Source organism: Pseudomonas alliivorans (assembly GCF_017826695.1).
Lineage (GTDB): Bacteria > Pseudomonadota > Gammaproteobacteria > Pseudomonadales > Pseudomonadaceae > Aquipseudomonas > Aquipseudomonas alliivorans.
In genome coordinates this window covers 1-54,087 of sequence record NZ_JAFFZW010000017.1, presented here as the reverse complement: position 1 = coordinate 54,087, position 54,087 = coordinate 1, and the positions used below count along the sequence as shown (strand labels likewise).

General features: G+C 57.5%; 60 protein-coding genes and 2 pseudogenes (1 of these 62 only partly in view). 36 read left to right on the top strand and 26 right to left on the bottom strand.

Features of this window, described 5'->3' with window-relative positions; genetic code table 11:
• From JTJ32_RS25985 to JTJ32_RS25970, 4 genes are all read left to right on the top strand, one after another.
• On the top strand, positions 1-506 hold the 3' portion of the coding sequence (locus tag JTJ32_RS25985; protein WP_210043770.1) for an SDR family NAD(P)-dependent oxidoreductase. 268 nt of this gene lie to the left of the window's left edge; only the last 506 of its 774 coding nucleotides appear in the window; the start codon falls outside the window, past its left edge; the stop codon is at positions 504-506.
• A gap of 91 nt (positions 507-597) precedes the next feature.
• Positions 598-1,188: a TetR/AcrR family transcriptional regulator gene (locus JTJ32_RS25980; protein WP_210043769.1), complete on the top strand. Its 591-nt coding sequence runs from the start codon at positions 598-600 to the stop codon at positions 1,186-1,188.
• A 3-nt stretch (positions 1,189-1,191) separates the two neighbouring features.
• Positions 1,192-1,890 (top strand): DsbA family oxidoreductase, encoded by a 699-nt coding sequence (locus JTJ32_RS25975; RefSeq protein ID WP_210043768.1) that lies wholly within the window; start codon positions 1,192-1,194, stop codon positions 1,888-1,890.
• Between the two features lie 63 nt (positions 1,891-1,953).
• Positions 1,954-2,283: a thioredoxin family protein gene (locus tag JTJ32_RS25970; protein WP_210043767.1), complete on the top strand. Its 330-nt coding sequence runs from the start codon at positions 1,954-1,956 to the stop codon at positions 2,281-2,283.
• A 29-nt stretch (positions 2,284-2,312) separates the two neighbouring features.
• Here JTJ32_RS25970 and kefC read toward each other — a convergent pair whose 3' ends face one another.
• From kefC to JTJ32_RS25945, 5 genes are all read right to left on the bottom strand, one after another.
• Positions 2,313-4,139: a glutathione-regulated potassium-efflux system protein KefC gene (gene kefC, locus JTJ32_RS25965; RefSeq protein ID WP_210043766.1), complete on the bottom strand. Its 1,827-nt coding sequence runs from the start codon at positions 4,137-4,139 to the stop codon at positions 2,313-2,315.
• Positions 4,140-4,661, bottom strand: a complete 522-nt coding sequence (gene kefF / locus JTJ32_RS25960) for a glutathione-regulated potassium-efflux system oxidoreductase KefF (protein WP_210043765.1) — start codon at positions 4,659-4,661, stop codon at positions 4,140-4,142.
• 108 nt (positions 4,662-4,769) lie between these two features.
• Positions 4,770-4,988 (bottom strand): tautomerase family protein, encoded by a 219-nt coding sequence (locus tag JTJ32_RS25955; protein WP_210043764.1) that lies wholly within the window; start codon positions 4,986-4,988, stop codon positions 4,770-4,772.
• A 30-nt stretch (positions 4,989-5,018) separates the two neighbouring features.
• Entirely contained in the window at positions 5,019-6,125 is a 1,107-nt protein-coding gene (locus tag JTJ32_RS25950) for an alkene reductase (RefSeq protein WP_210043762.1), read from the bottom strand.
• 45 nt (positions 6,126-6,170) lie between these two features.
• Entirely contained in the window at positions 6,171-6,503 is a 333-nt protein-coding gene (locus JTJ32_RS25945) for a carboxymuconolactone decarboxylase family protein (RefSeq protein WP_210043760.1), read from the bottom strand.
• Positions 6,504-7,067: 564 nt separating this feature from the next.
• Here JTJ32_RS25945 and JTJ32_RS25940 point away from each other — a divergent pair.
• The 3 genes from JTJ32_RS25940 to JTJ32_RS25930 all read left to right on the top strand — a co-directional run bounded on the left by JTJ32_RS25940 (position 7,068) and on the right by JTJ32_RS25930 (position 9,276).
• Positions 7,068-7,616 carry an SH3 domain-containing protein gene (locus JTJ32_RS25940; protein ID WP_328823999.1) on the top strand — a complete coding sequence of 183 codons (549 nt, stop codon included), beginning with the start codon at positions 7,068-7,070 and terminating at the stop codon, positions 7,614-7,616.
• A gap of 89 nt (positions 7,617-7,705) precedes the next feature.
• Positions 7,706-8,587 carry a DUF4062 domain-containing protein gene (locus JTJ32_RS25935; protein ID WP_236059483.1) on the top strand — a complete coding sequence of 294 codons (882 nt, stop codon included), beginning with the start codon at positions 7,706-7,708 and terminating at the stop codon, positions 8,585-8,587.
• Positions 8,588-8,655: 68 nt separating this feature from the next.
• Entirely contained in the window at positions 8,656-9,276 is a 621-nt protein-coding gene (locus JTJ32_RS25930) for a LysE family translocator (protein ID WP_004881414.1), read from the top strand.
• 35 nt (positions 9,277-9,311) lie between these two features.
• On the opposite strand, the pseudogene tnpC reads toward JTJ32_RS25930, so the two are convergent.
• The 3 genes and pseudogenes from tnpC to tnpA all read right to left on the bottom strand — a co-directional run bounded on the left by tnpC (position 9,312) and on the right by tnpA (position 11,576).
• A pseudogene (tnpC, locus tag JTJ32_RS25925) lies at positions 9,312-10,850 on the bottom strand (IS66 family transposase).
• A gap of 61 nt (positions 10,851-10,911) precedes the next feature.
• Entirely contained in the window at positions 10,912-11,247 is a 336-nt protein-coding gene (gene tnpB, locus JTJ32_RS26510; protein ID WP_032877934.1) for an IS66 family insertion sequence element accessory protein TnpB, read from the bottom strand.
• Positions 11,244-11,576 carry an IS66-like element accessory protein TnpA gene (gene tnpA / locus JTJ32_RS25915; RefSeq protein ID WP_236059481.1) on the bottom strand — a complete coding sequence of 111 codons (333 nt, stop codon included), beginning with the start codon at positions 11,574-11,576 and terminating at the stop codon, positions 11,244-11,246. The genes tnpB and tnpA overlap by 4 nt, the downstream gene beginning before the upstream one ends.
• Positions 11,577-12,198: 622 nt before the next feature.
• Between tnpA and JTJ32_RS25910 the strand changes: the two genes are divergently transcribed.
• The 3 genes from JTJ32_RS25910 (at position 12,199) to JTJ32_RS25900 (ending at position 15,020) form a co-directional block, all read left to right on the top strand.
• Complete coding sequence (locus JTJ32_RS25910) at positions 12,199-12,615, top strand: hypothetical protein (protein WP_210043756.1); 417 nt, start codon at positions 12,199-12,201, stop codon at positions 12,613-12,615.
• 13 nt (positions 12,616-12,628) lie between these two features.
• Positions 12,629-12,790, top strand: coding sequence for a hypothetical protein (locus tag JTJ32_RS25905; RefSeq protein ID WP_210043755.1), 162 nt, complete (start codon positions 12,629-12,631; stop codon positions 12,788-12,790).
• A gap of 1,120 nt (positions 12,791-13,910) precedes the next feature.
• Positions 13,911-15,020, top strand: coding sequence for an XAC2610-related protein (locus JTJ32_RS25900; RefSeq protein WP_236059485.1), 1,110 nt, complete (start codon positions 13,911-13,913; stop codon positions 15,018-15,020).
• Between the two features lie 2 nt (positions 15,021-15,022).
• On the opposite strand, the gene JTJ32_RS25895 is transcribed toward JTJ32_RS25900, so the two are convergent.
• On the bottom strand, positions 15,023-15,916 hold the full coding sequence (locus tag JTJ32_RS25895; RefSeq protein ID WP_184320703.1) for a LysR family transcriptional regulator: 894 nt from the start codon (positions 15,914-15,916) through the stop codon (positions 15,023-15,025).
• 137 nt (positions 15,917-16,053) lie between these two features.
• Here JTJ32_RS25895 and JTJ32_RS25890 point away from each other — a divergent pair, with 137 nt between their 5' ends.
• On the top strand, positions 16,054-17,253 hold the full coding sequence (locus tag JTJ32_RS25890; RefSeq protein WP_210043753.1) for an MFS transporter: 1,200 nt from the start codon (positions 16,054-16,056) through the stop codon (positions 17,251-17,253).
• A gap of 46 nt (positions 17,254-17,299) precedes the next feature.
• Entirely contained in the window at positions 17,300-18,328 is a 1,029-nt protein-coding gene (locus JTJ32_RS25885; protein WP_184320697.1) for an alpha/beta hydrolase, read from the top strand.
• A gap of 49 nt (positions 18,329-18,377) precedes the next feature.
• Here JTJ32_RS25885 and JTJ32_RS25880 read toward each other — a convergent pair whose 3' ends face one another.
• A complete protein-coding gene (locus JTJ32_RS25880; RefSeq protein ID WP_236059479.1) occupies positions 18,378-18,866 on the bottom strand; it encodes a cyclophilin-like fold protein in 489 nt (162 codons plus the stop codon).
• A gap of 215 nt (positions 18,867-19,081) precedes the next feature.
• On the opposite strand from JTJ32_RS25880, the gene JTJ32_RS25875 reads away from it, so the two are divergent.
• Complete coding sequence (locus JTJ32_RS25875; RefSeq protein WP_210043752.1) at positions 19,082-19,960, top strand: carboxylate/amino acid/amine transporter; 879 nt, start codon at positions 19,082-19,084, stop codon at positions 19,958-19,960.
• A gap of 6 nt (positions 19,961-19,966) precedes the next feature.
• Here the strand turns inward: JTJ32_RS25875 and JTJ32_RS25870 are convergent, their stop codons facing one another.
• Genes JTJ32_RS25870 through JTJ32_RS25840 form a run of 7 tightly spaced genes read right to left on the bottom strand, consistent with a single transcriptional unit; the run spans position 19,967 to position 26,290 of the window.
• Positions 19,967-21,334 (bottom strand): ATP-binding protein, encoded by a 1,368-nt coding sequence (locus tag JTJ32_RS25870; RefSeq protein WP_099226038.1) that lies wholly within the window; start codon positions 21,332-21,334, stop codon positions 19,967-19,969.
• A complete protein-coding gene (locus tag JTJ32_RS25865; RefSeq protein WP_210043751.1) occupies positions 21,331-21,993 on the bottom strand; it encodes a response regulator in 663 nt (220 codons plus the stop codon). Before JTJ32_RS25865 ends, JTJ32_RS25870 begins: the two co-directional genes overlap by 4 nt.
• A 10-nt stretch (positions 21,994-22,003) precedes the next feature.
• Positions 22,004-22,651, bottom strand: coding sequence for a tetratricopeptide repeat protein (locus JTJ32_RS25860; RefSeq protein ID WP_099226036.1), 648 nt, complete (start codon positions 22,649-22,651; stop codon positions 22,004-22,006).
• Complete coding sequence (locus tag JTJ32_RS25855) at positions 22,648-23,457, bottom strand: SDR family oxidoreductase (RefSeq protein WP_210043749.1); 810 nt, start codon at positions 23,455-23,457, stop codon at positions 22,648-22,650. Before JTJ32_RS25855 ends, JTJ32_RS25860 begins: the two co-directional genes overlap by 4 nt.
• The gene (locus tag JTJ32_RS25850; protein WP_099226034.1) at positions 23,444-24,133 is read right to left on the bottom strand and encodes an iron-containing redox enzyme family protein; all 690 of its coding nucleotides are present in this window, start codon (positions 24,131-24,133) and stop codon (positions 23,444-23,446) included. Before JTJ32_RS25850 ends, JTJ32_RS25855 begins: the two co-directional genes overlap by 14 nt.
• Positions 24,130-25,623: an AMP-binding protein gene (locus JTJ32_RS25845; protein ID WP_210043747.1), complete on the bottom strand. Its 1,494-nt coding sequence runs from the start codon at positions 25,621-25,623 to the stop codon at positions 24,130-24,132. The genes JTJ32_RS25850 and JTJ32_RS25845 overlap by 4 nt, the downstream gene beginning before the upstream one ends.
• Positions 25,613-26,290: a thermostable hemolysin gene (locus tag JTJ32_RS25840; RefSeq protein ID WP_210043745.1), complete on the bottom strand. Its 678-nt coding sequence runs from the start codon at positions 26,288-26,290 to the stop codon at positions 25,613-25,615. The genes JTJ32_RS25845 and JTJ32_RS25840 overlap by 11 nt, the downstream gene beginning before the upstream one ends.
• Before the next feature lie 262 nt (positions 26,291-26,552).
• Between JTJ32_RS25840 and JTJ32_RS25835 the strand changes: the two genes are divergently transcribed.
• Together JTJ32_RS25835 and JTJ32_RS25830 are read left to right on the top strand one after the other, a co-directional pair.
• Positions 26,553-27,890 (top strand): DEAD/DEAH box helicase, encoded by a 1,338-nt coding sequence (locus JTJ32_RS25835; RefSeq protein WP_099226031.1) that lies wholly within the window; start codon positions 26,553-26,555, stop codon positions 27,888-27,890.
• Between the two features lie 288 nt (positions 27,891-28,178).
• Positions 28,179-28,553, top strand: a complete 375-nt coding sequence (locus JTJ32_RS25830; RefSeq protein WP_210043744.1) for a transcriptional regulator — start codon at positions 28,179-28,181, stop codon at positions 28,551-28,553.
• Positions 28,554-28,622: 69 nt separating this feature from the next.
• Here JTJ32_RS25830 and JTJ32_RS25825 read toward each other — a convergent pair whose 3' ends face one another.
• The 4 genes from JTJ32_RS25825 to JTJ32_RS25810 form a co-directional block, all read right to left on the bottom strand.
• A complete protein-coding gene (locus JTJ32_RS25825; RefSeq protein ID WP_099226029.1) occupies positions 28,623-29,495 on the bottom strand; it encodes a DUF6279 family lipoprotein in 873 nt (290 codons plus the stop codon).
• An 85-nt stretch (positions 29,496-29,580) separates the two neighbouring features.
• Complete coding sequence (locus JTJ32_RS25820) at positions 29,581-30,309, bottom strand: TorF family putative porin (RefSeq protein WP_184320667.1); 729 nt, start codon at positions 30,307-30,309, stop codon at positions 29,581-29,583.
• Positions 30,310-30,456: 147 nt separating this feature from the next.
• On the bottom strand, positions 30,457-30,969 hold the full coding sequence (locus JTJ32_RS25815) for a hypothetical protein (RefSeq protein WP_099226027.1): 513 nt from the start codon (positions 30,967-30,969) through the stop codon (positions 30,457-30,459).
• Positions 30,970-31,138: 169 nt separating this feature from the next.
• Positions 31,139-31,327 (bottom strand): PFL_1563 family small protein, encoded by a 189-nt coding sequence (locus tag JTJ32_RS25810; RefSeq protein WP_025994762.1) that lies wholly within the window; start codon positions 31,325-31,327, stop codon positions 31,139-31,141.
• A gap of 341 nt (positions 31,328-31,668) precedes the next feature.
• On the opposite strand from JTJ32_RS25810, the gene JTJ32_RS25805 reads away from it, so the two are divergent.
• Entirely contained in the window at positions 31,669-32,505 is an 837-nt protein-coding gene (locus JTJ32_RS25805; RefSeq protein ID WP_099226026.1) for a CvfB family protein, read from the top strand.
• Positions 32,506-32,548: 43 nt separating this feature from the next.
• Here the strand turns inward: JTJ32_RS25805 and JTJ32_RS25800 are convergent, their stop codons facing one another.
• Positions 32,549-33,181 (bottom strand): DsbA family protein, encoded by a 633-nt coding sequence (locus JTJ32_RS25800; RefSeq protein ID WP_210043742.1) that lies wholly within the window; start codon positions 33,179-33,181, stop codon positions 32,549-32,551.
• A gap of 153 nt (positions 33,182-33,334) precedes the next feature.
• Between JTJ32_RS25800 and JTJ32_RS25795 the strand changes: the two genes are divergently transcribed.
• Complete coding sequence (locus tag JTJ32_RS25795) at positions 33,335-33,736, top strand: DUF2177 family protein (RefSeq protein ID WP_210043776.1); 402 nt, start codon at positions 33,335-33,337, stop codon at positions 33,734-33,736.
• 100 nt (positions 33,737-33,836) lie between these two features.
• Here JTJ32_RS25795 and JTJ32_RS25790 read toward each other — a convergent pair whose 3' ends face one another.
• Positions 33,837-34,217: a hypothetical protein gene (locus tag JTJ32_RS25790; RefSeq protein WP_099226024.1), complete on the bottom strand. Its 381-nt coding sequence runs from the start codon at positions 34,215-34,217 to the stop codon at positions 33,837-33,839.
• Positions 34,218-34,462: 245 nt separating this feature from the next.
• On the opposite strand from JTJ32_RS25790, the gene JTJ32_RS25785 reads away from it, so the two are divergent.
• From JTJ32_RS25785 to def, 3 genes are all read left to right on the top strand, one after another.
• Positions 34,463-34,654 (top strand): CsbD family protein, encoded by a 192-nt coding sequence (locus tag JTJ32_RS25785; protein ID WP_025994758.1) that lies wholly within the window; start codon positions 34,463-34,465, stop codon positions 34,652-34,654.
• A 226-nt stretch (positions 34,655-34,880) separates the two neighbouring features.
• Complete coding sequence (locus JTJ32_RS25780) at positions 34,881-35,870, top strand: YihY/virulence factor BrkB family protein (protein WP_099226023.1); 990 nt, start codon at positions 34,881-34,883, stop codon at positions 35,868-35,870.
• Between the two features lie 27 nt (positions 35,871-35,897).
• Positions 35,898-36,437 (top strand): peptide deformylase, encoded by a 540-nt coding sequence (gene def, locus JTJ32_RS25775; RefSeq protein ID WP_004888257.1) that lies wholly within the window; start codon positions 35,898-35,900, stop codon positions 36,435-36,437.
• A 9-nt stretch (positions 36,438-36,446) separates the two neighbouring features.
• Here the strand turns inward: def and JTJ32_RS25770 are convergent, their stop codons facing one another.
• Complete coding sequence (locus tag JTJ32_RS25770; protein WP_184320657.1) at positions 36,447-36,857, bottom strand: GNAT family N-acetyltransferase; 411 nt, start codon at positions 36,855-36,857, stop codon at positions 36,447-36,449.
• A gap of 153 nt (positions 36,858-37,010) precedes the next feature.
• On the opposite strand from JTJ32_RS25770, the gene JTJ32_RS25765 reads away from it, so the two are divergent.
• The 4 genes from JTJ32_RS25765 (at position 37,011) to JTJ32_RS25750 (ending at position 39,628) form a co-directional block, all read left to right on the top strand.
• Positions 37,011-38,024 (top strand): ABC transporter substrate-binding protein, encoded by a 1,014-nt coding sequence (locus JTJ32_RS25765; RefSeq protein WP_210043740.1) that lies wholly within the window; start codon positions 37,011-37,013, stop codon positions 38,022-38,024.
• Positions 38,025-38,031: 7 nt separating this feature from the next.
• Positions 38,032-38,559 carry a GNAT family N-acetyltransferase gene (locus JTJ32_RS25760; protein ID WP_210043738.1) on the top strand — a complete coding sequence of 176 codons (528 nt, stop codon included), beginning with the start codon at positions 38,032-38,034 and terminating at the stop codon, positions 38,557-38,559.
• Positions 38,560-38,658: 99 nt separating this feature from the next.
• The gene (locus JTJ32_RS25755; protein WP_210043737.1) at positions 38,659-39,159 is read left to right on the top strand and encodes a hypothetical protein; all 501 of its coding nucleotides are present in this window, start codon (positions 38,659-38,661) and stop codon (positions 39,157-39,159) included.
• 31 nt (positions 39,160-39,190) lie between these two features.
• Positions 39,191-39,628 carry a nucleoside deaminase gene (locus JTJ32_RS25750; RefSeq protein WP_099226018.1) on the top strand — a complete coding sequence of 146 codons (438 nt, stop codon included), beginning with the start codon at positions 39,191-39,193 and terminating at the stop codon, positions 39,626-39,628.
• Between the two features lie 56 nt (positions 39,629-39,684).
• Here the strand turns inward: JTJ32_RS25750 and JTJ32_RS25745 are convergent, their stop codons facing one another.
• Entirely contained in the window at positions 39,685-40,737 is a 1,053-nt protein-coding gene (locus JTJ32_RS25745; protein WP_210043736.1) for a diaminopimelate epimerase, read from the bottom strand.
• Positions 40,738-40,887: 150 nt separating this feature from the next.
• Between JTJ32_RS25745 and JTJ32_RS25740 the strand changes: the two genes are divergently transcribed.
• The 5 genes from JTJ32_RS25740 to JTJ32_RS25720 all read left to right on the top strand — a co-directional run bounded on the left by JTJ32_RS25740 (position 40,888) and on the right by JTJ32_RS25720 (position 46,030).
• Entirely contained in the window at positions 40,888-41,709 is an 822-nt protein-coding gene (locus JTJ32_RS25740) for an alpha/beta fold hydrolase (RefSeq protein WP_099226016.1), read from the top strand.
• Positions 41,699-42,874 (top strand): PAS domain-containing sensor histidine kinase, encoded by a 1,176-nt coding sequence (locus tag JTJ32_RS25735; protein WP_210043735.1) that lies wholly within the window; start codon positions 41,699-41,701, stop codon positions 42,872-42,874. Before JTJ32_RS25740 ends, JTJ32_RS25735 begins: the two co-directional genes overlap by 11 nt.
• A 229-nt stretch (positions 42,875-43,103) precedes the next feature.
• Complete coding sequence (locus JTJ32_RS25730) at positions 43,104-44,315, top strand: GAF domain-containing sensor histidine kinase (protein ID WP_210043734.1); 1,212 nt, start codon at positions 43,104-43,106, stop codon at positions 44,313-44,315.
• Positions 44,316-44,488: 173 nt separating this feature from the next.
• Positions 44,489-44,809 carry a hypothetical protein gene (locus JTJ32_RS25725; RefSeq protein ID WP_210043733.1) on the top strand — a complete coding sequence of 107 codons (321 nt, stop codon included), beginning with the start codon at positions 44,489-44,491 and terminating at the stop codon, positions 44,807-44,809.
• 54 nt (positions 44,810-44,863) lie between these two features.
• A complete protein-coding gene (locus JTJ32_RS25720) occupies positions 44,864-46,030 on the top strand; it encodes a PQQ-dependent sugar dehydrogenase (protein WP_210043732.1) in 1,167 nt (388 codons plus the stop codon).
• A 98-nt stretch (positions 46,031-46,128) separates the two neighbouring features.
• Here the strand turns inward: JTJ32_RS25720 and JTJ32_RS25715 are convergent, their stop codons facing one another.
• Positions 46,129-46,437 carry a PepSY domain-containing protein gene (locus JTJ32_RS25715; RefSeq protein ID WP_099226011.1) on the bottom strand — a complete coding sequence of 103 codons (309 nt, stop codon included), beginning with the start codon at positions 46,435-46,437 and terminating at the stop codon, positions 46,129-46,131.
• Positions 46,438-46,721: 284 nt separating this feature from the next.
• On the opposite strand from JTJ32_RS25715, the gene JTJ32_RS25710 reads away from it, so the two are divergent.
• The 7 genes and pseudogenes from JTJ32_RS25710 to JTJ32_RS25685 all read left to right on the top strand — a co-directional run.
• Positions 46,722-48,893: a TonB-dependent siderophore receptor gene (locus JTJ32_RS25710; protein ID WP_210043731.1), complete on the top strand. Its 2,172-nt coding sequence runs from the start codon at positions 46,722-46,724 to the stop codon at positions 48,891-48,893.
• A gap of 138 nt (positions 48,894-49,031) precedes the next feature.
• The gene (locus JTJ32_RS25705; RefSeq protein WP_210043730.1) at positions 49,032-50,348 is read left to right on the top strand and encodes an MFS transporter; all 1,317 of its coding nucleotides are present in this window, start codon (positions 49,032-49,034) and stop codon (positions 50,346-50,348) included.
• A 227-nt stretch (positions 50,349-50,575) separates the two neighbouring features.
• Positions 50,576-50,959, top strand: a pseudogene (locus JTJ32_RS26505) (YybH family protein); the annotation flags it as partial.
• A gap of 15 nt (positions 50,960-50,974) precedes the next feature.
• Entirely contained in the window at positions 50,975-51,481 is a 507-nt protein-coding gene (locus JTJ32_RS25700) for a VOC family protein (RefSeq protein WP_210043775.1), read from the top strand.
• A gap of 398 nt (positions 51,482-51,879) precedes the next feature.
• The gene (locus tag JTJ32_RS25695) at positions 51,880-52,134 is read left to right on the top strand and encodes a helix-turn-helix domain-containing protein (RefSeq protein ID WP_180274210.1); all 255 of its coding nucleotides are present in this window, start codon (positions 51,880-51,882) and stop codon (positions 52,132-52,134) included.
• A gap of 306 nt (positions 52,135-52,440) precedes the next feature.
• Positions 52,441-53,160, top strand: coding sequence for a hypothetical protein (locus JTJ32_RS25690; RefSeq protein ID WP_210043729.1), 720 nt, complete (start codon positions 52,441-52,443; stop codon positions 53,158-53,160).
• A gap of 70 nt (positions 53,161-53,230) precedes the next feature.
• Positions 53,231-54,087: hypothetical protein (locus JTJ32_RS25685; protein ID WP_210043728.1), on the top strand; the 857-nt coding region annotated here is incomplete at its 3' end.

The following is a 54,087-nucleotide window of genomic DNA, read 5'->3' as shown; positions in this document are numbered from 1 at the left end:
CTGCAGGCATATTCATTCCGAAGCCTTTCATCGATCACGATGAGGCGGATTACGACATGTACCTGGATCTGAACCGCGCCACATTCTTTATCACGCAGGCAGTGGTCAAAAATATGCTTGCTGCCAAGCGTGAAGGTTCGATTGTCAACGTCGGTTCGATTGGCGCGCAGGCCGCGCTGGCCGGCTCTCCAGCAACTGCTTATTCGATGGCTAAGGCGGGTCTGCACGCCGTCACCCGTAACCTGGCAATTGAATTGGCTCACTCAGGTATCCGAGTCAATGCCGTTTCACCTGGCATCGTTCACACCTCGATCTATGAAGGCTTCATGGACAAGGAAGCGATCCCAGATGCGATGAAGTCGCTGAACGATTTCCACCCACTGGGCCGTGTAGGCGTGCCGGAAGATGTTGCCAACACGATCCTTTTCTTGCTCTCCGATAAAACTTCTTGGGTGACTGGTGCTATCTGGGACGTTGACGCAGGGGTGATGGCTGTACGTGCCTAAACACAGGGGCAAGCGCTGCGTGTAGCGCCTCTCATTGGGGCGCTCCCAGCACGCTGCTCCGGTTATAAGGCTGCTGGCTGCAGGAGTTCAAATGTCCATCACGACAAAAGCCGCGCTGTTGAGCTACGCGGAAACCCAGATGCGTTCAAAGGGTTACTCAGCGTTCAGTTACGCGGATCTCGCAGCGAAAGTCGGCATTAGAAAAGCCAGCATTCATCATCATTTTCCTACCAAGGAGTGCTTGGGCGCGGAGCTGATCAACGACTACATCGCTCGGTTCAACGAGACGTTGGTGTCAATCGAGATCAGGCATCCCGAGCCGCTGCAGCGCTTACAGGCTTTTTCGCGACTTTTCGTGATCAGCGCGAATGAGGGGCTGCTGCCGTTATGCGGCGCCTTAGCGGCGGAGATGGCTGCATTGCCTTTATCGCTTCAAGGGCTCACCAGGGACTTCTTCAATTCGCAACTCGCCTGGCTCCAAAGCACCCTTAATGACGCAGTCCGGCAGCACAACTGGTCACTGGGAACAACCGCTGAGAACTTCGCCTTCATGCTGCTGAGTATTTTGGAGGGAGCAAGCCTCATTGATTGGACACTCGGTCGATCAACCGACCCTTTGGCTGGTTTTAACCATTTGCTTGAAATGGCGGCAATTCAGTCTTCATTTCTTCGTGCAGGATGAATTATGAAAACTCCTTCGAAAAAATACGTTGTCGATATCTGGTCTGACTATGTGTGTCCTTGGTGCTGGATTGCCAAGCGCCGCTTTGAGAGAGCACTTGAAAACTTCCCAGAGAAAGACGACGTACAGGTCAATGTTCGGGCCTATCGATTGGCTGCGAACCACACCCCAGAACCGATGGTCGCGGCCCTTAAGCGTAAGCTCGGTAACCCTGACTCCGCTGTAGCGATGATGAGCACCGTAAGTAAATATGGCCAGGTCGACGGGTTGGATTACCGCTTTGACACCATGATGTTTGGCGATACGACTGACGCTCATGTGCTAGTGAAAGCGGTTGAAGATACGGTGGTAAAAAAGCGACTCGTAGAGGCGCTGTACGAGCAAAGCACCAGTCACGGTAAGTCTCTCTTTGATCGCGCCAGCTTAGCGACGATTGCTAAAGACGCAGGTGTCTCGGACGACTCCATCCAAGCGGCTTGGTCATCTGCCGAGCTGCGCGCTGAAATGAAAGCGGATGAGCAGTTTGCCGCCCAATTGGGTTCCGGCGTGCCGCTCTTCGTTTTCAACAATGAGTTTTCGGTGGCAGGTGCGCAGCCTGAAGCTGCGTTTCTTGAAGCACTGAACCACATGGTTAAGAGCATGAAAGTCGACGATAGCGCATTGACAGGTCAGGTCTGCGGGATCGATGGCTGCAAAATTTGATTGGCAATGGATGGCGGCACTCTCAAGGTTCCGCCTTTCCCTGACACAGAACGAGAGACCCAGATGAGCCGTATCGTTGAGTTGAGCGCTCCCCAATTTGCTCGCTTCGTAGCCAAAGGCAGCAGTGTCGTAATGTTCTCAGCCTCCTGGTGCAAACCCTGTAAAGAAATGAGACCGGTCTTCATTGAGCTCGAAGGAAAACTCCATTCGATAGCATCTTTTGGGAAGATTGATATCGCTGTGTCTCCGACGATTGCGCAGATGTATGGCATTCGCTCTGTGCCGTCCTTGGCAGTGTTCCACGAAGGCCGATTGTTGAAAGTCTTCGCTGGGTCTAAATCAGTTTCAGCCTTGAAAAAAGCAATTATCACTGAGCTGGAGGACGCTAGCTAAACAAGCATCCTCCTCGAGCGGTAAGTCAGTCAGCTATCTGACTCGCTGCGCGGAAGGTTCACCTTTCCTGGGCCTGCGTCAATTGGATGAGCGCGATCTTCATTGAATATTTCCGTTAGTAAAGCGTTTGCTCGTTTGTAAGCGTCGTACTTGAATTCGGTATCGTCCTCGGGTTGAGCGGCCATCTCCTCCAGCATTTCCAAGTTCAGGCGACGGAATCGATCCGCACGCTCACGAGCTTCGTAGCGTCCTATCCCGAGTTGCTCCAAAGCCCTGCGCCCGAGAGACAATGCGCTTTCAAATGTCTCTCGCTCGACTTCTTCCACACCCATCTGACGTAGGGTAATGATGTGCCCCATATCTCGAGCGCGCACCACCAGTTTTAGAGATGGGAAATGCTCCTGGGCCAACTTGGTCAGTGCCAGGTTATCGTCCTGATTATCGATGGCGTTGATCAGCACCACGGCTTGAGCAGCGCCCGCTGCGTGCAGTAAATCGAGGCGGGTGGCATCCCCGTAGAACACCTTCACCCCGAACTTTCGCAGTGTCTCGATGTGGTCGGGATCATGATCCAATACCACGACTTCAAATCCACAAGACATCAGCAGTCGCCCAGCGATCTGCCCGAATCGACCGAAGCCAGCAATGATGACTCGAGGGTTGCTCTGATCAATGGTGTCCGATTCCTTGCTGCCCTGTTTGCTCGAAGACTCCAGATGATTGAGCAAAAGGATCAGCAGTGGCGTTACACACATGGACAGCGCCACCGCCAACGTCAGGCTTTTACCCCAAGGGTCTATCAGGATGCCGGCGACTGTCGCTGCGCCAAATACTACAAAGGCAAACTCACTTCCCTGTCCAAGGAACACCGCCTGCCATGAGCGCTGATCACTTGGTACATTCAGGAGGCGCCCCAGGAGCTTGATCACGAGCAGCTTGATCAGGATAAAGCCCAAGGTCAGAGTGATGACTTTCAGCGGCGAATGGATCAGCGTGCCGAAGTCAATCGACATCCCTACACCGATAAAGAACAGACCCAGCAAAAGTCCTTTGAAGGGTTCGATATCGCTTTCCAGAGCGTGGCGATATTCCGAGCTGGCCAAGAGAACGCCTGCCAGGAAAGCGCCCATGGCCATGGATAAGCCGGCCTCTTCCAACAAGAGCCCGAACCCGAACACCAGGAACAATGCGACGGCACTGAAGATTTCCCTCAAGCCGGAGCGCGCTACAAAGCGAAGGACAGGGCGAGATACGTATTGGCCCAAGAGAACCACTGCGACAATCGCTCCGACGATTTTTGCGATGGACAGGGCCAGCTCTGAACCTGAGGGCGTACCACCATTTGCGGCCAGCAGTGGGATCATGGCCACTAGGGGAATCGCCGCGATGTCCTGGAAAAGCAACACGGCAAAACTGCTGCGACCCACTGCGGTGGAGTTCATGTTTCGCTCGGTCATGGCCTGCATCGCGATAGCAGTCGAGGACAGGCTTAACGTCAGCCCAACCAGCAGCGCAGCCGTCCAGTTCAAGCCGAGTACAGCGAAAAATATTGCGATGGCCGCACCGCATGCCAGCATTTGCAAAGCGCCACCGCCGAACACCATGCGGCGCATGGCCCAAAGGCGCTTGGGGTCGAGTTCAAGACCGATGATGAACAGCATCAACACTACGCCGATTTCAGCAAAGTGCAGGATGGACTCGACATCGGTCACAAGCTTTAAACCCCATGGGCCGATCAGGCAGCCGGCTATCAGGTAGCCTAGAACCGGGCCCAGCCCTAACCGAACGGCGATTGGAACTATCAAGGCAGCTGAGCCCAGGTAGATGAGCATTTCAATCAGATTGTGAGTGTCCATTCATTCTTCCTTCCATGAGGTCAGGCGCTCGCCGTAATGACGGATCTGGGTGAGCAGTGCGGTTTGATCTGCTCTGTAAGCGCCGTGGACTGCGACTGGACTTAACCAATCCATCCCGCAGTAATTCGCCGTTGCTTGTAGGGGCTGAGACAGCACAGCAAAACCTGGGTGGTCGCCGCCTTCAAAATGATCATGCTCTCCACCGGTAGTCACGGCCCACAGCAGTTTTTTGTTTTTCAAAGCGGTCGCGCCCGCGCCGTATGACCAGCCCTGAGTGAAGACCTTATCGATCCACAGCTTCAAGAGAGGTGGGTAGCTATACCAGTACAGAGGGTGCTGCAGAACCAGTAGATCTGCCTGTTCGACGGCGTTCTGCTCAGCTTCAACATCGATATTGAAATCGGGGTAGAGGTCGTAAAGGGAGCGGATTACGACATCAGAATTATTTGCTGCAAACCTGAGCATCAACTTGTTTACGTTGGATTTTTCAGGATACGGATGGGCGTAAATGATCAGAATCACGGATTAGTCCCCACAAACTTGGCGCTCCTTAAGAACGGAAAAAGCCCCGTGTTCGTCGAGCATAACCACACTCAACGAACAGGGAGCTATTGACCTGAAGGTGAAGCCTTACTGGCCGGTTTGCAGCTTCAATACTTCCTGCGCAGTCACAGGTTTGCCAGCAATACCCCAGTCTCCGCTCTTAACCTCTTCGAAGATGACCCAGGTGAGAGCGCGCATGTTTTCTCCCTCTACCGATACCATAGCGTCAGTCACTTTGCGGATGACCTCGGCTTTTTGCTCGTCGGTAAAAACGCCTTCAATGCCTTTAATAGTCACGAGTGGCATGGTGTTCTCCTAAATGTTTGGGATGGGATATCAGGCGTTGGCGGCTGCGTATTCCGGATAATCGGTGTAACCCTTATCAATCGAATCGCTTACACCGTAGTAGGTCGCGCGATCACCTTCGGCCAATGGCCAATCGTTCTGCATACGCTCTACCAGATCAGGGTTAGCAATATAGGCGGTGCCAAAGGCAATCAGGTCTAGCTCGCCTTTGGCCAGCTCAGACTCAGCGATCTCCTTGGTGAAGCCGCCCGCAGCCATCAAGGTGCCCTTGTACGCTTCACGGAATGCTGCGCCGAAACCAGGTGGTGTTTGTGCGGCAAGGATGGTCGGTTGGTAGTTCAGGTGAACAAATGCCAGCTCTCGCTCGTTGAGGGCAGCCGCCATACTCATCCAAGTTTCTTCTTCGCCTTCGTACACACCGAAGTCGTAGAGGCGACCAAACGGAGAGAAACGCACACCGATTTTCGATCCGCCGATTTCAGCAGCAATCGCGTCAATGGTTTCCAGCAGGAAGCGCTGACGGTTCGCGACGGAGCCACCGTACTGGTCTGTCCGAGTATTCAGTGCGCTGCTCAGGAATTGGTCGAAGAGGAAGCCGTTGGCTGCCATGATTTCGATACCGTCAAAGCCGGCGTCCATGGCCATCCGTGCGGACTTCACGAAGTCAGCGATGACGCGCTTTACTTCTTCAGTCTCCAAGGCGCGTGGTGCGCTAGGTTGAACAGGGCCTGATTTGGTAGGTTCGATCCAGGCATACACAGTGGTATCCACTGCAGGCACCGTGCCCGAGGACACAGGCACTATTCCATGTACCGAGACGTGGGACATGCGGCCAACGTGCCAGAGCTGAGCAAAAATTTTCCCACCCTTGGCATGCACCGCGTCAGTCACTTTGCGCCAGCCTGGTAAGTGCACATCCTCGTAAATGCCAGGGGTGTACAGATAGCCGCGAGCCTCATCGGAAATAGGCAGGCCTTCGGTGATCAGCAAACCGGCAGAAGCACGTTGCGCGTAGTAAAGCGCGTTGGATTCATTCGGAATGTTGTTCAAGGTTCGGGTGCGAGTCATGGGGGCCATGACAACGCGGTTTTTCAAAGAAATACCGGCCAGGTTGTAAGGAGTGAACAGCTTATTCATGGTTAATCTCGACGTCGTTGAAGGGGAAGAAAATCGGCGTTTGAGTTAGGACTTGTCGAACGCGTCGAGTACGTGGGTGCTGTAGACCAGCGCGGCACCGGCGTTCATGTTGATGGCCACACCTAGTGCTTCCGCTACCTCTTCACTGGTTACACCGAGCTTCTTTGCCTCAGCTGCGTGGAAGGCAATGCAGCCGTCGCAGCGGGTCGTCACGGCCACTGCAAGGGAGATGAGCTCGCGAGTCTTGGCGTCCAGATGGTTTGTTTTGCTACCGGCAGCACCGAGAGCAGCCATGCCCTTCATGGTTTCAGGAGACAGGCCGGTTAGCTCTACCAAGCGAGCGTTGATGTCTTTGCGGGTTTGCTTCCAATCTTGCATGGGATTCTCACAGGGATGGCGTTGATTGCATGAATTTAAAATCTGCAATAAAGCTACCATCCAGTTGGTAGGCTTTCAACGAGTCTGTGCTGATTTTTAATATCAACGGAATCGAATGGGCAGTTTTGTGCTGATTCTTGAAAAAGAATGCGAGTGGGAAATATCGCTCAGCTAGCTGGAGGCTCATCTGACTGGTTGTCTAGCAACTCAACCACGTCATACCACTGCGTTTTTTGGTGACAACAGCATCATTAATGCGACCAAGCAATTGGAAGTGCGTGGCTGGCTTTCAGTGTGCAAAAAGCTTTTCATGGGTGATTACTACCGAGCTGCGGCGGGCATCGCTGTGAAATGGGCGTTGAGCGATTCAAGATACTGCAACGTAGAAGTCGCGGAATGGTTACCTTCTCCTGAGGTGAGAAGTCCTCTGCTTGGGGTACTGGATCTTGGCAAGCCTAAGCCTTTCGAGCTGAATAGGCTGCAAAAAGTGGAGGCTTGGCTAGGCTCGCAATAGATGAATGAGGTCAGGTTGGTCAGCAAGACAGCCGTTGTAATACGTGCCGAATGAGAGCAATGGATATGCGCAAGAAGTCCCAGTCATGGTTTGTCCCGCTCCTGATTCTTTGTGCCGTTCTGTGGGCAATGGGGAAGAAAGACACTCCTCCTGCCCCAGTACAACCAAGCGCCTTAAGCACGCCAAGTACGCTAGGGTCGATTTCGCCAACTCCGTCCTCAGCTCCGGCCCCCGTCTCTCCGACTGAGCATTTTGTGAGTGCTGATAATCTCAATGTCCGAGATCAACCAGGCGGTAAGGTCGTCTCGAAGCTGAAGCGCGGGGAAAAGGTTCAGGTCTTCGAAACTCGCAACGAATGGGCGCGTATCAGTATTGATGGTCAATCACCGAAGTGGCTTTCGTCAAAAAGCCTGTGCAGTTGGTCGGGTTGCTACATCGTTTCGAAGCCCAAGCCAGTGACCCAACCAGCACAGCCCGCTCGCCAACAAACGCCAGCTTACGGTTCATCGTGCCCGTGTTCCTCTGGAAACGTTTGTATAGGGCCTCGGGGTGGTCGTTACTGCATTACCTCAGGAGGAAACAAGCGCTACGGCGTCTGATCTGCTACTGACCATCAGGTGTGGCTGCAACAATCACTTCGGATGGCAGTCCAAAACGATACATATGCCAACGCTCTGAGGACGTACTGATGAAGGTGTTCATAAGCTCAGTAGTAAGAGGATTCGAGCTGTTCAGAGCCGCCGCCAAAGACGCGGTGGAGACACTGGACATGAAGCCCGTCATGAGCGAGCACTTCGGAGCGCGAACCTATTCCTCGGAGCACGCCTGCCTGACAGAGGTCGACCAGTGCGACGTTTACATCCTGATTCTTGGCGCTAACTACGGCTATGAACCTCAGCCAGGTCTCTCGGTTACGCAGCAAGAATTCCACCAGGCAGTGAGCAAGCGTAAACCGATTTTGGTCTTCATCCAGCAGACTGACTTTGACGAGAAGCAGGCCGTGTTCGTCAACGAGGTGTCTGACTACAAACAAGGTTTTTTCAGAGCCTCATTCTCAGATCCCCAAGAGCTGTTGAAAGCTATTGTCCAGGGCCTGAGTAGAATGGAGAAATCCAAAAGCGCGATTTCTGAGAAAGCCTTTCACGAGCGCATTACAGAGGCATCAAGCTCTCGCTCCTACGGCGGTCACTCTTATGCGCCACAGCTTGAGTTCGCGTTTCTACCACAGCCCGTTGAGCAGCACGCTGTGCACGGAGCGGCCCAACGCCGTGATGAGATTTTCCATAGCTTCCATAATCTGGGCTTGGCGAAGTTCAAGCAAGGTTACGAAGACTGGGATGACAAGTTGTTCACAGGACTGAAGTCCGGAGATACGTCTTGGCGCGTTTTTGACGACGGGCTCGTCCTTTTGGAAACTGACGCAAGTGTGCCAGTCGAGGGGCGTACGGCTGGTCTCTATTTCGTGTCTCCGACTAACCTATCAAAGCTAATTATGTCCTGCTTCGTAAGCGTCCGGGGGACACACCTTTCTGATTGCGCCGGCGTCCTGACTGCACGCGCTCCAGCATGACCCTAAGGACGGTGGCACACGCGGCAGTTCAATTGTAGGATTGACGAAAAATGGTTATGGATATCCATATGAACCTTGCGACGCTAGCGTTATTCCTGCCCGCCTGCTTTGCCCTGAATATGGCGCCTGGGCCTAACAACCTGCTGTCTATCAGCAATGCAACACGCTACGGATACCGCACATCATGCATGGCAGGTGTTGGTCGCTTGCTGGCGTTCGCGGTGATGATTGCGCTGGCTTCGGCAGGCTTGGCCGTAGTGTTACAAACTTCAGAGCTAATCTTCTATGGGATCAAAATAGTTGGCGCGGCATATCTTTTTTACTTGGCATACCAGTTGTGGAGAGCTGCACCGCAAGCGGAAGCTGAGTCAAAAAACGCCCCGATAGGTCTATGCGCGCTGGCAAGGCAGGAATTCCTCGTTGCCGCAGGCAACCCCAAAGCCATCCTGATTTTTACCGCGTTCTTGCCTCAATTCGTCGACCCAACGGCAGACATTGGTTCTCAGTTTACGTTGCTCGGTCTTCTGTTTTTGGTATTGGAGTGGATTGCGATTGGCATCTATGCGTACATCGGATTGCATATGCGACGTTGGTTCGCTCTGCCTCGTGGTAAGCAAATTTTCAACCGTTGCTGCGCTGGCTTGTTGTCGGCTGCCGCCTCGATGCTATTGATGACACGTCGAGCTTGATCCGCAGTAAGCAGATGATGGTAAGTGTCTCCGACTCATCTGCGTGGTGGGATGGGTTGCCACTTATGCGGCAGCAACTGATCAATTTCACTCGCCCGCTGCGTCGGCAGGCGCGTAAGAACGTCCTTCAGATAAGCATACGGATCATGCCCATTAAGCCGCGCAGACTGGATTAAACTCATGATCGCTGCTGCCCGTTTGCCGCTACGCAGCGATCCTGCAAAGAGCCAGTTCTTGCGTCCAAGCGCCCATGGCCGGATCTGGTTCTCTGCCCAGTTGTTGTCTATGGGTACGGCCCCGTCATCAAGGTAGCGCGACAGCGCTGCCCAGCGTTTCAGGCTGTAATCCAGCGCTCTGTTGATGGCTGAACCTTCAGGCACGAGTTCGCGCTGGGCCATCATCCAAGCATTTAGTTTATCCATCACAGGTACGGCTTTCTCTTGCCGAATTCGGTGCCGTAAATCCGGCTCCAGGTCGCGCACTTCACTCTCGATTTCGTAAAGCAACTGGATGTAGCGTAGGGCCTGCTCGGCGAGCATGCTCTTGTTGGTGGCATGTAGTTCGAAGAATTTGCGCCGCGCATGGGCCATGCAGCCGATCTCGGTTACGCCGAGTTCGAAACTGGCCTTGTAGCCGCCAAAATCATCGCAAACCAACTTGCCCTTCCAGCCTTGCAGGAAGTTGCGAGCATGCTCTCCGGCGCGGCTGGGGCTGAAGTCGTAAACCACCGCTGCCAAGTCCGAGAACTGGATGGTGGCGTAGGCCCAGACATAAGAGCGGTGGGTTTTCTTCGCGCCCGGAGCGAGCATCTGTAACGGTGTTTCATCGGCGTGAATGACCTGCTGCCCGAGCACTACGTCGCGCAGCGCATCGACCAGAGGCTGCAATTGGACGCCAGTAACGCCAACCCATTGAGCCAACGTTGAACGTGGAATCGCCAAGCCAGCTCGACCGAAGATCAATTCCTGACGGTAAAGGGGCAGATGGTCAGCGAACTTCGCGATCATGACGTGGGCAAGCAGCCCAGCGGTCGGGATGCCCTTATCAATGACCTACACCGGAACCGGCGCCTGGATCAGTGTTTCACAGTCATCGCAGACCCATTTGCCACGGACATGGCGTTCAACGGTAAACACGCCAGGCGCGTAATCAAGCTTCTCGCTGACATCCTCGCCGATGCGCTTGAGTACGCAGCCACATTGGCAGTGAGTATTGTCCGGTTCGTGATGGATCAATGTGCGTGGAAACTCTGCCGGTAATGCCGTGCGCTTGGGCTTTTGCTTTTTATCGGTCGCCGTTGGCGCTGTTTGCAAGGCTTGAAGCTCTGCTTCAATTGCCGCGATATCGGTATCGATCAGGTCATCTAGCAGACTGGCCTGCTCAGGATTCATCTGCTCGCTGCGCTTGGCAAACTTCAATCGTTTGAGCTGCGCGATCTCGTGAGTCAGTTTCTCGATGACCGTTTGATCACGGTTGATTTTCTTGCCCATGGTGTCGACTTGCGACAGCAACTGCGCTGCCAAAGCACGCAGTTGGTCGGGGGACATTTGATCGAGATTGGGCGAAGAAGTCATGCCCCGGATTTTTCCAGAGCAGGCGGTTCGCGGCGATAGACCGATAGGCTAATGGCAGCCGTTAAAGCAGTGTGATCGCGCCGCCGGAGCCCGCGCGTTGCCAGGGCAGCCCTACTACCAGGGCTTGGAGTTGCTCGGAATCCAACTGCATTTCAGATCCATGGCGAATACCTGGCCAGTGGAACTTCCCCTGGCTCAGCCGACGAGCAGCCAGCCAGACCCCGAAGCCGTCATGCACCAGAACTTTCATGCGAGTGGCGCGACGGTTGGCGAATAGATAGGCACAGTGTGGCTTCGCCGCACCGAACACCGCGATCACTCTGGCCAAAGCAGTCTCGGTACCTGCTCGCATGTCCATCGGCTCGGTGGCGAGCCAGATGGAGTCGATCCGGATCATCTCAGCAGATCTCGAAGAAAGGTCGCGCAGGCAGCAGCATTTTCCGTTGGCCAGTTCACTTTGACGGTGCCACGTGTGTGCTGAATCTCAACGCAGATATTCGGCGATGCAGCTTGCGAATTTGCTCCAGCCAGCTGCATGGGCAACGGAATGAAAGCAGGTTGCAGCGCCGTATTTTGCTGCGTGTGTAACCGAATCCATTTGTGGACGAGGTTTGCGTTGAGGCTATGGCTGAGCGCGATGCTGGCAATCGAAACGCCTGGCTGGGCACACTCTTGAATGACCTGGGCTTTGAAGGACTTGGAATAGGAACGGCGTGTTGGCTGCATGAAATACCCACTTAAAAGGCTAGAATTGGTGCCCACTTAAATCTAAGTGCACACCATGTCTTGGCTTTGCGGGGCTTGGTAGGTGACTTGGCCGGACGGATACGGCCACTCATGAATCCACTCCAGAACGGCAACCGCTCATGTTCGCCCAAAAAGCGCGTGCGAAGGTTTTGGGTTGAAGCGATGCACAGCGCCGAACAGATGAAGGCCAGAGCGTTGAGTATCATTGCCCATATAGGCCCCACCCAAACGAATAACGCCGGTCCCAGGGACGCTGCAAGAACTGAAATTCCAGTCAGGGATAACATCGCCTTCGCAGAAGCTTCCACCCGCCGATCAGATGGAATGACAATCTGCATGATGGCTTGACGAGAAGGATTGAAAAATTGTGCTGCGACACTGTTAATGAACAGCAAGATCGCTCGAAAACAGCTGATGGGTATGGGTGAGTTGCGCTCTTAACTCGGGAGAGCGGGCGAAAACGCCCTCCCTGTATGAGGTATCGTTCGATTTTCAGCGGATAACGCTGTTTGCCGGGTGAATTTTCGACTTTCCGCTGGTTTGCGGCAACTTGATCGGAGAATCCTTAAAAGCCATAAAACCCGGAGAATGATCCTATACTATGCTCGCTTGGCTGGCCTTTTGCCGGATGTCGATAGGGAACCGCTCGTTCAGGGCGCATGGAGGCAATAATGCATACATCATCTCCCAGGCACAGTCCTTGTGCGCTCGTTTCGCATTCATCGTGTCTTTTTCCCCGCCTTATGGTGCGCGAACAGCTTTTTTCATTGCAGTCAGGGGGGATCTTTCAGGAGCGCTCCATGGCTTGCGTGATGCAGAGATAAACCCAATGGGCAACATGATCTGGGGGGCTCTAGGACTATTGCCGTTACTGGCATTGTTCTTTCTGTCCTGGAGTGAACTGCCGAAGTTTCAGGGCAAACCGCCGGTGAGATGGAGGGTATGGACCAGCCATGTGCTGTCGGTGTTGGTGTTGGTGGAGTTAGCTGTGTTGTTGCTGCTTTTCTATTTCCAATAATCGAGAGGTCGTCATGGCTGGCAACATTTTTGAGTTGAAAACCGAGACCCCCAACCAGCCCGTAGTGGTCGATGCCTCTTGGTATCAACAGGGGCAGACGATGATCGAAGGGTTGGTGGCGAACGGTGAGATAAGGTTAGTGCGGATTATCATTTTTTCGTTCAGTAAGCCCTGAGCGCTCAAGATACTTGCGAAGTAGAGGTGATAATCGAGCAGTGTTGTACTTTTGTAGCCAGGCCTCAATATTTTTCACGTTCTTTGGCAGATCCTTCCGTAGCTTGAGCGCAATGCTTCTATTTGCCAAGTGACATGAGCTCAAGAACTCTTGGGTCGTAACTGCCGAGCTCAATCATCGAGGGTAGACTCAGGGCATATGCATGTTGCTCATGTTCTGACTCTGGTAGGCAGGCCTTAGTAATTTTTAACCCTAGAGAGAAATATTTTACAAGTTAAAAAGTAATATTGCTGCTGATGTTTTTTTGTCTCGTGGCTAGCTGCTCTGTCCACGCTTCGGGTTTTAGTGCTGCTATCGGAATTATCCTCCTTCCCGGAGAAGTCAGGGTTAGTGGTAAGCTTGACTAGGTACTTATCAATAAGGTATCGGTGCGATTTTCCGGACATCCACTGGAAAGCATCATAAACTAATGGACGAATACCGATATAGTCACACCATTTTGAATTCACCTCGGCTTCGATGTGGAAGATTGAATCGAGCCTGCGCGCAATGTCATCGAATTGCTCATAAAAATTCTGGTCTTCGAAGTCAATTTCATCAGGTGGGGTCGTGGAACGGCTAGAGTTCGGAAAGCTTTTAAGGATCCATGTATAAGGATTTTCTTGGATTTGTAGGTAGAGCTGATTTTTAAGCAGAGGATCTACATAGGGATTCTGGCGGAGAAGTTCCAGAGGAATCGAAAGCTGATTTTGATATCGGAAAGCTTCTCTTCAAAGAGGAGTCTATGCTGCGGACTTATTTGGGCCGTATCCAGGAGCCGATCAAAGTGCTTTTGATCGGATACGTATAGGTGCCTGAGATAACAAATGGTAGTGTAAAGGGAATTAGGGGCGATTCAGTGGATCTACTGATCCGAATACGAAGTTAAGTCTTGTCTCGACCTGAATTAACACCAGCCCTGAAAAGGTCGGCGACTCACGCTCTTCGCGAGCAAGCTCGGCGCTCACAGATAATCCGTTGGCGTTGATGAATAATAAGACATACGCCGCGATATGACGCTAACCATCACACCAAACCCACGTAGACTCGCCATTCCTCAAACAGGATTTTTCTCATGCCGATGTCGAGTATCAACCCTCTGGGTTCATCGCCTGTGGTGCGTTCGGTGGCTATGTTGATCGGACTGCTGCTGTCTCCGCTGGTCAACGCTGCCGATGCGCGGCAGGCTTACGGCGAGATGGACGCGGCGGCGTTTGATAAAGCTGCTCGCAAGACCTATGCCTTGCAGGACTTTTCCGACCAATACCGCGCCACGGTGGAAGTGGCGGTCACGGACGAGACTTTTCGCCCCGGTGTGATCAACGTCTACGGCAAGGGCAGTGACAAGCCGCTGATTCGCGTGCAGTCCGACGAGTTGGTGCTCGACACCGATGCGAAGACCGGCAAGGTCAAAGCCAACGTGCAAGAGCTGCCGTATGGCGAGCAGAACGTACTGATCTACAAGGATTTCAACTTCGACGGCATCAAGGATCTGGCCCTTATGGACGGCCAGAACAGCTGTTATCACGGGCCGTCGTTTCAGGTGTTTCTCGGCACGGCGAATGGTTTCAAACACAGCGATTCATTCACCCGGCTTGCGCAAGACAACTGCGGAATGTTCGGGGTGGACGAGAAAAAACGCGAAATCAGCACCATGACCAAAGACGGTTGCTGTTGGCACCAGATGGCGACGTACAGCATTCGAAACGGGGAGCCGTTTCTGGAGACCGAGACGGTCGTCGATCATACCGGCGGCTCGGGTCTGCCTACCGAAACGGTCAGCGTGAACAAGAATGGCAAGAGGGTCAGCACGACTGGCATCGTGTGGGGGGAGGATGATCAGCGTGAGATTCTGCTGTCCTTCAAGCTGGCGCCGTCTGCCAAGCGGATCATCCTGTTCCGCTCAGGCACGGGGGGGGCGGTCTATTACGCTGCGGTCGATAACAAGGACCAGGTCGGGTTGCTTTACCCGCAGGCAGACACCGAACGCTTTGAATACGACGCTGCGACTCATGCCCTGAGCTTTGTGCGCGGTGATACCACTTACCGCATTCTGGGCGACGCGAAAGGCGCGCCCAAGAGCATGCAGGTGGTGGCGCGTGGCAAGACCACTGAGCTGAAACTGCTTGCCGAGCCCGCGAACGGATCCCTCGACAAGGTCGCTGACGCCATCAAGGCCAGCGCCGGTTAACGTCAGCCCCTGTACCGGATCGCCTCCACAAACGCGGTGAAGGCGGGGGATGCCTGGCGGCGATTGGGGTAGTACAGGTGGAAGCCTTCGAAGTACGGGCTCCAGTCCGTAAGCACCTCCTTTAGGCGTCCGCTGGCCAGATGCGGCCTGGCGAGAAAGTCCGGCACGTAGGCCAGGCCGACGCCGTCGAGCACGGCGTTCATGACGTGGATCATGCTGTTGGAGGTGAATTGGCCGTTGACCCGCGTGTTCAGTTTGCGACCGTCCTTTTCGAACTCCCACGCATAGCAGTTGCCGTTCGGTGAATGGCGGATGTTGATGCAGGTGTGTTGTGTCAGGTCCTGAGGTATCAGCGGCGCGGCATGTTTTTCGAAATATTCGGGCGTGCCCACGACGGACAGACGCCAGTCCGGGCCGAGGCGTACCGCGATCATGTCCTTGCTGATTGACTCCCCGAGACGTATCCCCGCATCGAAGCGCTCGCTGACGATGTTGGTGAAGCCGTAATCAATGCAGACCTCGACCTGGATGTCGGGGTATTGCGCCAGAAAACCCGCCAGCATTGGACGAATGATGTTTTCGGCTGCGTCATCCGAGCAGGTGACGCGGATCGTGCCGGCCGGTTTGTCGCGCATCTCGCCCAGCGCCGCCACCTCTGTGGCGATCTGGTCCAGCAGCGGCCCGATGGTGTTCATCAGTTTTTCGCCCGCTTCGGTTGGCGCTACGTTGCGCGTGGTACGCGCCAGCAAGCGGACGCCCATCCTTTCTTCAAGCCCCCGAATGGTATGGCTCAATGCCGACGCGGTGACGCCAAGCTTTACGGCTGCCTTGGTAAAACTCTGATCCCGCGCAACGGCGAGGAAGGCTTGCAGGTCGTTCATTCGGGGTGTGCTCATTGCTGAGTTTCTCTCACAATCGCATGGAAATTGCGGCGTCTAATCATCCTAATCCCTTTGTCCTAACCTGTGCTTCACATTTTTACCGTCGTCAGGCCGAACGTTCTGACGGCAGTGTTCAAGCAGGTCAGGGGTGCATGAAAACATTTGAATCAACAATAGAGCACACAGCGGCTGCGGCCCATCCGCCCGCATGGGGTGCGGTCTTTTCGATGGCGCTGTGCGTGGTCGTGCTGATCGCCTCGGAGTTCATGCCGGTCAGCCTGCTGACGCCCATCGCGCAGGATCTGGGCATCAGTCAGGGGCAGGCGGGCCAGGCCATTTCCATTTCCGGTTTCTTCGCGGTGCTGACCAGTCTGCTCAATACGCCGCTGACAGGGCGTTTTGATCGCAAAAAGGTACTGCTGGGTTTCAGCCTTCTGCTGCTGTTGTCGGGCGTTACGGTGACGTTTGCGCCCAACGGCGTGGTGTTCATGACCGGGCGTGCGCTGTTGGGCGTCGCCATCGGCGGCTTCTGGTCGATGTCGACGGCCACGGTCATGCGACTGGTGCCCAAAGACTCGGTTGCCAAGGGGTTGGCGCTGATCAATGGCGGTAACGCGCTGGCTGCGACCGTCGCCGCGCCGCTGGGCAGTTTTCTGGGGCAGTACATCGGCTGGCGCGGGGCGTTCTTTCTGGTGATCCCGCTCGCGGTGCTGGCCTTCGCGTGGCAATGGTTGAGCATCCCGGCGCTGAGCAGCGCGCAGAACACCCGGGCGACCAATCCTTTCAAGCTGCTGCGCAACCCGCAGGTGGCCGTCGGCATGCTCGCGATCATGTTGCTGTTTATGGGGCAGTTTGCAGTCTTCACCTACTTGCGTCCGTTTCTGGAAAGCGTCACCGGCGTGAGCGTAACCACCTTGTCGCTGATGTTGCTGCTGCTGGGCCTCTGTGGTCTGGCCGGGACCTGGATGATCGGAGGTCTGCTGCAAAAACGCATTTACGCCTACCTGATCGCGATCCCGCTGGCGATGGCCGTGCTGGCTGCGTTGCTGATTGCGCTGGGGCATTCACCTGTGGCCGTTGCCATCGTGCTCGGTGTCTGGGGGCTGGTTGCAACGCCCGCACCAGTGGCCTGGGGCCTGTGGCTCAGCCGCACGCTGCCCGACGACGCCGAAGCCGGCGGCGGGCTGATGGTCGCGACCATTCAAATGGCGATCACCGTCGGGGCTGGCGCGGGTGGCGAGTTGTTCGACCATCTGGGTTGGTGGAGCCCGTTCGTATTTGGCGCTGTGGTGTTGTCAGGTTCGGCAGTCTTTGCCTGGGCCGCGATGCGCAATGCCCGATTCAGTGAATGAAGCAATACAGAACCTTTGTTTATCACTCGATTCAGGAAAGACCGCGATGAAGAGATTTCTATTAATGCTTGGGCTTTTAGTGGGCTCATACTCGGCAGTAGGAGCAGACATGTCCAACGGTGCAGACAACTTCTACAAGAGCGACAAGCTCATTCAGCAGAAGGTCACGTTCAACAATCAGTACAAGATGAGGGTGGCCGGGAATCTGTTCATTCCCAAAGGCTGGGACCCCGACAACAAGGCCCCGGCGATTATCGTCGGTCACCCGATGGGCGCAGTGAAAGAGCAGAGCGCCAACCTGTATGCGCAGAAACTGGCGGAACAGGGTTTCGTGACCCTGTCCCTCGACCTGTCCTTCTGGGGCGAAAGTGAAGGCCGACCACGCAACGCGGTATCGCCGGACATCTACGCCGAAGACTTCAGCGCCGCAGTGGACTTCCTCGGCACCCAGACCTTTGTCGACAAGAACCGCATCGGTGTACTGGGTATCTGCGGCAGCGGCAGTTTCGTGATCAGCGCTGCCAAGATCGACCCGCGCATGAAAGCCATCGCCACGGTCAGCATGTACGACATGGGCGCGGCCAACCGTGACGGGCTCAAGCACTCGCAGACGCTGGAACAAAGAAAGAAAATCATCGCCGAAGCAGCGGCTCAGCGTGACGTGGAATTTGCAGGCGGCGAAACCAGGTACACCAGCGGCACCGTGCACGAAATCACTGAAAAATCGCATCCTATCGAGCGCGAGTTCTACGATTTCTACCGCACACCGCGTGGCGAATTCACGCCTGAAGGCCAGTCGCCCAAACTGACCACGCACCCGACGCTGACCAGCAACGTCAAGTTCATGAACTTCTACCCGTTCAATGACATTGCCACGATCTCGCCGCGTCCGATGCTGTTCATCGCAGGCTCCGAAGCGCACTCGCTCGAATTCAGCGAAGAGGCGTACAAGCTGGCCGGTGAACCCAAGCAACTGGTGATTGTGCCGGGCGCCGGTCACGTCGATCTGTACGATCGGGTCAAATTGATCCCGTTCGACAAACTGACCGACTTCTTCAGGAAGAGTCTGAAGTAACCATCGCGATGCACAGAAAAAGCCCTGTTGAAAAACAGGGCTTTTGCGTTCAGTCCTTGATCCGTTCGAACCTGACGTTCAGCGGACCTGGCTGGCGGATCAGGTCCAGATCCGATTCGAGCGTGCCAAGCCTGATCAGCCCGGGCGAATACTTGAAGCCTTTGTGGAAGATCGCGATATTGCCCCAGGGCGCGTAATAGGCGAAGTCGCCAGCGACCGGCGTGACGCCGGGCGCGGCGCCCTCAGTGCTCAGTTTGCGGGGCAGTACGTTGATCTTCTCGGTCGAGGCATAGTCTTCCAGGGTGACATCGAGTGGCAGCAGGGCGATGAAGTCCCTGGAGGTCCGATTGTCTTCAAGCTTGAATGTCAGGGTCTTGCCATTGGCGAGCATTGCAATGCGCATGGGGTGTTCTCGGGTCGCGTTCCGGTTCGTTTCAGCAAGGGCCGAATGCGGCATCAGCGCAGGCAGCGCGCCGATACACAACAGGGCAGTCAGCAGTTTTTCAGAGCAGCAGGTGCGCAGTGTTTTTCGAGGCATCGGGTTTACGCCTGTGACGACTGAAGCGTGAGCAACGGGAGTGGTGCCAAGCATAGGTCACTCGTCGTCGTTCATTACCTGGCTGGCCTTGCATGTGGATGTGAGCGTTGCTCAGTAATCGGCCCTCTCCGGAAAATCCTTGACGCGCCGTCCACCCCTGTGGACATCCCCGCCTGCAACCCGCTATGGTCGCGCCCTTCAAAAAAGGGGCAAGCATGGGCTATCTACTTATCGTCACGCTGATCCAGGCGTTTTCTTTCAGCCTGATCGGCGTTTATCTGGCAGGCCATGTCGACAGTTATTTCGCGGTGCTGATCCGCGTCGTGCTGGCCGGGCTGGTGTTCATTCCGTTGACCCGCTGGCGACAGGTCGAGCCGGGCTTCATGCGCGGCATGCTGCTGATCGGTGCGCTGCAGTTCGGCATCACTTACGTCTGTCTGTACCTGAGCTTCAAGGTGCTGACGGTGCCGGAAGTGTTGCTGTTCACCATCCTTACGCCTTTGCACGTGACGCTGATCGAGGACGCCCTGAACCGACGTTTCAACCCGTGGGCCTTGCTGGCCGCACTGGTTGCGGTGCTGGGTGCTGGCGTCATTCGTTATGACGGTCTGGATGGCGACTTCCTGGGCGGTTTCCTGCTGCTGCAACTGGCCAACTTCACTTACGCCGCCGGGCAGGTGTTGTACAGGCGCCTGGTGGTGCGGTACCCCAGCGACCTGCCGCACTATCGCCGCTTCGGCTATTTCTATCTGGGCGCGCTGGCGGTGGTGCTGCCTGCGTTTATCGCTTTCGGCAACCCGCAACGTCTGCCCGAAGACCCGACCCAGTGGAGCGTGTTGCTGTTCCTCGGTCTGTGTTCGACTGCGCTGGGCATGTACTGGTGGAACAAGGGCGCCTGCATGGTTTCCGGTGCCACACTGGCGGTGTTCAACGTGTTGCACGTGCCGGTCGGACTGCTGATCAACCTGTTGATCTGGAACCAGCACGAGCCCTTGAGCCGATTGTTGATCGGCGGCGTGCTGATTCTGGTGTCGCTATGGATCAGTCGATTGGGGTCGCGGCGCGAGTCACTGGCCGTTTCCAGCGGCCAATGAGGCGTCTTAACTCAGCGGCGCTCTTAGACTGGCTCTGAGCCCGCCACCCGTCCGGTTCTGCAGGTTGACGCCGCCATCCAGTAACAGCGCAACCTTCTGCACGATAGCCAACCCAAGCCCCACGCCCTGATCGCTGTCACGGCTGTAGAAGGGTTCGAACAAGCGCTCCCGCTCCTGTTCATCAATGCCGGGTCCCTGATCGTCGACGGTCAATTCAAAGTGATGGGCTGTAAATGACAGGCCAACGGTGACCTGTCCACCTTTGGGTGAGAAGTTGACGGCATTGGTGATGAGATTCTGCAGGGCGATGTCGAGTGCGGCGAAATCCACGTTCGCCTCGTGCATGCTTTCGCTGCAGTCGAACGACAGTTCCAGTCCTTTGTTCAGCACCCACGGCGTCAACTGAACCAGGCTGTCGCGCACCGCGCTCACCAATTCCACGGGCGCTCTGCCTGCCTGTGACGGGTCGGGCTCCAGGCGCGCAATGGTCAGCAACTGATTGACCAGCCGCGTGGTGCGATCGACGCCGATGATCAGGTAGCCCAGTGATTCCCGGCGCTGTTCTTCGTTGTGCGCTTCCAACACGTTCTGCGCATGCACCCTGAGCACCGCGAGCGGTGTGCGCATCTCGTGGGCCGCGTCGGCAATGAAGCGGCGTTCGCGTTTGAGCAGCTCCTGGATCTGTCCCAGCATGCGGTTCAACGCCGCTTGCATGGGTTCCAGTTCGCTTGGCAGCGGTGCCAGATCAAGCGGCTGCAACGACCCTGCATGGCGCTCCCTGAGCGTACGGGCAAAGTTGGCCAAGGGCTTCAGGCCCCAACTGATGGCCAGCCATATGGCCAGCACCAGCAGCAGGCTGCCGATCAGGTTGGGCAGCACGGTGTGACGAACGATCCGGTTGACCAGGTCCGAGCGCACATCGTCACGTTCGCCCACCCAGATGAGCAGACCGTTGTGGGCATCCTTGAGCACGAAGGCACGCCAGTGGTGCTGGTTCAGGTCGGGAAAGTCGCTGAAACCGGCGCTCTCCGGCGGATGGGTAAAGGTTGGAGCGCTGGCGGTACGCACCAGTGAACGGCCGTCCCTGTCCCACACCTGAAAGGCAATCTTGCTTTCGTAAGGATGACCATCAATGCGTGGTTCGGCCTGAGCCAGCGCCAGATTGAACGCCTCATAGAGTTGTGCATGTTCCTTGCGCTCCAGCGGCATGCGCATGACGCCCTCCAGCAAGCGCGCATTCTGTGCCAGTTGAGCGTCGTAGATTTCGGCGATTTCATGGTTGCTGTCGTGCACGTTGAACAGCGTCAGGACCAGCAGACCGGCCAGCAGCAGGCCGATGATGAGCGTGAGGGTACGGCGGCGGATCGACTTCAAGAACGCTCCTCCACCAGATACCCGACGCCACGGATCGTGCGGATCATGTCGCTGGAAAACTTCTTGCGCAAGTGGTGGATATGCACTTCAAGGGTGTTGCTCTCGGCCCCTTCGTTCCAGCCGTAAAGCAGCTGCATCAGCCGCTCGCGGGTCATGACCCTGCCCGGTGGCGAGAGCAGTTCGTAAAGCAACTGGTATTCCTTGGGGGTGAGTGCAACGGGCTCGCCGCGATAGCTGACCTGCTGGGTACCGGGATCCAGACTGATGCCCGCATGCTCGATCAACACCTTGGCGCGTCCGGCACTGCGGCGCAGCAGGGCGCGCAGGCGGGCCTTGAGTTCCGAGACGTCGAAAGGCTTGACCAGATAATCGTCTGCTCCGGTGTCCAGCCCGGTGATGCGGTCTTCAGTGGAGTCCCGTGCGGTCAGGATCATGACCGGCAACGTTGAGCCGCTGTGACGCAGCCGCCGCAATACCTCGAAACCGTCCAGCCTCGGCAGGCCGAGGTCGAGAATCGCCAGATCGAACGTTTCACTGAGCAGTGCATGCAGCGCGCTGCTGCCGTCACGAATCCAGTCGACGGTATAACCCTCACGGCTCAATGCCTGATGGATACCTTCGCCCAGAGCAATGTCATCTTCGATAAGCAACAGGCGCATGTTCGCTCCGTCAGTCGAGCTTCTTGTTGACATCGACCAACAGGGTCTGGATGTCTTTTCTGCGTGACGCGTCTGCCAGCTCACGGCCGGGGCGGGGTGGCGCATTCAAGGCTTTGCTCAAGGCATCGCGGGCTTCGGCGTACTTGCCCTGACGGTACTGGTGATCGCCCCAGAAGTAGAGCGGGTCGATGCCGTCCGGGTTGATCTTCAATGCCTTCTGCAACAATTCGCCGGCCTTGTCCGAATCACCGAAAGCCAGCGGCCAGCCCGGCACGCGGTCGTAGAGCACCGCAAGGCTGGTGTAGGCCGAGCCTTGCAGGGCGGTGGGGTCAATGCTCAGGGCTTTTTCCAGATCGGCCTTGGCCAGTTTGGCTTTTTCCAGTGCGCCAAGGCCCGGACCCTGGGCGCTGGCCCAACTGCTGTTGACAATCCCGGACCAGATCCAGGCCTCGGCTGCAGTTGGGCGGTCCTTGACGAAGGCGGTGGATTGCATTGCCAGCTTCTCGAACGCCGCGACACGTTGATCCTTGGGCAGGTCGTACTGAATGCGGCGCCAGTCCTGCTGAATGGTATCCAGGCGTTTCTGGTCAGGTGCATCCAGTGCTGCCCAGACAGGCAGGCTGATCAGGCCGACGAAGGCCAACACGATTCTTTTCATAAGGTCTGTTTCTCTTCCGGGTGAGTACTGCTCAGACGACGAATCAAGGGTAGGTGTTTACGCAGGCCGCGGTCGACCAGCATGGGTAAAAGGTTGTTGAGACCGACAAAAAAGCGTTCCGGCCAGCCCAGGTACACATCACGCCGGTCACCGGCAATGGCATGCACCACTGCTTGTGCCACATACGCCGGATCATCGACACCGGATTTCAGCGCCTCGTTCAATGCCTGCGCAGCCGGGCTGTTCATCGTGGTGTGTGTGGCTCTTGGCGCAACGTACAGGACGCTGACACGGGTGTCCGCCAGTTCCCGCCGCAGCGCTTCGGAAAATCCCCGCAGGGCAAATTTGCTTGCGCAATAAGTGGCATAACCCGCGTGGCCGATGGAGCCGTACGTTGAGCCGACATTCACGACCATGGCCTGTTCGGCGTTCCTGAGCAGCGGCAACATCGCACGGGTCAGCAGAATCGGTGCGTGCAGATTGATCATCAGCATAGCGTTGATGTCGTCAGCCGAAAGCTGTTCCAGCATCGCGAAGTGATTGGCGCCGGCCGCATTGATCAGCAGGTTCACGCCCGCCGTTGCCTGCGCCCTGGCCATCACCTGTTGGCGGCCTTCCTCGCTGCACAGATCGGCTTCGACCCAGTGCAGGTTTTCTGGGTACGCGGCGAGGAGCGAGCGCAAGGGCTGCCCATTGCGCGACACCGCGAGCACTTGGGCGCCATGGCTGCACAGCGCCTCGGCAATCGCCAGGCCGATTCCGCCACTGGCACCGGTCAGCACGACGCGGGTATCAGACAGTCGCATGAGCGCGTTCCTTGTGATTGTGCGCCAGAACGCCTGGCAGCTCGCGGAACATGTCGGTGTAGAGGCGATAGACGATCTTGGAGGTGTGGATCACGGCGGCCTGATCCTGAGGATCGTCCAGGCGGTCCATCAGCGCGCGGAAGGTTTCCATGTGGCCGACGTCCAGACTGCCATGTGAACTCAGGTAGCTGAATGCGGCGGCGGGCAGTTCCAGATGTTCACGAATGCTGTCGGCGGCATGGGTCGCCAGCGCGATACTGGTGCCTTCCAGCACGTTGACCATGCCGAACAGGCCGACCGGATTGCCACGGGCGATCAGGTCGTAAAGGTAGGCGATCATCAGCTCGATGGGCATGGCAGGCGACCCGTCGCGTACAGCATCCGCATTGCCACCGCAGGCGCGCAGGTCGTCGAGGATCCAGCGTTCGTGGCCGTACTCATCCTCGATGTACTCACACACCGCCGCGCGCAGCCACTCCAGTCGGGAGGGCAGCCGGGCACCGCAGGCCATCATCAGCGGCACGGTGTGACGTACGTGGTAATAGGCCTGGGACAGAAAGGCCCGGTAGCTCTCCACACTGACCTGGCCTTGCAGTGCCTGACGGATAATCGGCAGGTTGAACAGCGTTTCGCGTTCCTGCTGCGTGGCGTCTTGCAGGGTCTGGAAAAAACTCATGATGAAATACCTTCGGCTGGGTTCGACGAAATGAACAGGGAGCGGTAGTGATCGAGAATGGCGTCGCGACGTGGCCGGCCATTGGCGGTCGCCAGGCCGTTGGCCGGGCTGAACGGCTGTGAGAGCCGGGTCCAGTCGCGTACGCGGGCATAATCCGGCAGTTGCTGGTTGGCCTGAGCCACGGCCTCGGCGAGTTGAAGGTCGGTGATGTCCGGACGCTGCGGCCACAGCAGCGCATGGTTGTGCGCCATGGCCTCGCCGTAGACGAACGCCTGAGCGATGCGCCCGCTCTGGGTGAGTTCGGCCTCGACCCATTCCGGGTTGACGTTGCGCCCGAAGCTGGTGACGAACTGATGCTTCTTTCGGCCCTTCAGGTACAGGTAGCCATCGGCGTCGAACTCACCCAGATCGCCGGTCGGCCACCACGCACCGGCAGGTGCCGGGTCGCCCAGATAGCCCAGCATGGGAACCTTGCCGATCAACACTTCGCCATCGTTGGCCAGACTTACCTGAACATGAGGCAGTGGCTTGCCGACGCTGCCGATGCGCTGCAGGCCGGGGCGATTCAGCGCTATGACCGAGGCGCACTCCGACAGGCCATAGCCTTCGAAAACCGGAAGGCTCACAGCCTGCGCACGTACCAGCAGTTCGCGACTGACGCGCGCGCCACCGACGGCCACGAAGCGCAGCGTCGAGGCATCGAACACGCCCATCTCGCAGGCCGTGACCAGTAACAGCAGCAATTGCGGAACCAGAATCATGCTATCGGCACGCTGCTGGTTCAGGCACGTCAGCAGGCGCTGGGTATCGATGCCGCTGGCGCCTTGAATGCCAAGTGTCTGCTGACTCGGCACGCTGACCTTGGCCCCTGCATACAGCGCCGCGTAACCACCGATGTTTTCCAGCAGGATTGCCAGCGGCAACAGGGTCAAGTGATGCGTCGGTTGCAACGGGCGGCTGGCTTCGTACAGCTCGCGGGCAACGGTCAGCACACTGTCGGCGCTCAGACAAACGCCCTTGGGCGTACCGGTCGTGCCCGATGTGAACGTCAGCTTGGCCGTGCCTGGTGGCATCTTCGACTCTGCGCTGAAGGTGCGACGCCAGAATAGCGTGCCGGTTTCAGCGTGAGCCTGGTAGTGCGCCGCTTGAAGTTGCGCATGGTGCGCAGGGTCCGCGATGACCAGATCGGCCTGGCTCTGCTCCAGGCAGTGCAGTTGCTGGCTGATGCTGAAAAACGGCGGCAGGGCGACGCAGCTCAAGCCTTCGAACAGAATGGCCAGGTCCCACAGTAACGCGTCAGGGCTGTTGCCCAGCAGCAGTGCAACCACGCGGGTGCCTGCCTGTTGCAGGTGTAGGCGGCGCTGCTGGATCTCGACGAGCAATGCACCGTAACCCACATCTGTCGTGTCGCCTTTTAGCGCTATCTGGTCGGGCTGTTCATGGGCGAACCTTGCCAGTCTGTTCCAGAACATTTCGCTCTCATGCGACATGGCAACGTTCCTCCAGCGTCAGCGGCAAACCGAAGCGCTCGAACACACCGGTATGACTCAGGTGCCGAAAGCCCGCGCCGATGTCACCGACATGCACGCTGGGCTGGGTCTGGTAGTAATTGCCCCACGAATGGCGTTCGTCACCCAGGCGCAGCGGATCGGCCGGGCCCAGCGTGACCGGGCGCAGGCCGAGCCGGTTGAAGCTGTTGACCAGTGCGGTGTTGCCGGTGAACGCCACCCACTCAAGCCCGCATACCGCCAGCAGCCAGGTCACGGTGATGATGCTCAGCCGTGCGCTGCCCAGCGAACTGGCGGCCAGGTTGCCGACTTCGACAATCGCCTGTCGCTCGACCGGACGCCCGGCAGCTAAACGGACCTGCTGCTCGATGGGGTCATCCAGATAACGCTCCAGAAACAACTCTGCGCCGGATGCCAGACGAGCCCCCGCCACGGCACACAGCGTTCCGCTGCCATCGCTGAGCCCGAACAGCTCGGGCATGAATTGCCTGACGTTTGCGCCGTGAACGTTCTGAAAGCGGTTCTGAATAAAGGCTTCGAAGGCACTTCGTCGAGGGGCGTCGGTTGGTGCGTGAGAAAGGGTCAGTGGTGCAGCGCCAGAACTGCCGAAGTGCAGCGGCAGGCAAATGTTCCAGTCGATATCAGGCATTGGTGAGTTCCCAGTCAGCGAGTGAGGGGGAGTATCCGAGCGGTTTCTTAACGGAATCTGAAGGTCGCGGGGAAAACTGTGACCTGTGTCCCGAAATCGCCGGAATGCCTTGTGCCGCCAGTGTTTGTTTCGGTTCGAGGCCCATGTTTCACGTCCTCTTCGCCAAACAAAATCAGCCGTTGGTGGTAAAGAAACTCGGCCCCGGCGCTCGAAACCGTTACGCTATGCAGCTGTATTTTTGTTTTTCGTCGAGGTAGCACCCGTGTTTTCCGAATTCGCCCTGCACGAACGCCTGCTTAAAGCTGTGGCCGAGCTTAAATTTGTCGAGCCTACGCCCGTGCAGGCAGCGGCCATTCCGCTGGCATTGCAAGGGCGCGACCTGCGGGTGACTGCGCAAACCGGTAGCGGCAAGACAGCCGCTTTCGTCCTGCCGATCCTCAATCGCCTGATCGGCCCGGCCAAGGTTCGCGTGGACATCCGCGCCGTCATCCTGCTGCCGACCCGCGAGCTGGCCCAGCAGACGTTGAAGGAAGTCGAGCGCTTCTCGCAGTTCACCTTCGTCAAGGCGGGTCTGGTCACCGGCGGTGAGGACTTCAAGGCCCAGGCCGCGATGCTGCGCAAGGTGCCTGACATTCTGATCGGCACGCCGGGCCGTCTGCTGGAACAACTGAACGCAGGCAACCTGGACCTCAAGCACGTCGAAGTGCTGGTGCTGGACGAAGCCGACCGCATGCTGGACATGGGCTTCTCCGAAGACGTCGAGCGTCTGGCCGGTGAATGCGCCGGTCGCGAGCAGACCATGCTGTTCTCCGCCACCACTGGCGGTGCGGGCCTGCGCGAGATGATCCGCAAGGTCCTGAAGGACCCGCAGCACCTGCAACTGAACAACGTCAGCGAACTGGCTTCCGGCACGCGCCACCAGATCATCATGGCTGACCATAACGTGCACAAAGAGCAGGTCCTGAACTGGTTGCTGACCAACGAGACCTACCAGAAAGCGATCATCTTCACCAACACCAAGGCCATGGCTGACCGTCTGTACGGCCGTCTGGTGGCGCTGGAATACAAAGCCTTCGTGCTGCACGGCGACAAGGACCAGAAAGACCGCAAGGCGGCGATTGATCGTCTGAAGCAGGGCGGCGCCAAGGTCATGGTCGCGACTGACGTTGCAGCCCGTGGTCTGGACGTTGAAGGCCTGGACATGGTCATCAACTTCGACATGCCCCGCAGCGGCGACGACTACGTGCACCGCGTGGGCCGCACCGGTCGTGCTGGCAGCGACGGTCTGGCGATCTCGCTGATCTGTCATGGCGACTGGAACCTGATGTCGAGCATCGAGCGCTACCTCAAGCAGAGCTTCGAGCGTCGCGTCATCAAGGAAGTCAAAGGCACCTACAGCGGACCGAAGAAGGTCAAGGCGTCGGGCAAGGCCGTTGGCGTGAAGAAGAAAAAGACCGACGCCAAGGGCGACAAGAAAAAAGTTGCAGCCAAAGGCCCGACCAAGCGCAAGACCGCCAACCGCCCCAAGTCTGATCTGGTCAGCCAGGACGGCATGGCACCCTTGAAAAAACGCACCACCCCGGCGCCTGCGGCTGAGTGATCTCCTGACGCACACGCGGTGATCTGCCGAAGCCCTGAACGTGTGGGAGGCGGCTTGCCGGCGATGCGATCTGTCAGACGACTCTTCAGCGTCTGACCTGACGCCATTGCCGGCAAGCCGCCCCCTACAGTAAGGTTCTCGTTCCCCTGCCTGCGTATTCCCATCCCCGTCCTGTAACTCGGCATCCTGGCTGAACGGCTACACACCCCGCAGGTCACAACGTGGAGACACACGCTTGTGACGGGATGTCATGAGCCGTTTATCCATGCTGGACGGAGGGTTTATACAATGACTTATAACTGGGACCTTATCGAACGTCTGCTTCATGACGTGCAGAACAGCGGCGGTTCGTTTGACTCGAAGGAATACGCCACAGCCAAGGCTTCGGAAGGTGAGGCGGTGGCTGACTCTGGAAATCTTCAAGCCGAGGCCGCACAGCTTAAAGAGCTATTGACCAATCGTGGCTATATCCAGTCGCGCCCGCCAGAAGAAGACAGCGGGCTTTCGAAGCTTATCCTCACGCCGCGTGGTTCAAGCCTGCTGGCGCTGATAGACAGCAGTATCCCCGGCAACGACCATCCGCGTGAGGTGCTGGACAGGCAGGAAGATGGGTTGGACCCGGCCGTCTTCGATGAGGTGGCGTCCAAAGCTCAGGTCGCCTGACCTGTTGACTGCACGCGCTGCCCACGCGCTGCCGAAGTGCAGCGCGTTTTTGTGCCTGGCCAACGGTGACTATCGGGCTGCACCCGCCGCTTTCAGGCAGTTCAGGTCAGTGAAGTCTTTGCGCATGTCGGCGATCCGGCTCAACAGGCGGTCTCGTTGCTCCTGAGTGCTTTGCGCAGTGATATCGACGATCAGTGATATCGCCGCCTTTTCGGTCTGGTCATAGGCCTTGCGGTATTCCGGTGTCCAGAACGTTTCCCGGTCCTGCAACAGCGCGGCAATGCGCTGCGGGAAGTCGCTGGACTGGCGCTGCTGCACTGTCGTCAGAAACAGGTTCTGCCAGCGCGTACGGTTTTCGATCCACGCCTTGTTCTGTTCACCCAGTGAAGCGGACCACGCTTGAATACGGTCTTTCTGAGGCTGGTTGAGTTTGCCGATCCACGGCGTCAGACGCTTTTCCATACGGTCGGCACGTTCGGCGATCTGGCGTTCCAGCGGCTGGTCCAGGTACTTGTTCTCGCGTTTGCGCTGGTCCTTGGCAAATGCGCTCTGCATTTCCTCGACCTGCTTGTCATCAAAGCGAGCCAGCAGTTCGACGGCAGAAGGCGTGATCTCGCGAGAGATCTTGGCGATGGCATCCTTGGCCTCACTCGTGCGTGCTTCCAGGCCCTCGTAGGTGACCTTGTCGCTCTTCACCATCTCTTCCAGCTTGTCGAGCCAGGCCAGGTACTCGGGCAGTTGGGTGCTGCAGTGCCAGCTCAGGTGCTGCTTGAGGCGCACGTTGAGCCAGTCTTTCTGGGCGGAGTTCATGTCCAGGTAGTCGCTGAGCGTCCACGGAATGATCACGTCGAGATTGCGATAGGCCAGACCCACCTGATTGCACCCGGCAAGCAGCGACACGGCCATCAACATCGTAATGAAGGCTTTGAACAGAGACTGCATGAACGCTCCTTGGGGGGGCACTGAACTGCATGGTAGCTGTGCAGTAGAGGCGTGTCGCGCCAAGGGGTTCAACCGGGATGCGGTATCAGAAAAACGAACGCACGGCCTTGAGGGTGAAGGTGCCGTCGCAGCGCGCATTGTGGCCGCTGTAGACGCTGCAATCGCCGCCGCTGAGGCTGGACCCGCTGTAGATCAGATTCATGTCGATACCCAGCCAGGGGCGCGAGAGATTCAGTGACCAGTCGTTGAAGCCGCTGATCTGCCCGCCGTCGTCAGAGGTCTGCGGGGTGTCGAACTGGTGGTTGGCGTACTGCATGCGCACGCCGATACCGAGCCGTTCGATGGCACCCAGATCGATGAACACGGTGCTGTCACGCGAGCCCACGTCGTTGCTGAAAGCGGCGCCCACCCGGCTGTCGAGCATCCGCAATCCGGCATAGAACTCGTGGCTGTCGATCTGGCTGGTGTCCGGGTAGCTGTAGCGGATCATGCCCAGTTCGTAGCCCAGCGTATTGTCGAAGGGTTTCTTGAAGCCCATGTAGGAATCGACTTCCAGCGCGCTGTCGGGCGTGAAGCCCATGTTGGGTGCCCACTGACCGAAGTAGAAACCGCTGTCGTGAGTCAGGTCCATGCCGCCATGAAACGAACCTGAACCGCCACTGGGCGTGACGAGGCCTTGCGCCATGGTCCGTGTGGGAGTGGTGGCCAGCTTGAGGTCGAAATCACCCAGGTCCCGCTCCAGAACCTGGGCAGAAATGGACTGACTGATGAGCAGGGCGCTGAAGGTCAGCGCATGTAAGCGATGGCTGAGCATGGCTCACTCCTTGGTGTGTCGAGGAGTGTGGTCAGGAATGGCGTATCGAGAAATGGCCCGGAAGCCCGACACAAGCCGCGTGCTAGAGCCTCGCAAGGATACCGTCGAAATCGTGGCGCAGGGCGCCGTTCGTCGATTCGCCGTGTGTCAGTTGGACGCAGTGGCCTGCGCAGAGGGAATGACCAGCCCGCGAATCACCACCAGCGCCTGTTCGAAAGACGGGTAGCCGCTCTTTGCCACATCCAGTTGGGCGTACTCATTGCGGTAATGCTCAGAGCGTTTCGGATCGCTGATACTCAGTTGCTGAGAGAGCAGGGCGATGGCCAGTGGATGCTTGTGCCCGGCGGCAGTCTGCAGCAGATCGACGATCTGCTTGTGGTCAGCCTGTTGGCGTATCAGCAGAACGGCCTGATAGAACTCCGCTTCGCCCGACGCATCATCCAGCGCGGCACGACGCAGCATGGCTTCGGCCAGTTCGTAGTTTTCACGGTTGTCTTCACTGATCAGCAGTTTGGCCTGCAGCATGTCGTTCTGATACAGCAGGTGCCCGGCCCGGCAGGGACTGTCGGTGAGCTGACTGTCATTGGGACCGTTCTCGCAGTGATGCGATGCGCAGCCACCGAGGTACAAAAGAGCGCCGAAAAGCATCCAGTTCTTCATTCGAGCATTCCGCAAATGAGACAACTACCCGAGCAGGACCCAGCTCGTGGTCATAGTGATATCAGACAAGAGAGTAGCAGCGTGACAGGAGGAATATCCAGCGAAGGATGGCCAATCTAGCGCCCTGAAGGTCAAGGCGCATAGAGATCGACGGACAAGGCGGGGGGTGTTACTTCTTGCCGAGGTTGATCTGCTTGGACGGTGTGAAAGTCTGGCCACTCACGCCCTTGGCAATTTGCTGAATTTCGCCACCGGACTTCAGGAAAGCCGCAATCTGTGCGTTGATCGAGTCGCTCGTTTCAACGGCTGGTGCGGGCTTGGCTTTCGAGTGGGATGCTTTGATACGCATGGCTGCCATTTACCTTCATAAACGTAATACGGCCAGCCATCGTACAGGAAACCCTGGGTTATTGCTTGGCGAATCTGGCAATGGTCAGTGGGCATATCCACGTCAAAACGGCCGCTTTCTGATCCTGTGACATCCAAGCGACTGTTTTGCCTGATGAAGTTCAGTCGTTCGCCAGAGGGCTGACCGATACCGTGTGCGTCAGATCGGTGCATCCAACCGACGAGTGGAGAGGCACGGCTCCGGCTCGTCACTCCGTTTGCCCTTTGGCCGTGGTGGGTCTCCTGCCCGGCAGCGCGAATGCTGACGTAAAGTCGGGTAGAATGCGCCCCACGTAATGAGGGTATCTGAACATGGCTTTAATCGGGCGCTACAACAGTTTGCAAGTGGTCAAGCACACCAACTTCGGTCTGTACCTGGACGGTGCGCAGGATGGTGAAATCCTTCTGCCCAATCGGTACATCCCAAAAGATGTACCCAGCGAAGATGAAGACTGGCTCAACGTTTTCATCTATCTGGACAGCGAAGACAAGCTGATCGCTACCACTGAAAAGCCCAAGGTTCAGGTGGGCGAGTTCGCCAGCCTCAAGGTGGTCGAAGTCAATAGCATTGGTGTATTCCTGGATTGGGGCTTGCCCAAGGATCTGCTGCTGCCGTACTCGGAAGAGAAGCGCACGCTGCAGGCTGGCGATTACTGCGTGGTGCACGTCTACCTCGACAAGCACACCCGCCGCATCACCGCGACGGCGCGTCTGGATCGCTATCTGGACAAGACGCCAGCCAACTATAGCGTCGGACAGGAAGTCGATCTGCTGGTGGCCGAAGCCACGGACATGGGCTTCAAGGCGATCATCAACAACAAGCACTGGGGCCTGATCCACAAGAACGAAGTGTTCAAGTTCATGCGCGCCGGCAAGCAGGAAAAGGGTTTCATCAAGGAAATCCGTGCAGACGGCAACATCAGCCTGAGTCTGCAGCCGGTGGGCGCCGAAGCGGCGAGCAGTCTGAATTCGAAGATTCTGGCCAAGCTGCGCGAGAACAACGGCACGTTGCCGGTCAGCGACAAGAGCGACCCGCAGGTGATCAGCGGTCTGTTCGGCGTCAGCAAAGGCAATTTCAAGAAAGCCATCGGGGCCTTGTACAAACAGGGTCAGATCGTGATTCACGCCGATCGCATCGACCTGGTCTGACAGTGATCAGGGTCTGACTGCACTGCCTCAATGGCCGCGCAAGTCAGGCCCGGGCGGACAGCTTGTCGATTTCCTGTTTCAAACGATTGAACGGCAGCGTGCCGTTAAAGACCCTGGCCTGCTCCAGGGGTTCGTCACTGCGTCGCAGCAGCACGACCGGCACCGCCCTCAACCCCAGCTTCTGCGCAAGCGCCTGATCATCGAGCACGATTTTTTCGTATTCGCTTGCGATCAGCGCTGCTTCCAGTGCTCCTCTGTCCAGGCCGACAGTGTTACCCAGCTCCAGCAACGTCGGCGTCTCGCCGATGTCCAGTCCGTCCTCGAAAAACGCCTTGAACGCACCTTTATGGAAATCGGCAAACCGTCCCGCCGTTCTGGCGAAGGCCGCTGCCTGAAGCACTTTGCGGCTGCGAGGTTGAACCGTGGGCATCTTCATCACGACCTGACGTTTGTCGGCCATGGGCAATACGGAGCGTGACCAGGTGGCACGCAGATAGTCAGCATTGGGGTCAAGCATAGCGATTGGGTCGGGGCGCAGTTCGAAGGCGTGCCAGTTGAATTCAAGCCGCTCGCCATAGCTTTGCTGAAGCTGTTCAAGCACCGACAGTTGCAGATAACAGAAGGGACAGACGTAGTCGCTCCATACATCGATTTTAAAAGGACCCGCAGTGTTCATTCGCCAAACTCCATAACGCTAATTAACACTGACTCCCGTAGCCCTGTAAAAGTCCTGCCGTTCGGAGGATCATTTTTCGATGCGCACCGGTCATACCTTCATGCGAGGGCTTTCTGCCGTCGAATTCATCAAGGACGCCCCATGAAAATGCCTTTGAAAACGATCGTCGCGGCCTACATCGGCACGCTGTTGGCGTTCCTGATTCTCGATGGAATCTGGCTGGGTGTGCTGATGGGCCCCACTTACCGGGAATGGCTGGGGCCGCTGATGCTGGATACGCCGGTGATCGGGCCAGCAGTGGCGTTCTATCTGCTGTATGGCGCGGGGGTAGTGATCTTTGGCGTGATGCCTGCGCTCAGGGAGCAGCGGCCAGGCCGTGCCACGTTGTACAGCGGTCTGCTGGGACTGATTGCCTATGGCACGTACGACCTGACCAACTGGGCCACGCTGCAAGGCTGGCCTGCCCAACTGGCGTTGGTGGATCTGGCCTGGGGCACGGTGGTGTCGGCGTTGGCGGGGACGGCCGGGTATCTGGTGGCGCGTCGGTTCGGCTGAGAGACCGGGTGGCGTTCCGCTTGTCCGCGAAACGACGATGCCGCGACTGAACTACTCCATTCGCGGACAAGGCCCCACCCGCCCGGTGTTCGCTGCGTGATCAGTCCTGCAAAAAGCCCGCAAAACTCAGGTTGCTGCCTTTGGGGCGCATGTCCTTGAGCCATGAGTCCTTGTCGGCACTCAGTTCCAGGCTGACCGTGGGCTTGCGCTTATCGGCGTTGCGCACTTCGAGGCCTTCCATGTGATCACGCATGAACACGGTGGTCACTTTCAAGTGCAGAAGCTGATCCGTTTCAGGTGTGTACATCAGCAAGTGCAGCCACTCGTACTGACCCACCTGCAGACGCGGGACGGGCAGGTCGAACCACCAGATGTTGCGCTTGTGGTCGAGCACGGCGAAGTGGGTGTTGTTGACGCCGAGCACAGCGCCGCCCAGATCCTGGTTCCTGCGTGCGATGGCCAGCTTTTTATCGAGTTTCATAACGTTCCTGTGAATCGGTTTGTTCAGCGCGCCGGACCGTGCCTGGCAACTGTGCGGCGCATTCTCGCACAAACTCTGCCTCGCGCTCGCGGCGAACGATACAAATGCAGGTAAACGGGGCGGCAGACGAACGGCCATCGGGGCACGAAAAATACTTGAAACTCTTGGCGAAAAGCGCCGGTCCATCCTTATGTCGAGTACGACATCCGATTTCAATGTGGTCTTCAGACCCAGGAGAAACACCCATGAGCAGCACTGGCGATAAAATCAAAGGCATGGCCAATGAAGCAACTGGTAACGTCAAGCAGGCTGTTGGCAAGGCGACCGACAACACCAAGCTGAGGGCTGAAGGCAAGGCGCAGGAAATCAAGGGCGAAGGCCAGCAGGCCAAAGGCGAAGCCAAGGATGCTATCAAGAAGGGCGTCGACAAGGCATAAGCCGATTCTTCTCCGGATTCGGTCCGGGAAGGATACGATGCAGATAACGGTCATCCCAGGATGACCGTTATGCATTCTGCTCTGCGTAACTGAAACCTTTTACGGCGCGTCAAGTCAATGTGACATCGGTTGCTGCGCAGGTTTGTCATTGAATTGGCAGATAATTGCAGCGATGTCCGATCCTGACGATGTAAGGTGTTCCAGTAAGGGAGCGAGAGGAAACGCCATGATTTTCCCCCATTTGCGTCAACTGTCGGTTGGCAAAGTGCTGGTACGCACCGTCAATGAGTTTCTCGATGACGAGATGTCCACCTACGCATCGGCACTTGCCTATCAGATGCTGTTCTCTCTGTTCCCGTTCCTGCTTTTTCTGATCGCACTGATCGGCTTTCTGCACCTTCCGGACTTCTTTTCATGGCTGCGTCTGCAGTCGGAACTGGTCTTGCCGCCGCAGGCACTGGAACAGGTCAACCCGGTGATCGATCAGCTCCAGCAGTCCAAGGGCGGTCTGCTGTCCATCGGTATCTTCATCGCGCTCTGGACCGCCTCCGCGGGTGTGCGTCTGATGATGAGCGCCATGAACGCGGCCTACGACGTGGTTGAAGGGCGCCCGATCTGGAAGCGCTTCCCACTGTCCATTTTCTATACCGTCGGCATCGCGGGCATGCTGCTTGCCGCAGCCGCGTTCATGGTGCTGGGTCCACAGGTAATGAACTGGATTGCCGCGCAGATCGGTATGGAAGAGTTCATTGTGACGTTGTGGACCATCCTGCGCTGGCCCGCCATCATCCTGCTGTTGATGGTTGCCGTGGCGCTGATCTATTACGTGATGCCTGACGTCAAACAGGAATTCCGCTTCATTACCCCAGGCTCGGTGCTGGCGGTGGTGGTGTGGATCGTCGCCTCGCTGGCGTTCGGTTTCTACGTCAAGACCTTTGCCGACTACAACGCCATGTATGGCAGCATCGGGGCGATCATCGTATTGCTGCTGTATTTCTACATCTCTGCTGCGGTACTGCTGCTGGGGGCGGAAATGAATGCAGTCATCGAGCACATGTCGGCAGAAGGCAAGGAAGAGGGCGAGAAGGAGGCGGGCGACGGTGGTGGTGAAGGCGTTGGCAAACAGCACGTTTCCGGGCTTGGCCGCGATCACTCCGTGCCGTTGCCCAAGGCTGAAGAACCTGATTCAGACAATCGTATGACCACGCAGCGATAGGGCTGACTCCTTGAAAGGACTGACTTCGTGATTCACAAGATCCTGAAAATGGGCGATGAGCGTTTGCTTCGCATAGCTCCGCCCGTACCGCAGACGATGTTCGGCAGTGACGAACTCAAGACGCTGATTGCAGACATGTTCGAGACCATGGAAAGCGTCGGCGGGGTCGGCTTGGCAGCCCCGCAGATTGGCGTCGACCTGCAACTGGTGATCTTCGGCTTCGAGCGCAGCGAACGCTACCCGCAGGCTGAAGCCGTGCCGCAGACGATCCTGATCAACCCGGTCATTACTCCGCTGTACCCGGCGGTGGAAGAAGGCTGGGAAGGCTGCCTGTCGGTGCCGGGCCTGCGTGGGATGGTCAATCGTTTTCAGAGCATTCGCTACGAAGGCTTCGACCCGGACGGTCAACCTATCCAGCGCGATGCCTTCGGTTTTCATGCGCGTGTCGTGCAGCACGAGTGCGATCACCTGATCGGCCGTCTTTACCCTTCGCGCATCACCGACTTCAGCAAGTTCGGTTTCATGGATGTGATGTTCCCCGACATGGATCCCAACGCCGACGAGTAAGCCGTGTCCTCATGCGTTTCGGCACAGGGCGACCAGCGCCTTGCTGCGGCTGTAACGCATGAAACGCTCGCCCAGCGACGGCGGCAAGCGCTGCGCCACCTCGAATCCCATCGGCTGATAAAACCCCTGCAATTGCGGATGGCAGAACAGCCAGACCGGTCCTGCAAGCGGTTGTACGGCGGCCTCTATCAAACGCTTCGCCACGGTCTGTCCGCGTTCTTCTGGAGCGACGAACAGGCTGGTCAGCCAGTGCCCGTCCTCGACCGGCGTGAGGCACAGCGCGCCGATGATGTCCTGCCGTTTCGCCACCCAGGCCTGACCCTTGCCGGCGGCGCGCATCGACGACTGATGCTGGCGATAGAACTTGCCCAGCAACGGCCGACATTCCGCAGGCAAGGGCATGAATTGTGTATCAGGCATGAGTAATTGCTCACAGGTGCACAACAAAGGGGTCGCATCATACAACTCGGCGGCTAACCTTCCCGCATGCTTGCGCACACGGCTACAACTAATCGTGCCTGGCCGGTGTCGTAGCTTTCAGACTTCCCGTTCACACTGCACCTTGAGGTGATCATGAAACCCATAACAAAACTTCTGGGCAGCTCGCTGCTGGCGCTCGGGCTGCTCGCACAGCCTGTGCTGGCCGCCGACAAGGCAGAGCCGATCAAATTCGGCGCGCTGACCTGGGAAAGTGGCAGCCTGATCACCGAGGTGCTGCGCACGTTGGTCGAAAAGGGGTATGGCTATTCGACCGACACGCTGCCAGGCAGTACCGTCAGCCTGGAAACCGCGCTGGCGAAAAACGATATACAGGTTATCGCCGAAGAGTGGACTGGCCGCAGCCCGGTGTGGGTCAAGGCCGAAGCCGACGGCAAGGTGATGGGGCTGGGCGACATCGTCAAAGGCGCGACCGAAGGCTGGTGGGTGCCTGAATACGTCATCAAGGGCGATCCGGCCAAGGGCATCAAGCCGCTGGCCCCCGACCTGAAAACCGTTCAGGACCTGGCCCGCTACAAGGACGTGTTCAAGGACCCTGAATCGCCGGACAAGGGGCGCTTCCTCAACAGCCCGAGCGGCTGGACCTCGGAAATCGTCAACACCCAGAAGCTCAAGGCGTACAAGCTGGACGACAGCTTCGTCAACTTCCGCACCGGCTCCGGGGCTGCGCTGGACGCCGAGATCGGTTCATCCGTTCGCCGGGGCAAACCGGTGCTGTTCTACTACTGGTCGCCCACGCCGTTGCTGGGCAAGTACAAGCTGATCAAGCTGGAAGAGCCGCCGTTCAATGCCGACGCCTGGAAAACCCTGACCGATGCCAGTAACGCCAATCCTCAGGGTTCTGCATCGCTGGCGGCCAAGCTGTCCATCGGCGTGTCGGCGCCCTTCAGTGAGCAACACCCGGAACTGGTGACGTTCTTCAAGAAGGTCGATCTGCCCATTGATCTGCTCAACAAGACCCTGGCCGACATGAGTGAGCAACGTACCGATCCGAAGATCGCCGCTCAGGCATTTCTCAAGCAGCACCCTGAGGTCTGGAAGGCCTGGCTGCCCGATGATCTAGCCGTCAAGGTCAGCAATGCGCTGTAATTGAGCGATGAACACGACGCGGACCGACCGACTGGTGTTGCGCGACTTTGAGGTCGCTGACGTGCCTGCCCTGGCAGGAATACTCGGCGATCCGCACGTCATGCGCTATTCGGTGCGCGGTGTGCTCAGCGAGCAGGCCACCGGTGAATTCGTGCGCAACTGCATGCACGCCTACAGTGCCGATGGTTTCGGTCCGCAGGCTGTCATCGAGGTCGAGACGAATCGGTTGATCGGGTTCTGCGGCCTGAACGCCGAGCAGGTCGATCAGGTGATGGAGGTGGAGATCGGTTACCGACTCGCGCCGTCATACTGGGGCCGAGGGCTGGCCAGTGAGGCCGCGCTCGCAACCTTGCGACACGGATTCGAAACCCTGCAGCTTGCGTCCGTTATTGCCATCGTTCAACCGGAGAACATTGCTTCGGTCAGGGTGCTGCACAAAGCCGGTTTCCGCGACTACATCCACAGCCAATACCACCGGCTGGGGGTGCGTATTTACCGCCTCACACTGGAGCAGTGGCGCAGCAGACATTGCTGAGAGCGGCACAGGTGAGCGGTATGCGACGTGATGTGTGGCAAGGGCGATGTGAGCTGTTAACGTCCCACACTGCACAGATTCACGCGTGGGGAGGGATGAATGACTCAGAGCGGGCAGGGATTGCACGTTGCGCTCAGGACAGGTCTGGCATTGCTGGCCTGTCTGTTGCTTGACGTCTCCCGGCATGTGGCTGCCGATGAGGTGGACGACACCGCCTTGACCTTCGTGCAGGAGCGAAGGCTGGGGGAAGGTCTGGCTTGGCTTGGCTATCAAGTCGCATCGCGGACGACGACCTTTGCCAGCATCGTTGAAGAGGTTGGTAAAACGGAGGCGCAGGAACTGGTGCAGCGCGAGCTGCAACGCCTGCAACCGGATTATCAGGCCGAATGGGACCGCAATCTGGCGACCGCCTATGCGCATTCCTTCTCGGCAGACGAGCTGCGTTCGCTCAGTCAGGGCGACGGTTCTTCGTCGGTGGCGAACAAATTCAGGGCCAGAAACACGCAGGTCAGCACCGAAATGAAAGCCAGTTCATCGGCATTATTGGGGCGTTACGTAGACAGGGCGCTGGGCAATGCCCGGAATACTTTGAAGCACTGACATTCAACGAAAGCGAGGCAACATCATGGAGATGGATCCGTTCATGCAGGCTGCAATAGACGAGGCCATGCAAAGTCTCGAAGAGGGCGGTATCCCTATCGGCTCGGTGATTGTCCACGACGGCAAGATCATCGGTCGCGGCCACAACCGCAGGGTGCAGGAAAGCAGCGCCATCAAGCATGGCGAAATGGACGCTCTGGAGAACGCCGGGCGCCAGCCCGCCAGTGTCTATCGCGACGCCGTGCTGTACACCACCCTCTCACCCTGCGCCATGTGCAGTGGCGCGATTCTGCTGTACGGCATTCGCAAGGTGATCGTCGGTGAAAACCGTACCTTCATGGGCGAAGAAGAACTGCTGCGCTCGCGCGGCGTGGAAATCGAGGTGCTCAACGACGAGACCTGCGAGCACATGATGCACCGCTTCATCGGCCACAGGCCCGAGCTGTGGAATGAGGATATCGGGGAATGATGTATCCGGGATGAACTGACGCTCCAGCATGGCAGGCGTTGCTTCAGGTGCTTGCCTCAGGGCAACTGGACGCTCAGACGCGCCACTCCGAACAGCGCGACGTTGCTCAGCGCCTGTCTATCTCCTGTCAGCCTTACCGGCGCGGTCCCGCCTGGCATCACCACTTCGATCAGGTCTGCCTGAACCAGGCCGGTTCGCCAGGCGGCACACGCGATTGCGCTGGCACTGGTGCCTGAAGAGGCCGTTGCGCCTTCGCCGCGCTCGAACACGCGGGCTTCTATCCTGTTCGGTGCTGTGATGCTGGCCCACTGCAAATTGACGCCAGCAGGACAGGGATCGCCCAGCCCCACGTCATCATCGGAAAACGCAATGCGTGCCAGCGCCTCATGCAGTTCCGGCGTCTGGAGTTCGGTGAAGGTGGGCAGGTGTTCGGCGTCCGACAGCAGTGTCACGCAATGCGGATTGCCAATGCGCACGAAAACACTGTGGCGCCAATGTGGATTGACGTCTTTCAAGCGCTCGACACAAGTGACTTCTGCTTCGTTAAAGGTCACGCATGTCACGCCCGTGCCTTGCGCACTGACCGCCTCAGGCCCGAACTGCGGACTGCCAAGATCCAGCCAGAAACCTGCCGTGCCGTTGATCGTGGTCGGCTGTATCGAAGTCTGGACCGGCGAGCAGGAGTCAGTCTTGTCATGATGGACCCTGAGCGTGAATGCCTGATCGCTGTCGACATGGCCTGAGTCGGTCAGCGCCTGGGCAAAGATTGTCAGACCGTTGCCGCTGCGTTCTGCCAGCGTGCCGTCGGTGTTGACGATCAACAAGTCAAACGGTGCAACGTCCTGAAACGGGCCTACCAGCAAACCGTCGGTGCCTGCAACTGATGTTCGATGCTTCAACTGACGTGTGCTTTCCCAAGAAGGGGTCGACACATGCGCTCTGGATCCAGCGTCAGCCACACCTGTTTGCTGAACCGCCGCCATCGTCCACTGCTTCCGCGACGCTGCAGCGGCTTCAACCTTGTCGGGAATCTGCACGCCAAGCGCACGCAATTGCTGCGGTGTCGTCACGGCATACAGATTGCCGCGTGCGTCGTAGATTCTTGTCATTCAGCCGCTGCCTTTTTCATCGTTATTCACGTCGGTTCATCATAAATGGGGTTTGTGCCACTAGATTGCCTGTAACGATGATAATCTCGCCACATCGTATTGGCTGTATGCGCGCCTCGAGGGCTGCGCAGCCGTTTTCTGGAGCCCGTCATGTCGGTCCAACAGCGTAACAATGTCAAAGTCATGGGCGAAGGACCGACCACACTGATTTTTGCCCACGGTTTTGGTTGCGATCAAAACATGTGGCGCTTCATGTCGCCTCATTTTGCAGAGCACTACAGGGTCGTGCTCTTCGATCTGGTCGGCAGCGGACAGTCGGACACCTCCGCCTATTACCCGCACAAGTACGCAACGCTCAAAGGATACGCAACGGACCTGCTGGAACTGGTCGATGAATTCGGCGGGGCCGGCCCGATCATTCATGTCGGTCATTCGGTCAGTTGCATGATCGCGGTTCTGGCAGAACTTCAGTCGCCGGGGCGCTTTACGGGTCACGTGATGGTGGGGCCGTCTCCGCATTACCTGAACGACGGTGATTACGTGGGCGGCTTCACACGCGATGATGTGGATTCGCTGCTGGAAACCCTGGAAAGCAATTACCTGGGCTGGTCCAGCACCATGGCACCCACGCTGATGGGCGCGTCCGATCAACCGGAACTGGGCGAAGAGCTGGCCAACAGTTTCTGTCGGACCAATGCCGACATGGCCAAGCAGTTTGCCCGCGTGACGTTTCTCTCCGACCACCGTGCCGATGTCGCTCGCTTCAACGCCAAAACGCTCATCCTGCAAAGCAGCGACGATCTGGTGGTGCCGGTTCAGGTCGGCGAATACCTGCATCGTGTGATCGCGGACAGCACCCTGCACATGATCCACAACGTCGGGCATTATCCGCACATGAGTGCACCGAAGGCGTGTATCGATGCCATGAACCTGTTCCTCGATTCATTTGGAAGTACCACGCATGGTCATTGATGACACCGACCTGCCGGCAACCGAGGCGCTTTACGAACACGCGCCCTGCGGACTGCTGATCACGCAGCCCAACGGTACGATCGAGCGGGTCAACCAGACGTTCTGTCTGTGGCTGGGCCTTGAGCGAGAGGCGGTGCTGGGGCGCCGTTTTCAGGATCTGTTGAACATGGCAGGCAGGGTCTTTCTGCAGACCCACTGGGCGCCGCTGTTGCAAACGCAGGGCTCGATTGCCGAAGTCAAAGTCGAGATGATTCATGCCGATGGTTGTTCCATTCCCATGATGCTCAACGCGGTGCGCCGCGAGCATTCGGCGGGTGTGCTGCATGAACTGGCGGTGTTTCTCGCTGAAGAGCGCAACAAGTATGAACGCGAACTGCTGGCGGCTCGCAAGATGGCCGAGGAACTGTTGCAGCATCAGATGTCGGTTCAGAGCGAGCTGACCTCGGCCCGCAATCGCCTGCGTCTGGCACACGCTGAAGCGGAAATCCGCGCGATTTTTGCCGAACAGATGGTCGGCATCGTCAGCCATGACCTGCGTAACCCGCTGGCGGCGATCAAGATGGCGGCCGGTTTGCTGGAGCGCAGCCTGCTGGAGCCACGCCAGCAGCGTTTCCTGGGCCAGATCCATCATTCCACCGACCGCGCCGAGCGCATGATTGTCGATCTGCTGGACTTCACGCAGGCTCGCGTAGGCCAAGGCATCAACCTGTCGATGCAGCCGATAGATCTGCACGCCACGGTGGCCAGAGGCGTCGAGGAATTGCGACTCACCTTTACAGGAAACGCGCTGACTCATCGCATGGAGGGAGAGGGCGCTTGCCTCGCTGACCCGGATCGCCTGCTGCAACTGGTCGGCAACCTGATCAGCAACGCAGTCACCTACGGTACGCCGGGCAGCGAGATTGTCATCACCTCGGCATTCGAGGCGAATGTGATCAAGGTGGCGGTGCATAACCGGGGCGAGCCTATTCCGATGGAGAAGGTCGACGGCTTGTACGAGCCTGCCGTGCGCGTGGTCAGCGACAGCGATGAAACCAGAACAGTCGGGCTGGGCCTGTTTATTGTCCGCGAGATTGTGCGGGCGCATCTGGGCGACATCAGTGTCCGATCATCGGTTGACGAGGGCACCACCTTTACGGCGACACTTCCACGCCCTGCAGCTTGAGTTTTGTTATGCACAAAATCTTGTCGGTCCTGCTGAAATACATTCAAATGGATAGGTAGTAATATTCATATGAATTGAATTTTTTCATGCGCAGCGCGTTCCGTCCGGAAGAATGGTACAGGCGCGGAACTAAACGTTAAGGTTTCACAGACAGTGATATACAAAAGGGTCTGCGCGTCTAAAATGTTTCGTCATTCACAGCACATCAAAGCTTCGTTACAGGTCTGACATGCGGCAATCCATTGCACATGATGTAGCCAAAATCGGTCGGATAAGCGCCGTTCCTGCCATTCTGCAAGTCGTGACCGAATCGACCGGTCTCGGGTTCGCAGCCGTTGCGCGCGTAACAAAAACGTCGTGGACCGCCTGCGCCGTTCTTGACAACCTGGACTTCGGACTGGAAGCGGGCGGCGAGCTCGAACTGAGCAGCACCATCTGCCATGAAATCAGTTCTTCGCACCAGCCTGTCGTGATCGATCACGTGGCAGAGGACGCGCGGTTCTGTTCTCACCACACGCCACGCCTGTACAACTTTCAGAGTTATATATCCGTCCCGGTCTTCCTTACCGATGGCTCGTTCTTCGGCACAATCTGCGCCCTCGATCCCAAGCCTGCCGGGCTGACTGGCACGCCGATACTGGCCATGATGGAGTCGTTCGCGCGGCTGCTGGCGTTGCAGATCGAAGCGGAAGACGACATGCAGCAGGTGCAGGCCGATCTGCTGGCCGAGCGCGAAGTTTCGGAGTTGCGCGAACAGTTCATCGCCGTGCTCGGACACGATCTGCGCAACCCGCTGTTCGCCATCAATGCGAGCGCCGAGTTGCTGCTGCGTCGCCCGCTGGATGAAAAGGCGCAGCAGATCGTTCATCACATCCTCACCTCAGGCAAGCGTGCCTCGCAACTGGTGGATGACGTGCTCGACTTTGCACGGGGTCGTCTGGGGCATGGTATTCCGCTCAGCATTCACGATGCACAGGGTCTGGATGCCACGCTTGAACACGTGGTGTCCGAAATTCAGCGTGTACACCCCAAAAGGCTGATTCGCTCCCGGATCGGTATGTTGGAACACATCCGCTGTGACCACGAGCGGATCGCGCAACTGCTGTCCAATCTGGTTTCCAATGCGATCAGCCACGGCGATACAGAGAGCCCGGTCGATGTTCTGGCGGTGGTCGATGGCGGCTCGTTTCTGCTGAGTGTGACCAATCAGGGCGCGCCTATCCCCGAGCCGGTCCTGGCTCAGTTGTTTCAGCCTTACTCACGGCCGGTGACGGACGAACCGCAGGCCGGACTCGGTCTGGGTCTTTACATCGCGAGCCAGATCGCCCTAGCGCATGGCGGCACGCTTGAGGTGTGCTCGACACGCCAGGGTGGCACCACCTTCACCTTCAGCATGCCACTGGTTTCGGCTTCATCGTCGTCCATCGCCAGCGTGCGATAAGCGACGGCATTGCGTGTGCGGACACGCTTTCGTGCCGCACTGACCATCTTTGTTACAAACTCCTCCGTTGCTTTACTTGCTCATCGCCACTGCCGGGCCGAACCTGAAGCCTTGATTGCCATCAAAGGCCTGAGTCTTCACCGTTCTCGACGTAAACCCATAAGAGGTAAGTGATGAACAGTTTCGTGCGCAAACTGATGTGGGGTGCGCTGTGCGTGTTTTCTACCGTAAGCGTTGTAAAGGCACAGAACCTGCCCAACAGCACGCTGAATAACGGCGCCAGCAGCAATCCTTACAACAGCCCGATCCATCGCGCCAATCCCAACAGCCGCCAAGGCACCGAATCAAGTACTCCACCGTCGCGTGCGCCCAATATCGCCCCACCGGTTCGCAAACCCACGCTGGAAAACGGCGGCATTGGAAACGGCTACCCAACCCGTCAGGCGCCTTCGCGACCTTCCACGCAGAACCCTGATTCGCAGCGTAATCAGTGACGTCACGTCCGGGCCTTGAGGCAGGACATCCAATCAATGCATAAGGAATCGCCCATGTTCAGAAAGACCCTGTTTGCGACACTGTGTGCCACTGCCGTATTGAGCCTGCCGCTGTCTGCGAGTGCTGCTCCCACCGAGAATTACAAAAGCGACCTCGGCACCGTGACCGTCACGCCAGTTGCCGAGGGGTTGAACTACCCGTGGGCACTGGCGTTTCTGCCGGACAACAAAGGCATTCTGGTGACCGAGCGCTCGGGCAACCTGCGGCTGGTGTCTGCGGACGGCAAGCTGTCTGCACCGATCTCCGGTGTGCCGCAAGTCTGGGCCAGAAAGCAGGGCGGTTTGCTGGATGTCGTGCTTTCGCCGGATTTCGCCAAGGACCGCATGGTCTACCTGACGTACTCCGAAGGCAGCGGCAAGACCGCAGCCGAAGGCGATACCGCAGGCACTGCCGCAGGGCGCGGGCGGTTGTCGGCTGACATGACCAGGCTGGAAGATTTTGAAGTGATTTTCCGTCAGGAGCCCAAGCTGTCGGTCGGCAATCACTTCGGCTCGCGCATGGTGTTTGATCGCGATGGTTATCTGTTCATCGCGCTGGGCGAGAACAACGAACGCGCGACCGCGCAGGACCTGGACAAGCTGCAGGGCAAGATCGTGCGTATCTTCCCTGACGGCAACGTACCCAAGGACAACCCGTTCGTTGGCCAGAAAAACGTACGTCCGGAAATCTGGTCCTACGGCCATCGCAACCAGCAGGGCGCTGCGCTGAACCCCTGGTCCGGTACCTTGTGGACCAACGAGCATGGCCCCAAGGGTGGGGATGAAGTGAATATCATCGAGCGTGGCCAGAACTATGGCTGGCCGCTCGCAACCCACGGCATCAACTATTCGGGTGAACCGATCCCTGAAGCCAAGGGCAAGTTTGTCGAAGGCACCCAAGTACCGTTTCAGGTCTGGGAAGTTTCACCCGGCATCAGCGGCATGGCTTTTTACGACGATGGCCGTTTCAAGAAGTGGGATCACAACCTGTTCATCGGTGCGCTGGCCACTGAAGAGTTGATTCGCTTGAAGTTCGAAGGCGACAAGATCGTTCAGGAAGAACGTCTGTTGAAAGACATGAAGCAACGCATTCGCGATGTGCGCCAGGGACCGGACGGTTACTTGTATCTGTTGACGGATGACAGCAAGGGTCAGTTGCTGAAAGTCGGGTTGGCCGAATAAGCCGCTCGTTATATAACGCACAAAAAAATTCCCACGCGACGTGGGAATTTTTTCAATCGGTTATCGAACGCTGAGCGGCTCAGCGTCTGACGGCAGGATTAACGATCCTGTTCGTCACGTACCACGGCGCCTGTCTTGGCATTCACGTCGTAGTTCCACTCAACGCCTTTGGCGTCCTTGAGTTCGATCTGGTAGATGTAATTGCCGCCAGCGTCTTTCTCAAGTTCGGTGTCGTGAATCTGGAAGCCCGAGTGCTTGGCCAATGCCTGCTTGTTGAATTGCTCGAAGTCACCGACAGTACCGGCTTTTTGCAGGCGCACAACTTCATCAGGACCGATATCGGCTTGGGCAGCACCGGCAGCAACAGTCAGGGCAGCAGCAGCGAAGAGGGCAGACATAAGTTTCATAAAAGTATTCCTTCTGATTGATCTGTTGTAATGGATCACGGGTTCGCTGAAGGGTTCAGCGTTTTGTTGAATTCAGCGTATCCACGCTGACTTAATCCACGCTTAATAAACGGTCGTGCCTCGATATTTCGAATCAGGTGACTGAGTAAAGTGTGCCGACTCGATTCGTCTACAGAATGGCGTGCATGCAAGGGTTGAAAAAAACTGGCGGTGAACGTAAAAGGTTGCCCCCTGCCGGAAGGTGCTTCGCGTCTGTCCAGGCGCCTGTCTTCTGGAGTCCGACAATGAGCACGCCCTATCTACCTGCCGCGCGTCTTGCGTCTCGCTTGCTGCCCTTGGGCATGGCCGTCGCGTCGCCGGTGCTGGCGGTCGAGCCGATCAATCTGGACGCCGTGAACGTCTCGGGTGCGCGTGAAGAAAACGTCGGTGACTATAAAGCGTCGCGGGCCTCCATCGCGGGTTATCACCAGGCCACGTTGCTCGACACGCCTGCATCCGTATCGGTGTTTACCGACGCGCTGATCAAGGATCGCCAGGCCAGACTGCTCAGCGAGGTGTTGCGCAACGATGCCTCTGTCGGCGAAAGCTACGCCCCGGTCGGCTACTACGAAAACTTCGTGGTGCGCGGTTTCTCGCTCAACGCCGCCAACAGCTACCGCATCAATGGTCGCAGCATCACCGGCGAGCAGAACGTGGCGCTGGAAAACAAACAGCAGGTCGAATTGCTCAAGGGCTTGTCCGGCCTGCAGAGCGGCGTGTCGGAGCCGGGTGGCGTCATCAATTACCAGACCAAACGCGCGGAGGATGTGCGTTCGGTCACGGTGTCCACCAATGAGCATGGCGAACGCTACATTGCCACTGACGCAGGCGGCTGGTTCGGCAGCGAGCAACAGTTCGGCCTGCGTGCCAATCTGGCGCATGAAGACATTCGTTCCTACGTCGAGCATGCCGATGGTCAGCGGGATTTCGCGTCCCTGGCGTTCGACTGGAACATCAGCGACCGTGCCTTGCTGCAACTGGACCTCGAGTATCAGACCCGACAACAGCGCTCTGTTCCCGGCTATCAATTGCTTGGCGGCACGACCCTGCCGCATGATGCCTCGCCGCGCAGACTGCTGGGTTATCAGAGCTGGTCCAATCCTGTCGGTATCGACTCCCTGAACATGAACGGCCGCTTCGAGTATCGCTTCAACGACAGCTGGAAGGGCAGCGTCAGCGCTTCTCGCAGTCGCGTGGTGATCGACGACTACAGCGCGTTCGCCTGGGGCTGCTACGGTTCGGCCAGTTGTGCGGCAGAAGCGGTACCCAATCATTTCAGTGCTGAAGGCGGGTATGACATCTATGACTTCCGCAGCCCTGACGACACGCGGCGCAACGATGAGGTCGAGGCGGCCATGTCCGGCGTCTTCAATACCGGCTCGCTGGGGCATGAGCTGACCTTTGGCACCAGCGCCTATCGTCGTACGGTCGATACACGAGCCACGTTCAACGAGCTTGTCGGGTCCGGCACTATCAACGAAGCGCCTGAATCGGTTTCGCCCTCCGACTTGCCACTGCCGCACACCGAGCGTCGTCTCGACAGTCGCCAGTACGGGCTGTTCGTTACCGACCGCATCAGCTTCAACGAGCAGTGGCAAACGGTGCTGGGCGGGCGTCAGGTGCGTCTCGACGAGCGGGCGTATGCCGAGGACGGCAGCGATGCGCGCCACACCGAGCGCTGGGTGTTTCTGCCCCAGGCCGCGCTGATCTACAAGCCGGTGGACAACCTGTCGCTCTATACCAGCTACAGCAAGGGACTGTCGCTGGGCGGCACGGCGGCGTGGTTCACCACCAACGCCAGCGAAGTCCTCGCCCCGGCTGTGTCGCGGCAACTGGAGGCCGGAATCAAGTACGACTGGCAGCGCATGAGCTTCACGGCAGCGCTGTTTCAGGCGCGTCAGGCTTATCAATATTCCCGGCCCAACGATGACGGCACGTTTACCTACGTGCAGCAGGGCGAGCAGAAGAACACCGGCCTCGAACTGGGTGCCAATGGCTGGGTGACTGATCGTCTGCAGATTTCTGCCAGCGCGGCGGCGATCCGTGCGCGTGTCGAAGGCAGTGGCACGGAGGCTTATGAAGGTCATCAGGCGCTCAACGTACCCAGATACCGTGGCAGCCTGCAGGCCGATTACAGCCTGCCGATTCGCGGTCTGGCATTGCTCGGCGGCGTGCAGTACAGCGCCAGCAAAATGGCCGACCGCGAAGGCTCGGTGCAGGTCAACGACTACGCGCTGTTCAACGTCGGCAGCCGCTACAGTACGAAAGTCGGTGGATACGATACTGTCCTGCGCCTGACCGTCGACAACCTGTTCGATAAACGCTACTGGCGCGACGCCGGCGAATACCTGGGCGACGATTATCTGTTCATGGGCGCGCCGCGAACCGCCAGACTTTCGGCCTCGGTCAATTTCTGAGTTGACGGCTGATAGCGGACGCGGAGCGTCTTGGGCTGTGCCCCCACCGCTTCCAACCCCACAACCCGATCCAAGCTTTGCTATTCTTCGCGCCCAGCGAGCGCGGGACGCGCTTTTCAGCCATGTATCGGGGGCTTCATGACGGCCATCGTTCGACCACCTCAAGCGCCTTTCAGCCGTGGCGACTACAAGACTCTGGGTCTTGCAGCGCTGGGCGGGGCGCTGGAAATCTACGATTTCATCATCTTCGTCTTCTTCGCGCTGACCCTCAGCCAACTGTTCTTCCCCCCTGAAATGCCCGAGTGGCTGCGCCTGCTCCAGAGCTTCGGCATCTTTGTGACCGGCTATCTGGCGCGTCCGCTGGGCGGGATTCTGATGGCGCATTTTGCCGACCGTCTGGGACGCAAGCGAGTATTCAGCCTCAGCATCCTGATGATGGCCTTACCCTGTCTGCTGATCGGCATCATGCCCACCTACGCCCAGATCGGTTACTGGGCGCCATTGGTGCTGCTTGCCCTGCGCATTCTTCAGGGCGCTGCTGTCGGCGGCGAAGTGCCGAGCGCCTGGGTGTTCGTTGCCGAGCACGCGCCGAACGGTCATCGCGGTTATGCACTGGGCGTGCTGCAGGCCGGCCTGACCTTTGGCTACCTGCTCGGTGCGCTGACTGCCACCTGGCTGGCCCGTGTCTACAGCCCCGCAGAGATTCTTGACTGGGCCTGGCGCATCCCTTTCCTGTTGGGCGGTGTATTCGGCGTGGTAGGCGTCTGGTTGCGTCGCTGGCTGAGCGAAACGCCGGTATTCATGGCCCTGCATGCCCAGCGCGAAGGGCTGCAAGGCCTGCCACTGAAACAGGTTCTGAAAGACCACCGTGCCTCACTGTTGCCTGCCGCGTTGCTGACCTTCGTGCTGACCTCGGCCGTGGTCGTACTGGTGGTCATTACTCCGACCGTCATGCAGCAACGTTTCGGCATCTCGGCCAGCCAGACCTTTGCCTTGAGTGCGGCCGGTATCGTGTTTTTGAACATCGGCTGCGTGCTGGCCGGCAGGCTGGTCGACCGGATTGGCGCCTGGCGCGGCGTCATGCTCTACAGCCTGTTGCTGCCACTGGGCATCGGTGTGCTCTACGCCAGTCTGATCGAGCAGTGGCTACCGCTCAGCGTTGCCTACGCCATGGCGGGTCTGGCCTGCGGAATCGTTGGCGTCGTGCCTTCGGTCATGGTGGGGCTGTTCCCGGCCAACATCCGTGTGTCGGGCATTTCCTTCACTTACAACATTGCCTACGCGTTCTGGGCCAGTACCACGCCGCTGCTGCTCATCGCGCTGATGCCCTGGAACATCTGGGTCTGCGTCCTTTACGCCTTCGTGATGGGCGTGACCGGTCTGCTTACAGCGGTGGTGTTCGGCCTGTGCAGAGGCGTGCGGGTCGATGACGTGGTGCTCGGTCGGGCCAGTTAGCGGGCAGGCAGGTGTTGTGCGGTCGAGCGGCTAGACTTAACCGACCGCATCGTCACACCGGGGTTGCGAGCAAGGCATGAACACCAGGTCTGGAGGGCAGATTCAATGCCTCGCTTCAGCGCCTGACGATGCACTGGAGGACCGGCTGCAGGCCGACAATCAAGACCCCGAAAGCCTTGAAAACGGCAGCGCAATGAGTCCAACCGTCCTTGGTCAGGAGAACACTCATGAGCGAAACCGACATCAACAACAGCGAAGCACAAGCACAGGTCATGGCCCACCTGCAGGCGTGGGCGCAGGCTGTCCAGCGTAAGGATCTGGAGGCAATCAAGCGATATTACGACGAGACTGTCGTCGCCTACGATGCCATCGGCCAACTGCAATTCAGCGGCCTTGAGGCGTATGGCAAACACTGGGCGTTCTGCCTGAATCAGTGTTCCGGGCCTATGGTGTTCGAACTGCGCGACCCGGTCGTGCATGTGGATGGCACAGTTGCCTTTGCGCACTGGCTGAACAAGTGTGGCGATGGAGAATGCGAAGGGTCATGGATGCGCGCCAGCGCCGGTTATCGACTCACGGAGCAAGGCTGGAAAGCCGTTCACGAGCATTTTTCAGCGCCATTCGACATGAGCAGTGGCAAGGCCCGCTTCGATCTGAAACCTGAAGGCACAGCCGACACGGTCGTCAAACCCATTCCCGATGACTATCACAGCCTGACTGCCTACCTGGTCGTCAAAGGCGCAGCCGACGCCATCCAGTTCTACCAGAGGGCGTTCGGTTTCAGAGAGGAGTTTCGTCTGGACGGACCTGACGGCCGTGTCGGGCACGCAGAACTGCGCATTGGCGATTCCAGGCTGATGATCTCGGACGGCTGTGACCAGGGCCCGCTGGCCAGCCCTGAATCCAGACCGCCGTCGGGCATGCACCTTTACGTCGAAAACGCTGACACCGTTTTCAAACGCGCGGTCGAGGCCGGCGCCGTTGAGGTCGATCCGGTCAAGGATCAGTTCTACGGCGACCGGATGGGCACGCTCAGGGACCCCTATGGACACGTCTGGTTCATCGCGACGCACATCGAAGAGCTCTCCCACGAGCAGATCAAGGCGCGGGCCAGGGAAATGTGGAGTGAGTGACAGTCTGACCGGCCTTCCGCCCGCTTGCGCGGACGGGAGGCCGGCAATGCCCCTGTTCGCAATAGATTCAGAAATGATGGGTTGATTCAATTGTAACAACTGATTGTAATTGTTAATTGGCAAGTTTATCTTGCGGCTGTTTTCCAATCATTAAATTGATTTGGTTGGGTGTCGGCTGTTCGGTGGGTGACTGGGTGAGATGGTTTTGTAGTATTGGCTTTATTAACCGTTAAGTCCTTTCCGAGATGCCTGTAGGATATTTCTTGAAATTTTCAATATTAAAAATAACGTTAAACAAATCAGTGTTAAAGCCGATTTGCTTTTGAGGTTGTGGATGAAAGTTGTGAGAAATGTCCTACAGATTCATTCATGGATAGATTGACGAAAAGGGGAATACCATGTGGGCGACTCTTCGAGAACAGGAAGTCCTGGGGCTTTTGCTTCAGGGGCGTACGAACAAGGAAATTGCACAGCAGCTCTGTATCAGCGGCTATACCGTGCGTGACCACGTGTCTTCACTGCTTCGAAAGAATCAGGCCAGAACGCGTGCTGAACTCATGGCGCGTTGCATGTCTTTTTTCCTGGCTCCCGGTAAAAACCTGCAACCCCCTACATCTGTCGGATTGTTTATCGAGATGACTTCGCCAGAATAGGCTTTATCGAGACAGTGGCGTTCACGATACCCAATACTATTTTTACACAGCCATTGTTCACACCGGCACCGTATTCGATTCAGTTTTGATCAGGCGTTTTTTGCTGTCAGCAAAAACTACGTTGTTTCAATGCGAGCCTGTTCTTGCGGGGAGGCAAGAACAGGCTCGGGGTTGTAATACCGATACGGTGTTTTTTTCTGCTGTGTCAACAAGTCCGGCAGGGTCGAGCCGCATCAGGGATCGATCAATGCGCCGGGCGCCATCATTTGCATCACGACACGATAAACAATAAAAAAGGAGCAACACATGACTGTTTGTCTCGTTCGGCAGGATTCTCTTTCCGACCAGTCATCGCGGCAGGATCCGCACCGTACCGACACCAACTGGATGACAGACTTCCAGCAACTGGCCGCGCGTCAGTCGGTTCTTTCACGAGCAGTCCTTGTCCAGCAGCAGGCTGCGCTGCTCGGGCCCGCCGGCCAGCTAGCCAGATTTTCCCGGCTGGTCAGGGAGCAGGCGCGACAAGCGCCGGTGTTTCAGGATCTGGAGCGTCTGCAGGACAGAAAGCGTAAATCGCTTGCCGAGCAGGCCATGCTATTCGCGTTGGGCGCGTTCGGTCGTCGTCCACCGGCGGATAACCCGTTTTGTCGCATGGCCCGGGAATACTTGTGTTGCGTCATATTCGACGACACCGGACTTTACACATTGGTTGAACGCTATGCTGCAGCCGAAGCGCTCAAATATGGCGACATCCAGTACTTTGCCAAACTTATCGCCACCACTCGAAACACGGTTGAGCGGCGCATCGTGTTTCACGGACTGTTGGAACATTTCGACCGCCTGCTCCCCATCGAGAAAAGCATTTACCCGCTGGACTACCGCAGCGCTCAACAAGCGCATCTGGATCACGAAGAATCGCTCTACGGCAAGTTGGAACTCAAACAGCCAATCAGCGTGATTTTCGAAACCCGTGAGCCTCAGTGGTTGCTTGATCATTTGCCTGAACTGCAACGTGCCGTCAGCTGACACCGGTTTAGCGCGTTGAGTTTGTTTTGGTTTGTCTGCCAGTACCGAACCGTGACCAAGGAAACAGTCCATGAGAGTCGTCAATCAGGATATCGAATCACGAATCGCCGTCATGCAACTTGATAATAGAAACGCTCAAAACGGCCATTTGGCAGACACTGTCATTTCAGCAGGCACTCACAAAGAACCGCCCGTTGAACGTTCAACTGTTTCTATCAGTGGTGAAGCGCTTCTGCGCCAACGGCTGTTTCATATAACCGATCCGAACCGTGCTGTACCTATACTGGGGAAAGCGGAGTGTGGAACATCGCGTTCGAGAGTCGAGTTTTTAACGCTTGATGACAGGCAGTTATTGGGCGACGTGTACGAGTGGGCGCGGGAACAGGGTGCTGATCTGAAGTACGTTGATGAGTTAGGGTCAAGGCTCGCTTTTTATCGTGAAAAAGACGATGGCAGAATAAGCGTACGTGGGAATACTGGGCGAGATTATAATAGCGAAGGGTATAAGGTCTATCACAGCTTTACCGACAAGGATGCTGCCTCTGCCAAGCGAATACTGGAAAGTGGTGCGCTGAAAACGACACGTCTGGATCAAGGTTTCATTCTCTATATCACCGACAAGGATTACGGCTCTATCAACCACAACGATTTTGATTTCATGGAACAGGTCATCAATCGATTTTCCAATGGAAAAGATGAATCGCAGCCCTTGACGCCCAGATTTGCCAAGTACGAGTACCTTAAAAACAACTTTGTCAGGACACTCTCCAAGGAGAAATATGTCGATGGCAAAGAGAGCGTCCAGGAGGATCAGGGCACTCAGTCGACTGCGAAGAAAACCACAAAACCCAAGCCAGTCACCGTCGAATCCTTGCGTGACGACAGGCGGGCGGCATTGTTCAAGATGATGAACGTCACAAGCTTCAA

Coding starts and splice junctions, on each gene's coding strand:
- JTJ32_RS25970 (WP_210043767.1), top strand. CDS start 1,954: ATGAGCCGTATCGTTGAGTTGAGCGCTCCCCAATTTGCTCGCTTCGTA.
- JTJ32_RS25740 (WP_099226016.1), top strand. CDS start 40,888: ATGTCGGTCCAACAGCGTAACAATGTCAAAGTCATGGGCGAAGGACCG.
- JTJ32_RS25700 (WP_210043775.1), top strand. CDS start 50,975: ATGAGCAGTGGCAAGGCCCGCTTCGATCTGAAACCTGAAGGCACAGCC.
- JTJ32_RS25905 (WP_210043755.1), top strand. CDS start 12,629: ATGGCTGGCAACATTTTTGAGTTGAAAACCGAGACCCCCAACCAGCCC.
- JTJ32_RS25840 (WP_210043745.1), bottom strand. CDS start 26,290: ATGCCTGATATCGACTGGAACATTTGCCTGCCGCTGCACTTCGGCAGT.
- JTJ32_RS25745 (WP_210043736.1), bottom strand. CDS start 40,737: ATGACAAGAATCTACGACGCACGCGGCAATCTGTATGCCGTGACGACA.
- JTJ32_RS25755 (WP_210043737.1), top strand. CDS start 38,659: ATGACTCAGAGCGGGCAGGGATTGCACGTTGCGCTCAGGACAGGTCTG.
- JTJ32_RS25725 (WP_210043733.1), top strand. CDS start 44,489: ATGAACAGTTTCGTGCGCAAACTGATGTGGGGTGCGCTGTGCGTGTTT.
- JTJ32_RS25720 (WP_210043732.1), top strand. CDS start 44,864: ATGTTCAGAAAGACCCTGTTTGCGACACTGTGTGCCACTGCCGTATTG.
- JTJ32_RS25730 (WP_210043734.1), top strand. CDS start 43,104: ATGCGGCAATCCATTGCACATGATGTAGCCAAAATCGGTCGGATAAGC.
- JTJ32_RS25825 (WP_099226029.1), bottom strand. CDS start 29,495: ATGCAGTCTCTGTTCAAAGCCTTCATTACGATGTTGATGGCCGTGTCG.
- JTJ32_RS25785 (WP_025994758.1), top strand. CDS start 34,463: ATGAGCAGCACTGGCGATAAAATCAAAGGCATGGCCAATGAAGCAACT.
- JTJ32_RS25770 (WP_184320657.1), bottom strand. CDS start 36,857: ATGCCTGATACACAATTCATGCCCTTGCCTGCGGAATGTCGGCCGTTG.
- JTJ32_RS25845 (WP_210043747.1), bottom strand. CDS start 25,623: ATGTCGCATGAGAGCGAAATGTTCTGGAACAGACTGGCAAGGTTCGCC.
- JTJ32_RS25935 (WP_236059483.1), top strand. CDS start 7,706: ATGAAGGTGTTCATAAGCTCAGTAGTAAGAGGATTCGAGCTGTTCAGA.
- JTJ32_RS25780 (WP_099226023.1), top strand. CDS start 34,881: ATGATTTTCCCCCATTTGCGTCAACTGTCGGTTGGCAAAGTGCTGGTA.
- JTJ32_RS25855 (WP_210043749.1), bottom strand. CDS start 23,457: ATGCGACTGTCTGATACCCGCGTCGTGCTGACCGGTGCCAGTGGCGGA.
- JTJ32_RS25760 (WP_210043738.1), top strand. CDS start 38,032: ATGAACACGACGCGGACCGACCGACTGGTGTTGCGCGACTTTGAGGTC.
- JTJ32_RS25800 (WP_210043742.1), bottom strand. CDS start 33,181: ATGAACACTGCGGGTCCTTTTAAAATCGATGTATGGAGCGACTACGTC.
- JTJ32_RS25850 (WP_099226034.1), bottom strand. CDS start 24,133: ATGAGTTTTTTCCAGACCCTGCAAGACGCCACGCAGCAGGAACGCGAA.
- JTJ32_RS25950 (WP_210043762.1), bottom strand. CDS start 6,125: ATGAATAAGCTGTTCACTCCTTACAACCTGGCCGGTATTTCTTTGAAA.
- JTJ32_RS25820 (WP_184320667.1), bottom strand. CDS start 30,309: ATGCTCAGCCATCGCTTACATGCGCTGACCTTCAGCGCCCTGCTCATC.
- JTJ32_RS25830 (WP_210043744.1), top strand. CDS start 28,179: ATGACTTATAACTGGGACCTTATCGAACGTCTGCTTCATGACGTGCAG.
- JTJ32_RS25885 (WP_184320697.1), top strand. CDS start 17,300: ATGAAGAGATTTCTATTAATGCTTGGGCTTTTAGTGGGCTCATACTCG.
- JTJ32_RS25880 (WP_236059479.1), bottom strand. CDS start 18,866: ATGCCTCGAAAAACACTGCGCACCTGCTGCTCTGAAAAACTGCTGACT.
- JTJ32_RS25690 (WP_210043729.1), top strand. CDS start 52,441: ATGACTGTTTGTCTCGTTCGGCAGGATTCTCTTTCCGACCAGTCATCG.
- JTJ32_RS25750 (WP_099226018.1), top strand. CDS start 39,191: ATGGATCCGTTCATGCAGGCTGCAATAGACGAGGCCATGCAAAGTCTC.
- JTJ32_RS25815 (WP_099226027.1), bottom strand. CDS start 30,969: ATGAAGAACTGGATGCTTTTCGGCGCTCTTTTGTACCTCGGTGGCTGC.
- tnpA (WP_236059481.1), bottom strand. CDS start 11,576: ATGCAGCCAACACGCCGTTCCTATTCCAAGTCCTTCAAAGCCCAGGTC.
- JTJ32_RS25890 (WP_210043753.1), top strand. CDS start 16,054: ATGAAAACATTTGAATCAACAATAGAGCACACAGCGGCTGCGGCCCAT.
- JTJ32_RS25940 (WP_328823999.1), top strand. CDS start 7,068: ATGAGAGCAATGGATATGCGCAAGAAGTCCCAGTCATGGTTTGTCCCG.
- JTJ32_RS25695 (WP_180274210.1), top strand. CDS start 51,880: ATGTGGGCGACTCTTCGAGAACAGGAAGTCCTGGGGCTTTTGCTTCAG.
- JTJ32_RS25790 (WP_099226024.1), bottom strand. CDS start 34,217: ATGAAACTCGATAAAAAGCTGGCCATCGCACGCAGGAACCAGGATCTG.
- kefC (WP_210043766.1), bottom strand. CDS start 4,139: ATGGACACTCACAATCTGATTGAAATGCTCATCTACCTGGGCTCAGCT.
- JTJ32_RS25975 (WP_210043768.1), top strand. CDS start 1,192: ATGAAAACTCCTTCGAAAAAATACGTTGTCGATATCTGGTCTGACTAT.
- JTJ32_RS25810 (WP_025994762.1), bottom strand. CDS start 31,327: ATGGCAGCCATGCGTATCAAAGCATCCCACTCGAAAGCCAAGCCCGCA.
- JTJ32_RS25910 (WP_210043756.1), top strand. CDS start 12,199: ATGCTCGCTTGGCTGGCCTTTTGCCGGATGTCGATAGGGAACCGCTCG.
- JTJ32_RS25735 (WP_210043735.1), top strand. CDS start 41,699: ATGGTCATTGATGACACCGACCTGCCGGCAACCGAGGCGCTTTACGAA.
- JTJ32_RS25805 (WP_099226026.1), top strand. CDS start 31,669: ATGGCTTTAATCGGGCGCTACAACAGTTTGCAAGTGGTCAAGCACACC.
- JTJ32_RS25705 (WP_210043730.1), top strand. CDS start 49,032: ATGACGGCCATCGTTCGACCACCTCAAGCGCCTTTCAGCCGTGGCGAC.
- JTJ32_RS25715 (WP_099226011.1), bottom strand. CDS start 46,437: ATGAAACTTATGTCTGCCCTCTTCGCTGCTGCTGCCCTGACTGTTGCT.
- JTJ32_RS25710 (WP_210043731.1), top strand. CDS start 46,722: ATGAGCACGCCCTATCTACCTGCCGCGCGTCTTGCGTCTCGCTTGCTG.
- tnpB (WP_032877934.1), bottom strand. CDS start 11,247: ATGATCCGGATCGACTCCATCTGGCTCGCCACCGAGCCGATGGACATG.
- JTJ32_RS25865 (WP_210043751.1), bottom strand. CDS start 21,993: ATGCGCCTGTTGCTTATCGAAGATGACATTGCTCTGGGCGAAGGTATC.
- JTJ32_RS25945 (WP_210043760.1), bottom strand. CDS start 6,503: ATGCAAGATTGGAAGCAAACCCGCAAAGACATCAACGCTCGCTTGGTA.
- JTJ32_RS25930 (WP_004881414.1), top strand. CDS start 8,656: ATGAACCTTGCGACGCTAGCGTTATTCCTGCCCGCCTGCTTTGCCCTG.
- JTJ32_RS25900 (WP_236059485.1), top strand. CDS start 13,911: ATGTCGAGTATCAACCCTCTGGGTTCATCGCCTGTGGTGCGTTCGGTG.
- JTJ32_RS25765 (WP_210043740.1), top strand. CDS start 37,011: ATGAAACCCATAACAAAACTTCTGGGCAGCTCGCTGCTGGCGCTCGGG.
- JTJ32_RS25980 (WP_210043769.1), top strand. CDS start 598: ATGTCCATCACGACAAAAGCCGCGCTGTTGAGCTACGCGGAAACCCAG.
- JTJ32_RS25860 (WP_099226036.1), bottom strand. CDS start 22,651: ATGAAAAGAATCGTGTTGGCCTTCGTCGGCCTGATCAGCCTGCCTGTC.
- JTJ32_RS25955 (WP_210043764.1), bottom strand. CDS start 4,988: ATGCCACTCGTGACTATTAAAGGCATTGAAGGCGTTTTTACCGACGAG.
- JTJ32_RS25875 (WP_210043752.1), top strand. CDS start 19,082: ATGGGCTATCTACTTATCGTCACGCTGATCCAGGCGTTTTCTTTCAGC.
- JTJ32_RS25895 (WP_184320703.1), bottom strand. CDS start 15,916: ATGAGCACACCCCGAATGAACGACCTGCAAGCCTTCCTCGCCGTTGCG.